Origin of the sequence: Clostridium sp., assembly GCF_050717515.1 — a bacterium.
GTDB lineage: Bacteria > Bacillota > Clostridia > Clostridiales > Clostridiaceae > Clostridium_AD.
Map to the genome: position 1 here is coordinate 288,358 of NZ_JBOITL010000039.1, position 48,411 is coordinate 336,768.

51 protein-coding genes, 3 tRNA genes and 1 riboswitch (1 of these 55 only partly in view) are annotated in these 48,411 nt (G+C 31.7%); of the genes, 3 read left to right on the plus strand and 51 right to left on the minus strand.

The features are described 5' to 3' along the window. The 3 genes in view from ACREV6_RS23465 to ACREV6_RS23475 are tightly spaced (at most 37 nt apart) and all read right to left on the minus strand, a layout consistent with a single transcriptional unit that may run on beyond the window. A protein-coding gene (locus ACREV6_RS23465) for a V-type ATP synthase subunit I (RefSeq protein WP_431580451.1) crosses the window boundary here: on the minus strand, positions 1-175 show its beginning. The gene continues 1,793 nt to the left of window position 1, outside the view; the window shows 175 of its 1,968 coding nt (coding positions 1-175); its start codon is at positions 173-175; its stop codon lies beyond the left edge, outside the window. 37 nt (positions 176-212) lie between these two features. Then, positions 213-1,253 carry a V-type ATPase subunit gene (locus ACREV6_RS23470; RefSeq protein WP_431580452.1) on the minus strand — a complete coding sequence of 347 codons (1,041 nt, stop codon included), beginning with the start codon at positions 1,251-1,253 and terminating at the stop codon, positions 213-215. A gap of 12 nt (positions 1,254-1,265) precedes the next feature. Next, positions 1,266-1,580, minus strand: coding sequence for a hypothetical protein (locus ACREV6_RS23475; RefSeq protein ID WP_431580453.1), 315 nt, complete (start codon positions 1,578-1,580; stop codon positions 1,266-1,268). A 307-nt stretch (positions 1,581-1,887) separates the two neighbouring features. Here ACREV6_RS23475 and ACREV6_RS23480 point away from each other — a divergent pair, with 307 nt between their 5' ends. Further along, on the plus strand, positions 1,888-2,169 hold the full coding sequence (locus ACREV6_RS23480) for a hypothetical protein (RefSeq protein WP_431580454.1): 282 nt from the start codon (positions 1,888-1,890) through the stop codon (positions 2,167-2,169). A gap of 35 nt (positions 2,170-2,204) precedes the next feature. Here the strand turns inward: ACREV6_RS23480 and ACREV6_RS23485 are convergent, their stop codons facing one another. The 8 genes from ACREV6_RS23485 to ACREV6_RS23520 all read right to left on the minus strand — a co-directional run bounded on the left by ACREV6_RS23485 (position 2,205) and on the right by ACREV6_RS23520 (position 9,473). After that, on the minus strand, positions 2,205-2,729 hold the full coding sequence (locus tag ACREV6_RS23485; RefSeq protein ID WP_431580455.1) for a 2'-5' RNA ligase family protein: 525 nt from the start codon (positions 2,727-2,729) through the stop codon (positions 2,205-2,207). A 591-nt stretch (positions 2,730-3,320) separates the two neighbouring features. Next, a complete protein-coding gene (locus ACREV6_RS23490) occupies positions 3,321-3,443 on the minus strand; it encodes a hypothetical protein (RefSeq protein ID WP_431580456.1) in 123 nt (40 codons plus the stop codon). A 126-nt stretch (positions 3,444-3,569) separates the two neighbouring features. Further along, positions 3,570-3,881, minus strand: coding sequence for a hypothetical protein (locus ACREV6_RS23495; RefSeq protein WP_431580457.1), 312 nt, complete (start codon positions 3,879-3,881; stop codon positions 3,570-3,572). A 142-nt stretch (positions 3,882-4,023) separates the two neighbouring features. Further along, positions 4,024-4,120, minus strand: a tRNA-Sec gene (locus tag ACREV6_RS23500). A 90-nt stretch (positions 4,121-4,210) separates the two neighbouring features. Continuing rightward, on the minus strand, positions 4,211-6,127 hold the full coding sequence (gene selB / locus ACREV6_RS23505; protein WP_431580458.1) for a selenocysteine-specific translation elongation factor: 1,917 nt from the start codon (positions 6,125-6,127) through the stop codon (positions 4,211-4,213). Between the two features lie 43 nt (positions 6,128-6,170). Then, entirely contained in the window at positions 6,171-7,559 is a 1,389-nt protein-coding gene (gene selA / locus ACREV6_RS23510) for an L-seryl-tRNA(Sec) selenium transferase (RefSeq protein ID WP_431580459.1), read from the minus strand. Between the two features lie 71 nt (positions 7,560-7,630). Beyond that, a complete protein-coding gene (selD, locus tag ACREV6_RS23515; RefSeq protein WP_431580460.1) occupies positions 7,631-8,659 on the minus strand; it encodes a selenide, water dikinase SelD in 1,029 nt (342 codons plus the stop codon). A gap of 121 nt (positions 8,660-8,780) precedes the next feature. Next, positions 8,781-9,473 (minus strand): helix-hairpin-helix domain-containing protein, encoded by a 693-nt coding sequence (locus ACREV6_RS23520; protein ID WP_431580461.1) that lies wholly within the window; start codon positions 9,471-9,473, stop codon positions 8,781-8,783. 137 nt (positions 9,474-9,610) lie between these two features. On the opposite strand from ACREV6_RS23520, the gene ACREV6_RS23525 reads away from it, so the two are divergent. Further along, entirely contained in the window at positions 9,611-10,903 is a 1,293-nt protein-coding gene (locus ACREV6_RS23525; protein WP_431580462.1) for a serine hydrolase, read from the plus strand. A gap of 52 nt (positions 10,904-10,955) precedes the next feature. Here the strand turns inward: ACREV6_RS23525 and ACREV6_RS23530 are convergent, their stop codons facing one another. From ACREV6_RS23530 to glsA, 39 genes are all read right to left on the minus strand, one after another. Beyond that, the gene (locus ACREV6_RS23530) at positions 10,956-11,933 is read right to left on the minus strand and encodes an RluA family pseudouridine synthase (protein WP_431580463.1); all 978 of its coding nucleotides are present in this window, start codon (positions 11,931-11,933) and stop codon (positions 10,956-10,958) included. Between the two features lie 7 nt (positions 11,934-11,940). Further along, the gene (locus ACREV6_RS23535) at positions 11,941-12,324 is read right to left on the minus strand and encodes a RidA family protein (RefSeq protein ID WP_431580464.1); all 384 of its coding nucleotides are present in this window, start codon (positions 12,322-12,324) and stop codon (positions 11,941-11,943) included. 70 nt (positions 12,325-12,394) lie between these two features. Then, positions 12,395-13,660 (minus strand): LCP family protein, encoded by a 1,266-nt coding sequence (locus ACREV6_RS23540; protein WP_431580465.1) that lies wholly within the window; start codon positions 13,658-13,660, stop codon positions 12,395-12,397. 4 nt (positions 13,661-13,664) lie between these two features. Further along, on the minus strand, positions 13,665-14,237 hold the full coding sequence (yqeK, locus tag ACREV6_RS23545) for a bis(5'-nucleosyl)-tetraphosphatase (symmetrical) YqeK (RefSeq protein ID WP_431580466.1): 573 nt from the start codon (positions 14,235-14,237) through the stop codon (positions 13,665-13,667). A 71-nt stretch (positions 14,238-14,308) separates the two neighbouring features. Beyond that, a complete protein-coding gene (nadD, locus tag ACREV6_RS23550; protein ID WP_431580467.1) occupies positions 14,309-14,908 on the minus strand; it encodes a nicotinate-nucleotide adenylyltransferase in 600 nt (199 codons plus the stop codon). 184 nt (positions 14,909-15,092) lie between these two features. After that, on the minus strand, positions 15,093-15,383 hold the full coding sequence (locus ACREV6_RS23555) for a YhbY family RNA-binding protein (protein WP_431580468.1): 291 nt from the start codon (positions 15,381-15,383) through the stop codon (positions 15,093-15,095). A gap of 77 nt (positions 15,384-15,460) precedes the next feature. Further along, positions 15,461-16,744: a GTPase ObgE gene (obgE, locus tag ACREV6_RS23560; protein ID WP_431580469.1), complete on the minus strand. Its 1,284-nt coding sequence runs from the start codon at positions 16,742-16,744 to the stop codon at positions 15,461-15,463. A 49-nt stretch (positions 16,745-16,793) separates the two neighbouring features. Then, positions 16,794-17,330, minus strand: coding sequence for a Spo0B domain-containing protein (locus ACREV6_RS23565; RefSeq protein ID WP_431580470.1), 537 nt, complete (start codon positions 17,328-17,330; stop codon positions 16,794-16,796). A gap of 53 nt (positions 17,331-17,383) precedes the next feature. Continuing rightward, positions 17,384-17,695: a 50S ribosomal protein L27 gene (gene rpmA, locus ACREV6_RS23570; RefSeq protein ID WP_431580471.1), complete on the minus strand. Its 312-nt coding sequence runs from the start codon at positions 17,693-17,695 to the stop codon at positions 17,384-17,386. Positions 17,696-17,699: 4 nt separating this feature from the next. After that, positions 17,700-18,032 carry a ribosomal-processing cysteine protease Prp gene (locus tag ACREV6_RS23575; protein ID WP_431580472.1) on the minus strand — a complete coding sequence of 111 codons (333 nt, stop codon included), beginning with the start codon at positions 18,030-18,032 and terminating at the stop codon, positions 17,700-17,702. Positions 18,033-18,034: 2 nt separating this feature from the next. Continuing rightward, complete coding sequence (gene rplU, locus ACREV6_RS23580; protein ID WP_431580473.1) at positions 18,035-18,346, minus strand: 50S ribosomal protein L21; 312 nt, start codon at positions 18,344-18,346, stop codon at positions 18,035-18,037. Positions 18,347-18,486: 140 nt separating this feature from the next. Further along, positions 18,487-19,929: an Rne/Rng family ribonuclease gene (locus tag ACREV6_RS23585; protein WP_431580474.1), complete on the minus strand. Its 1,443-nt coding sequence runs from the start codon at positions 19,927-19,929 to the stop codon at positions 18,487-18,489. 21 nt (positions 19,930-19,950) lie between these two features. After that, entirely contained in the window at positions 19,951-20,691 is a 741-nt protein-coding gene (locus tag ACREV6_RS23590) for a TIGR03936 family radical SAM-associated protein (protein ID WP_431580475.1), read from the minus strand. Then, positions 20,642-22,495 carry a TIGR03960 family B12-binding radical SAM protein gene (locus ACREV6_RS23595; protein ID WP_431580476.1) on the minus strand — a complete coding sequence of 618 codons (1,854 nt, stop codon included), beginning with the start codon at positions 22,493-22,495 and terminating at the stop codon, positions 20,642-20,644. The genes ACREV6_RS23590 and ACREV6_RS23595 overlap by 50 nt, the downstream gene beginning before the upstream one ends. A 206-nt stretch (positions 22,496-22,701) precedes the next feature. Beyond that, complete coding sequence (locus ACREV6_RS23600; protein WP_431580477.1) at positions 22,702-23,562, minus strand: M50 family metallopeptidase; 861 nt, start codon at positions 23,560-23,562, stop codon at positions 22,702-22,704. 20 nt (positions 23,563-23,582) lie between these two features. Beyond that, the gene (locus ACREV6_RS23605) at positions 23,583-23,969 is read right to left on the minus strand and encodes an endopeptidase (protein WP_431580478.1); all 387 of its coding nucleotides are present in this window, start codon (positions 23,967-23,969) and stop codon (positions 23,583-23,585) included. A gap of 153 nt (positions 23,970-24,122) precedes the next feature. Further along, positions 24,123-24,494, minus strand: coding sequence for a methylglyoxal synthase (locus ACREV6_RS23610; RefSeq protein ID WP_431580479.1), 372 nt, complete (start codon positions 24,492-24,494; stop codon positions 24,123-24,125). Between the two features lie 50 nt (positions 24,495-24,544). Further along, on the minus strand, positions 24,545-25,657 hold the full coding sequence (rodA, locus tag ACREV6_RS23615) for a rod shape-determining protein RodA (RefSeq protein ID WP_431580520.1): 1,113 nt from the start codon (positions 25,655-25,657) through the stop codon (positions 24,545-24,547). A gap of 97 nt (positions 25,658-25,754) precedes the next feature. Next, positions 25,755-26,018: a cell division topological specificity factor MinE gene (gene minE / locus ACREV6_RS23620; RefSeq protein WP_431580480.1), complete on the minus strand. Its 264-nt coding sequence runs from the start codon at positions 26,016-26,018 to the stop codon at positions 25,755-25,757. A gap of 12 nt (positions 26,019-26,030) precedes the next feature. After that, on the minus strand, positions 26,031-26,837 hold the full coding sequence (gene minD, locus ACREV6_RS23625) for a septum site-determining protein MinD (RefSeq protein WP_431580481.1): 807 nt from the start codon (positions 26,835-26,837) through the stop codon (positions 26,031-26,033). 14 nt (positions 26,838-26,851) lie between these two features. Then, entirely contained in the window at positions 26,852-27,484 is a 633-nt protein-coding gene (gene minC, locus ACREV6_RS23630; RefSeq protein WP_431580482.1) for a septum site-determining protein MinC, read from the minus strand. Positions 27,485-27,847: 363 nt separating this feature from the next. Then, positions 27,848-30,724, minus strand: a complete 2,877-nt coding sequence (locus tag ACREV6_RS23635) for a penicillin-binding transpeptidase domain-containing protein (RefSeq protein WP_431580483.1) — start codon at positions 30,722-30,724, stop codon at positions 27,848-27,850. Between the two features lie 241 nt (positions 30,725-30,965). Continuing rightward, a complete protein-coding gene (locus ACREV6_RS23640) occupies positions 30,966-33,854 on the minus strand; it encodes a penicillin-binding transpeptidase domain-containing protein (protein WP_431580484.1) in 2,889 nt (962 codons plus the stop codon). 40 nt (positions 33,855-33,894) lie between these two features. Further along, positions 33,895-34,386 carry a rod shape-determining protein MreD gene (gene mreD, locus ACREV6_RS23645; protein ID WP_431580485.1) on the minus strand — a complete coding sequence of 164 codons (492 nt, stop codon included), beginning with the start codon at positions 34,384-34,386 and terminating at the stop codon, positions 33,895-33,897. 10 nt (positions 34,387-34,396) lie between these two features. Next, a complete protein-coding gene (gene mreC / locus ACREV6_RS23650) occupies positions 34,397-35,248 on the minus strand; it encodes a rod shape-determining protein MreC (protein WP_431580486.1) in 852 nt (283 codons plus the stop codon). Next, entirely contained in the window at positions 35,249-36,256 is a 1,008-nt protein-coding gene (locus ACREV6_RS23655) for a rod shape-determining protein (RefSeq protein WP_431580487.1), read from the minus strand. Between the two features lie 20 nt (positions 36,257-36,276). Further along, the gene (radC, locus tag ACREV6_RS23660; protein WP_431580488.1) at positions 36,277-36,963 is read right to left on the minus strand and encodes a RadC family protein; all 687 of its coding nucleotides are present in this window, start codon (positions 36,961-36,963) and stop codon (positions 36,277-36,279) included. Between the two features lie 12 nt (positions 36,964-36,975). Continuing rightward, on the minus strand, positions 36,976-37,551 hold the full coding sequence (locus ACREV6_RS23665; protein ID WP_431580489.1) for a Maf-like protein: 576 nt from the start codon (positions 37,549-37,551) through the stop codon (positions 36,976-36,978). 10 nt (positions 37,552-37,561) lie between these two features. Then, positions 37,562-37,822 (minus strand): DUF4321 domain-containing protein, encoded by a 261-nt coding sequence (locus ACREV6_RS23670; RefSeq protein WP_431580490.1) that lies wholly within the window; start codon positions 37,820-37,822, stop codon positions 37,562-37,564. A 258-nt stretch (positions 37,823-38,080) separates the two neighbouring features. Next, positions 38,081-38,821: an SPOR domain-containing protein gene (locus ACREV6_RS23675; RefSeq protein WP_431580491.1), complete on the minus strand. Its 741-nt coding sequence runs from the start codon at positions 38,819-38,821 to the stop codon at positions 38,081-38,083. A gap of 135 nt (positions 38,822-38,956) precedes the next feature. Beyond that, the gene (locus tag ACREV6_RS23680) at positions 38,957-39,577 is read right to left on the minus strand and encodes a C40 family peptidase (protein WP_431580492.1); all 621 of its coding nucleotides are present in this window, start codon (positions 39,575-39,577) and stop codon (positions 38,957-38,959) included. Continuing rightward, a riboswitch (cyclic di-AMP (ydaO/yuaA leader) is annotated at positions 39,578-39,724 on the minus strand. 69 nt (positions 39,725-39,793) lie between these two features. Beyond that, positions 39,794-40,345 (minus strand): GNAT family N-acetyltransferase, encoded by a 552-nt coding sequence (locus ACREV6_RS23685; protein ID WP_431580493.1) that lies wholly within the window; start codon positions 40,343-40,345, stop codon positions 39,794-39,796. 219 nt (positions 40,346-40,564) lie between these two features. Further along, complete coding sequence (locus tag ACREV6_RS23690) at positions 40,565-41,110, minus strand: hypothetical protein (protein WP_431580494.1); 546 nt, start codon at positions 41,108-41,110, stop codon at positions 40,565-40,567. Between the two features lie 360 nt (positions 41,111-41,470). Beyond that, positions 41,471-41,599, minus strand: coding sequence for a hypothetical protein (locus ACREV6_RS23695; protein ID WP_431580495.1), 129 nt, complete (start codon positions 41,597-41,599; stop codon positions 41,471-41,473). Between the two features lie 200 nt (positions 41,600-41,799). Then, positions 41,800-41,881, minus strand: a tRNA-Leu gene (locus ACREV6_RS23700). A gap of 106 nt (positions 41,882-41,987) precedes the next feature. Then, positions 41,988-42,566, minus strand: a complete 579-nt coding sequence (locus ACREV6_RS23705; protein WP_431580496.1) for a lytic transglycosylase domain-containing protein — start codon at positions 42,564-42,566, stop codon at positions 41,988-41,990. A gap of 3 nt (positions 42,567-42,569) precedes the next feature. Further along, a complete protein-coding gene (gene coaE / locus ACREV6_RS23710; RefSeq protein WP_431580497.1) occupies positions 42,570-43,169 on the minus strand; it encodes a dephospho-CoA kinase in 600 nt (199 codons plus the stop codon). A gap of 6 nt (positions 43,170-43,175) precedes the next feature. Continuing rightward, positions 43,176-45,791: a DNA polymerase I gene (gene polA / locus ACREV6_RS23715; protein WP_431580498.1), complete on the minus strand. Its 2,616-nt coding sequence runs from the start codon at positions 45,789-45,791 to the stop codon at positions 43,176-43,178. 35 nt (positions 45,792-45,826) lie between these two features. Next, complete coding sequence (gene glsA / locus ACREV6_RS23720) at positions 45,827-46,744, minus strand: glutaminase A (RefSeq protein ID WP_431580499.1); 918 nt, start codon at positions 46,742-46,744, stop codon at positions 45,827-45,829. A gap of 239 nt (positions 46,745-46,983) precedes the next feature. Between glsA and ACREV6_RS23725 the strand changes: the two genes are divergently transcribed. Next, positions 46,984-47,070 (plus strand) — tRNA-Leu (locus tag ACREV6_RS23725). Positions 47,071-47,469: 399 nt separating this feature from the next. Here ACREV6_RS23725 and ACREV6_RS23730 read toward each other — a convergent pair. Continuing rightward, positions 47,470-48,195: a uracil-DNA glycosylase family protein gene (locus ACREV6_RS23730; RefSeq protein WP_431580500.1), complete on the minus strand. Its 726-nt coding sequence runs from the start codon at positions 48,193-48,195 to the stop codon at positions 47,470-47,472. Positions 48,196-48,411 lie beyond the last annotated feature (216 nt).

The following is a 48,411-nucleotide window of genomic DNA, read 5'->3' on the forward strand; positions in this document are numbered from 1 at the left end:
CCATTAAAGCCTCTATATTATCCGTGGAAGTTTTCAGTACAAAGTCTGATGAGTTTATTTCTTGCAGTGCACTTACCGGTTGCATACAGCCTTCTAGTGCTAACATTTTAGTAAGTTTATCAAAATCTTTAATAGCCCCCACTAAATTAACCATATGCATTTTTTCTATAGACACAAAATCACCTCCTGCGCTTCTATGTGGTAATTAACATTTACAATGTAACAGAAACATAATTAATACCTTCATTTATATCCATGTCATATCTTTTTTGTTCTATTATAGATATAATATCTCTTATTTCAATCCTATAAACAATAAGATAACTCATAACCATACTAATATTAGTTTTATTTTCTCTAAGAATTTTCTTGAAATATTTTTTTTGAAATTCACGTTCTCGTTTTTCAATGAAATTAGGATCATCCTTTTCATATATTGATGCATAGGGCGTTTTTTCTAATATGTTTTTAAATTCTTCTATATTATTTATATAACAAAGTTTTTTAAGTTTTTCCTTTGAAAACTTATGCCCATTATATATAGTATAGTTAAACAGTTCCTCTGGAGGTATCTTGTAAAAAGTCTTCCCCCTATATATCCAGCCTAAATTTAAAAGGTCTGCTTCAAGGCTCATTATGCTATACACTACTTCTTTATTCTCCTTGTCTAAATGTTTAAGTTCCCGGCGTATGGACGTAAAATAAACAAAATCCAGTTCAGTTTCAATTCTAAACAAACCCTTAGCACTTGCAATCTTAGCTAAATTCTTTAGGCTCTTATAATATATACTACCTTTTAATCCGTCTATTACCTCTTCTACACTTTTTAAAGCTAATAAGTAATCATAATTAATTTTATTTAAGGAACTTCTGGCAATTAGCTTATTATCTATTTCGGCGCGGCTAAATCCTAAATATTTACCCCTTATAATTACTTTTAAATCTTCTATTTCCCATCTTACAAATAAAGTTTTTATGAGATTCCTATATTCACCATCAAAATAATTTATAAATTTACTATAAGTACTTATGTAATACTTATGCAAAATAGTTTCTAAATTACCCCGATGAATCTTCTCTAAGTTGTACCCTTCTAAAAGTTCACCATAGCTAGTTTCCTCTTTTAATAGTTTAAGAGTGCTTTTGAAGTCTTTACAATTTAGTAATTTGGAGTACTGCTCTCCGCTCAGCATCTTCCCCATCATTGCCTTTACTTTAGTATTTATAGCACTAAACTTAACAACACTTCCCATATGTTTTCACTCCTATAGTGGCTTTATTATTCTATTAAATACTTCCTCTACTATCTGTAATTTATTTATTTGATATTTAGTATTAATATTATTTAATCCTTCCTGCTTTTCACTTATTATGTTTTTAGCTCTACCCTCTGCCTCAAGTATTTTTTCATTACTTATAGCATTTTTAATAATTTTAGATTCTTCTTGAAAGCTGCTCCTCATATCCACAATTGTTTTTTCAAGTTCATCTTGTTTTTCTTTTAGCAGTTCATCAATGCCCTTTCTATATCCTTCAGCATCTTTGTCTATACTCATTATTTTATTCATTACAAATTCCAAAGCATCGCCCCCAATATTATTAAAATAACACATCATTAGTTTTTCTATAATAATGAAAAATAACCATCCTTTGATTATATTCTCTTTAAATAGTAATGTCGAAAGCTATTTTTGACATTATATTAGCATTTAGTAATGAATTTGAGTGTTTTTACAATATATAACGTAAATAGCTGACATTACCTGTGTTTATCGCAGAGACTCACATATAAAAACCTTACTTATAAACTATATCTTTTTATTACCTAGGTGATGTAGTATAATTAAATACTATTACTAAATAAATTTATTAATCAAGGAGGTAATTATGAAAGATAACATAGAAGAAATTGAAGCTAAACTATTCAACTATCTTTATGAAAATAGAGCTGCATCCCCACAAAGCGTAGCAAAAATAAAGTTAGGTATTGATTTAGGTAAGGGTAAGGGTGATCTTAGATTATTTAAGGCATCACTTGACTCACTAGTTAATAAGAAATTTATAAAAAAACAAGAGGACAGAGGAAATTATAAAATTAGTGACAATGGAATAGAGCATATCGAAGGAACTAAGGCTATTGTAGAAACTGAAAATACCCAAGAAACTTAAAAAAGAGCCTACGGCTCTTTTTTTATATATCCTATTTAAAATTCATATTTTTTACGTAGTATCCAAGTGTTTTCTTGCCACTCATATATTGATATATTATTAAATTTGCATTGAAAGCTACAGGGTTTAGTATTAACATATTCCCAAAGTTCAGGGTATATATCATTAACTTTTTTAGATGCAAGGGTTATATGAAAAATCTTGTTTTTGCCATCTTTTTTATCAAAATCAATATAAGTCAATGAATCAATAGTATCAATGAGTTTGTCATGAAGTTCTTTCCCTTCCTTAGACATCTCCACTTTCATATAAACAACCCGCTGATCAAAGTGGTCATAATTATTGATATCATAAGAAGCACCGCTATTCTCTTTGCTAAATATCTCTAATGCAATTTCTAAATCACCAATACTTCCTCCATATTCAAAAGGTGCTTTTATGGTAAAGTGTGCAGGCAATTTGGAGGATTTTGCACCGAATTTCTCAAATATCTCCTGCCGCAAATTATCATTAAAAACACCCGCTTTTCCATTTACTACACTAACTATTACATATCTCACTTTAATCACTCCCGAAATATATTTCATATTATTAATTATTTACCATTCTAATAAATATTATAAATCTTTTTATAGATTTAATAAGTATCATCTTATTTTTGCTAAATAAAAAACGGCCCAGAGAGTATCTAGGCCACGTGTAATATCAAATATATAATAGATATATTATACTAGTAAAACAGGAAATATTACTATAGATGGTACTGTCATTGGTTATGATAAAAAAGTTGAAATAACAATAAAGGTTATTTCAACTATAATTTCTATAGCGGATAAGAAAATAGAAATGACAGTTGGTGATGAATATAAACTACCTTAAACTTTAAAAGCTAATATGAGTGATGGAACAATACAAGATATTGAAGTAACTTGGGGTTCACAAAAATTAGATAAAAAAAAGTGAGTATAAATGATTCAAGGAGGTAATTATGAAATATAACATAGAAGAAATTTATAAAAAAACAAGAGGACAGAGGAAATTATAAAATTAATGACAATGGAATAGAGCATATTGAAGGAACTGAGAATATCCCAGAAAATTAAAAAAAGCGGCCTAGATACACAAATTTATGTGTCTAGGCCGCAATATGTCTATTTAACTGCTTTTAATTTTGCTATATCATTCCAGTTACTGCTTGTTATAATTTCAACATTTAAAATATCTTTTCTAAGAGCCTCAACATTGCCTTTGATATGAGTGATGTCATTTTGCATCTTATCATGCTCTACTGAATTTACGTTTGAATTATGCTCTAATTTTTTTAATATTTGATTGAGGTAGCTGCTTGTATTTTTGACCTGCCATCCAAATTTACTGCTTGTATCCGTTTATCACCAGGCTCAAAATATGGACTTTTTATCAGCTTTATACCCAGTTGTTCGCCTTGACTTACAATGGTTTGATTTGTTATATGTGTAATGGTATCTATATTTTCCGCTTTCAAGCGTAAAGTTCGGATCGGTTGAATGGTAAATATAAGTAGCTGCATCATTAACAACCCACAACTGCCTTCTTCTAGAAAGGTTTTCTGCTTCAACCCTTAATGGCGTCGCTTCGGTAATAACCCTTTCTTTCCCTACTCGAGTATCTTTACTCCAATAGATCTCAGGCAAATCCCTATAATCAAAATTATCCATTACCTTCGCCTCCATAAAACACACTGAGTGCTAGTTACCTGTTATGCTAACAGTCAATGTTGTGCTACAGGTATATGCATTTAAAAAAATCCAAAATAAAAAGCGGCCCAGATAACATAAAAAATTATGTATCTAGGCCGCAATATGTCGATTTAATTGGCGGGAATATGTGTGAATCGAACACACCCATCGTGGTATTAGCACGACAACACAGTTTTGAAGACTGGCAGGCACACCAGCACCTATCTACTCCCATGAATATACTAATTATAGCATATCTTAACCGTATATTCAATAGCAATATGCATGATTTTGTCGAATAAATTAATATTTAGCTTCTATTTCTAACTATCTTTATATAACACTCTATCATTTTCTACTCTTTTGGTTAATTTTATGCTATCAAAATGTTCTAAAAGCGCTACCGCAAACTTTCGACTTGTGTCAAATACTCCTCTAGCGGTTGATGCCGCTATGCTGCCGTGTTCTTTAATATAGTTATATACTAGTGTTTTTGAATTTTCATAATGCTCTTTTGTAAAAATACAATCCTCAGCTACTTTTATTAATTCTTCATTATCCATAAGCGAATCAAAAACCATTTTAAAGGTCTTTTTATCCTTTTCATTTATAGCTAAGTCAGTATATTTAGGGGTATTGTATCCACCCTTATCATAGGCCTCAATAATGCTCTGTTTTAATTTTTCTTGCTCCACTGTATATTGTATCCTAAAATCGTATAAACATACGGATTTTTCAAATACTTTTATAGCATTTCTATCTTCCATAAGCAATAACATTTCATCATAGGTTTTTTGCTTTATATTTTTGCCGAAAATCTTATTTTTTATTTCCTCTTTTGGCATACCAGCCTTAAGTGGATTTTCATTATGATATACTATTAAAATTTTCTCTATTTCCTCTATCTTTTGCTTTAGGAAATTCTTATGTATATATATTGTCTTATCTAGAGCTGTTAATTTAATTATTATATTATCCTCTACCAGTGTTTGTAATTTATCTTCTATGCCTTCTTCATTTTTGCCTAAGGCTTTTAAAATCACAGAAGCATCTGGATAATCCCCACTTAATTTGCTAAGAGTATGCTCTAAAATATTTTCAGTTTTACCACTTTCTTTAACTTTAAGATCTTCTACATACTTTTCATTAAATCTTTTAGCCTTTTGCGCAGCAGGTTCAATAATAGTGCCCCCAGCTATAGTATGCATAGGTGAATAACTTCTAATTACATATCTATCATTTCTTTGAGCATTTATAGGTTTTTCAAGTCTTAATTGTACATAAGCACTTTCCCCTGGTGCTATTTCTTCTTTATCTAATATAACAACTCTACAGAGGATTTCATCTGTTCCATGATATAATCTAACTCTTTGCCTATTAACTAGTGGTTTTTCTGCGCTCTTTAGATAGTAAAGCGCACAATCTATTGAAAATGAAGGTTCCATTATATTTAATTTAGAAACTACATCCCCTCTGCTTATTTCACTTAATTTTAAATTAGCCAGGTTTATAGCACATCTTTGCCCCGCTTCTCCAAACTCCTCAGGTTTATCATGGATTTGAATACCGCGAACCTTTGTAACTACTTTTGAAGGATATACTTCTACCGTATCTCCCACCTTTATTCTTCCGCTTATTATTGTTCCAGTTACCACCGTGCCAAAACCGCTTACAGAAAATACTCTATCCACAGGTAATCTAAAATGCCCTTCCGTATCTTTAGCAGAAGCTTCTTCTGTGATTTTATCAATAGCAGTAACTAGCTCATCAAATCCCATTTTTGTTTTTGAGGATACTGCATGAATAGGTGCATTTTCTAAAAATGTTCCTTTAAATTCATCCCTTAAATCGCCTTTAATCATTTCAATCCATTCAGCATCCACCAAATCTGCTTTTGTAAGAACTATAATTCCTTTTTTAACATTTAGTAGTTGCAATATTTCAAAATGCTCTCTAGTTTGAGGCATAATACCTTCATCTGCTGCTATAACCAGTAGTACCACGTCTATACTACTTATTCCTGCTAGCATGTTCTTAATAAATTTTTCATGACCTGGAACATCAATTAGCCCAGCTCTTCTACCAGATGGTAAATCAAAATAGGTAAATCCTAAATTTATAGAAATACCTCTGTCCTTTTCCTCTTTTAAAGTATCTGTCTCTCTACCGGTTAATGCTTTAATTAAAGAAGTCTTTCCATGATCTATATGCCCTGCCGTTCCTATAATAATATGCTTCATATATGCAACATCCTTTCCATAAAAATATGGGCATGCAAGTTAATTATACATTTTGCATGTTTTTAAAAGCCTCTACAATAATCCCATAATCTTTTTCGAATAGTGTTCTAAGGTCCATTATAACTTCATTATTATTAATTCTTACAATTATAGCTACTTCATTCATTCTCAGAGTCTCTTCTATTTGCTGAGCGCCGTAACTTTCACTTTTTATTTTTATAACATAAGTTTCTAATTTTTCTGTGGGCATCGAACCCCCACCAACCATTGAGTAGTCATTATCTATAGTGAAAGTGAATTTATCAGTTTTATTTTGAAGCATTCTTTTTAGTTTTTTAGCACTTTTCTTAAGATCTTCCGTGTTACATAAAAGCATATTTAAAGTTGGTATGTTTTTTATAGCCTCTGTTTCTTCTAAATAGTGTGCAAGAGTACCTTCTAAAGCTGCCAAAGTCATTTTATCTATTCGGAGCGCCCTAGTTAATTGATTTTTCCTCATTCTATCAATATACTTTTTTTTCCCTACTATAATTCCAGCTTGAGGACCACCCAGCATCTTATCTCCACTAAAGGTTACTACATCTATACCCTTTTTTATGCTTTCCTGAACTGTTGGCTCATAGACAAATCCATATTTTGAAAAGTCTATTAGCACGCCACTTCCTATGTCTTCAACTACGGGTATATCTTTTTCATTTCCTAGCACTACTAAGTCTTCTATAGATACTTCCTCTGTAAATCCCATAATCTTAAAATTTGAAGTGTGTACTTTTAATAGTACTCCTGTATTTTCTGTAATATTATCCTCATAATCATATAAATGAGTTCTATTAGTTGTACCAACTTCTACTAGTTTAGCACCACTAAATTTCATAACCTCAGGAACCCTAAAAGACCCACCAATTTCAACTAATTGCCCTCTAGACACTATTGCTTCCTTTTCCCTGCACAATGTATCTAGCGCAAGCATAACTGCTGCTGCATTGTTATTTACCACCATAGCGGCCTCGCCGCCAGTTATTTTTATAAGAATGTCTTCTATATGTGAATATCTAGAGCCCCTTTTGCCTTTATCAATATCATACTCAAGGTTATTATAATTCTCGGCAACATTAATTACTCGATCTATTGCATTCTTTGATAAAAGAGATCTACCTAAATTTGTGTGAATCACAGTTCCCGTAGCATTTATAACTTTTCTAAGCTTTGGACTATTCTTTTTATTTAATAGTTTGACAGAATAGCTTATTACTTCTTCCTTAGTTAAGGCTTGTATTTCATCATTTAGAATTGCTTTTCTATAAACTTCTATAGCCTCTCTTAAAGAATCTAATACAAGAACTCTTATATTACTTTCTAACTGCTTCTTTATAATTTCTTCTTGAAGTAGCTCATCTACCTTAGGTAAGCTTCTTAATAATTCTCTATTCATAGTAATCCCACCCTGCACTTATTTTGTTAACTAAATAATCCTCACAAGTGTTTTAATATGGAGAATTTTCACTACTCCACGATTATATATTTATCTTGCAAAGGGATTACTTCTCCAATTATTTGTGATTTTAATTCTAACTCATTTAACCTACTCATAAGTTTTGTCGCCTCAGCTTTTGTGCAAGATACTAAAAGACCACCTGAAGTTTGAGGATCAAATAATATGTCCTCTAACCATTCCGGTATGCTCCTAAGCTCATATTTATCCTCTAAGTATACTTTGTTGTTATAGGTGCCTGCAGGCACTAGCCCCATTTTTGCATATTCTTTAGCTTCTTTTATGTATGGTATATTTTCTTTAAATAATTTTAAACTTACATCTGATCCCTTAGCCATTTCATAGCAGTGACCCATAATACCAAAGCCTGTTATATCCGTACAAGCACTTATTTCATGCTCCATAATGATTTCTCCAGAATATTTATTTAAAGTACTCATAACCAAAACTGCAATGTCGTAAGCCTCTTTTGAGGCCATCTCAGCTTTTATTGCGGTATTGATTATGCCAGTACCCAAGGGCTTTGTTAAAATTAGAACCTCTCCTATATTACAGCCGTAATTTTTAAGCACCTTATCTGGATGTACTATTCCCATAACCGATAGACCATATTTAGGTTCATCATCCTGTACTGAATGCCCACCTATTACTATTGCTCCAGCTTCTATTACTTTATCTGCTCCACCTTTTAAAATTTGTCCAAGTATATCTATATTTAAACAATTAGGAAAACATACTATATTTAAAGCTAAGGTTGGTTTACCTCCCATAGCGTACACATCACTTAATGAATTTGCTGCTGCTATTTGCCCAAAGGTATAAGGATCATCTACTACAGGTGTAAAAAAGTCTAAGGTTTGAATTACTGCAATTTCCTCACTTAATTTGTACACCGCTGCATCATCCGAAGTTTCAATTCCAACAATTAAGTTTTCACTTTCCATTTTAGGTAATTTACCTAGTATCTCCGCCAAGGCCCCTGGCCCTATTTTCGCTGCTCAGCCAGAGGTTTTTGATAATTCTGTAAGTCTTTTTTCCATGTTAAAACCTCCTTGTAGTTCTCTGTGACAGAAAACAATTATGGATTGTTTTCTGCCCTCGTAGTTCTCTGTAATTAGTAATAATTATTACTAATTGTTCAAGATAATTTTATACCATTAGTCACTTTATGTCTACCTTATCTATAAATTTGCTTAAGGTCTTTTCTCCAATACCATCTACTTTTGTTAGCTCCTCTACAGACTTAAATCCTCCGTTTTCTTCTCTATATTTAATTATCCCATCCGCTTTTGTATCTCCTATACCTGTAAGGGTCTTTAATTCTTCTTTATTTGCAGTGTTTATGTTAATAATAACATTCACTACCTTGGAACTTGAAACTATAGCCTCACTGGTTTTACTTTGGGAATTTCGCAGCTTATCCGCCTGGCCCTTTTTATAAATCACAATGCAATCTTCATCCTTTAATTTTTCAGAAAGATTGGTTGCATCAAGATCTGCATCAAGGGTAACGCCCCCCGCCAGCGCTACAATATCATTCACCCTACTTTCCTTTTTTATTTCATAGACCCCTGGATATACTACTGCTCCCTTTATGTCCACTTTAATATTGCTATCTTCTACTGTATTTGACTTAACAGCTGCATTTGATTTAAGCGCTGTATTTGATTTAGTGGTAGCCGCGACCTTTTCGTCTTTTTTTTCTGAAGCTTTATCAGTTTCTACAAATATATCTTTATAATCTTTATCATTAATAGATTCTTTCGGACCGGACATTGTATATCCAGCAATTATAAATACAATGCTTATGCATAAAATAACTATAGAGCCTATAATTTTTTCTTTATTTTTCATAAATCCTCCCTTTTGCCCTCTGTGACAGTGGAACAATTTGCCTTTATTATAAAATTATTGACAACTTTTCGTAAATACTGTCGCTAAGAAAGAATTATTTTGATATAATATAATTATTGAAAACTGGGAGGTAATTTATGAGGAAATTTATCACAATAATATTTACATCGTTTTTTTTGCTTTTTAATATAACCGGAGCGGTACAAGCAATAGTAGCCCCTCCAGTGGCATCAGCTGATAGTGTAGTTTTAATGGATGCTACTACAGGCACCATACTCTATGAAAAAAATAAGAATTCTGCTTATCCCCCAGCTTCCACTACTAAAATAATGACTATACTTCTAGTCTTAGAGAAATGTAATTTAAGCGATGTGGTAACTGTAAGCAAAAATGCGGAGATGACTGATGGTTCAAAAATATATCTATTTGAAGGCGAAAAGATTACTGTAAAAGAATTGTTATACGGATTAATATTAGCTTCAGCTAACGACTGCGCTGTAGCCCTGGCAGAGCATGTAAGCGGCACTACTGAAAAATTTGCAGTGCTTATGAATGAGAAAGCAAATTCACTGGGCTGTAAAAACACTAATTTTGTCAATCCTAATGGCTTATATGATGTTAAACATAAAACTTCAGCTTATGCCTTAGCTTTAATTATGCAGGAACTTACTAAACATGAAGAATACAAAAAGATAGCCACAACTCCTTCATATACAATGGCATCAACTAATAAATCTGTGGAAAAACGTCCTCTTTGGAATGGTAATAGGCTAATACATAAAGGCGACCAATACTATTATGAGAATTGTGAAGGTGGAAAGACAGGCTATACTATCCAATCAAAGCATTCTTATATTGCCACGGCTAGTAGAAATGGTCAAAAGCTTATAGTCGCTCTTGTTCACGACTCTAAAAAGACTTTTTTTGGGGACAGTATAAGCCTATTGAATTATGGATTTGACAATTTTGAGCTTTTTAAATATTTTAATGCGGACCATGAAGTATCAAAATTAACTTTAGATGATGGTACACTTATTCCACTACTTGCCTCAAAGGATTTTTATATTGTTAAAGCTAAAAATTCACCTCCACCTTCAACTCCGACTATTAAAACTGATCAAAATAATTCAAACCTAGCTACTATTGCTAAAGGTGATAAAATAAGTAAAGCAACAATTACTTTTGATAAAGATTCCTACAATTTAGATTTGTCTAGCGGAGTAAATTATTCTAAACCTCCTTCCCCAAACAATGGTTTTTTTAAAGGTGATTCAAAAAACTTTAAAGGTTCTGCACTTTTATTAAACACAATAAAATATTTTGCCATTACCCTAGCAGTATTAATAGTATTTTTCAGATTAAAGCATATAAAAAGAAAAAGAAAACACAGATTGAGTAGATATATTGATAATTTAAATCGTAAAAGGTAACACATAAAGAAAGCAACAGATTCATACTAAATAGTATAAATCTGTTGCTTTCTTATATTTCACTTTCAGCTTTTAGTTTACTTATTAAATTCACTATATCATCTGGAAGCTCCGCCTCAAGTATAAGCTCATCACCAGTTCTTGGGTGTGGAATAATTAATTTATAAGCATGAAGTGCCTGCCTCTCAATATAATGACTTTCGGAACTACCATACAGGCTATCTCCATAAATCGGATGACCAATATGACTTAAATGAACGCGAATCTGATGTGTTCTACCAGTTTCCAAAATCAATTTTAAAAGGTCACCATTTTTAAAAGAATCAATAACTTCATAATGAGTTATACTTCTTTGTCCCTCTTCCCAAACTTCCCTTGCTGCACCTTCTTCATTGGGTTTTCCAATAGGCAAATCAATAGTACCTGACTTATTTTTCATATTGCCATGTACAACCGCCATATAGCTCTTCTCAAAGGTTTTACACTGCAGGTCTTTGCTTTGCAACGTATTATCCTTTTGCATGTCTTTGCTCTGCATGTCTCTGGCTAAGGCCATATGTGCAAATTGATTTTTTGCAATTATTATTAGACCTGAAGTATCCATATCCAATCTACTCACCAGTCTAACAATGCATTTTTCATTTTTTTCTTTAAAATAATATGAAACACCATTAGAAAGTGTCCCAAAGGGATAACCCTTCGTGGGATGAACCACTATACCTGGACTCTTATTTATAACTATAAGGTCTATATCTTCATATACCACATCCAGGTTCATCTTCTCTGGTTCAATGTTTTGATGCTCATTCGTCTTCATATCAATTTCTATTATATCCTTTGAATTTATTCTATGATTTAGCCTGGCAACTTTATTATTTACACTTATTTTTCCACTAAGTCCTGAGCTTTTTAAAAATCTACTAGATAAATTCTCTGTATACTTTAAGTAATCTCTTAATTTCAATTCATGAATATCTTCCTTAACTACATATGTTAATTTATTAGTTAGCACTAATTTATTAGTTAGCACTAATTTATTAGTTAGCAATCGCAATTACTTCTATCTCTAGTAATGCATCCTTAGGAAGTTTTGCTACCTGAACGCAAGATCTAGCTGGTGGATTTTCTTTAAAATATTGTGAATATACTTCATTCATATCAGCAAAATCATTCATATCCTTTAAAAATACTAAAGTTTTTACTACCTTATCTAATGATGTTCCTGCTTCTTCTAGGATAAATTTCAAATTATCTAATGATTGTGCTGTAGCTTTTTTTATATCATCATTTATAAATTCTCCAGTAGACGCGTTTATTGCAAGTGATCCTGAAGTATATACCATACCTCCAACTTTTACTGCTTGAGAATACGGTCCAAGAGCTGCTGGTGCTTTAATTGTGCTTATAATCTTTTTTTCCATTTTTTTCTCCTCCTCATAACTTTAGATAGTGTAAACACTATCTTTGCATAGTATCCCTAGGTGAAAAATATTAATACATGTATTCATGATCTTCACCTAATAACACTATTATATCAAAATTCTCCTGTTTTGACGATAAAAATTCAATATTGTCTATTTTAAAATCTTTTATCAAAGCAGTTTTTATGTCGTTATTGCTATTATATACTAAAATCTTAGTTTTACTAACAGCATCACCATTTTCTGTTACAGGTTTATTATAGCCTTTTTTCACTAGATATATTGAGAAATCACTAGCTAGCCCTGCTTTTTTAGTGCCATTAATTATCTTTATTCTAAGCTTTGACTTATCAATATATAACACCTTACTATCATATAATTTTGAAATAGTATCCTTATTTTGAGCTTCATTATATACCAAATATGATTGACCATTTATCTTCTTATCATCACCCTTTATGGTAGCCATAGAGAGATTTTCCTTATCTATCTTAGCAAATATGTATCCATACTTAATTATATCATTGGCCTCCATATTAGTTTCTACAGAACTTTGAATTGCTGATAAAATACCTGGGATTTTAATAACTATAAGTGGACTTTTTATTTTTTCCATAACTTTGCTAATAAATATATGTTGATTTTCTATTCTCCCCAGATCTCCATCTACCAGGCCACTTCCATCATTGTTTTTTCTCCATCTAAAAAATTCTTCAGCTTTTTTACCATCTAAATGAATTTTACCTTTTTTAAAATGAATACTTAAATTTTGTGTGGGGTCATCATAATCCATTGTCCTTGTTATATCAACATCCACTCCCCCTATAGCATCAATTACTTTCCTAAAGCCTTCATAATTGATTTTACCATAGTAATCAATTCTAATATTTAATAGCTTTTCTACGGCATCAACAGCATAAGTTACCCCGCCAATAGCATGAGCAGCATTAATTTTTTGATTTTTGTTCTTTATCTTAACTAGAGTGTCTCTTGGAATAGAAACCAAGCTTATTTTTTTATCTTCTGAATTGTAATGTGCCAGGATCATTGTATCTGTCCTTTTAGGATCATCCGCATTTGTAGCCCCTGGAGTACCCACATCTACACCCATAACCAATATGTTACAAGATTCTCCAGTTTTAATTATCTGTTCTATCTCGCCATTACTTAACTTAGATGTTATGTCTTTTTTAGATAAATCAACTGCACTATTATTAAGACTAGATAAATAGTAATATAGCCCTCCAAAAATTAATATACCCGCTGCCACCACAAAAAAAATGGTACCAACTGCAATTTTTTTATAATTTACTTTTCTTTTTGTTTTTTTCCTCATCTTCTCACCTTCTATTTTTACTTAATAAATAATTTCTTGCGTGGATTGTATCTATATGCAATAATTCTTTTTGACTTATAACGTAGATAATGGTGTTTTCAAGAGACTGTATCAATGCTGCATCTAAATTCGTAAGGCTTAGGGTTCTGAGTTCCTCTACACCCTTGAACTTTCTTAATGGCTCAATGTAATCTGATATATAAATTATTTTTTCTAAAATACTCATGTTTTTTCTACCCGTAGTGTGATACGCAATAGCGCTCAAAATATCATCATCTTGGATTTCCATCACTTCTCTAGCTATTATACTTCCAACTAATCCATGCAAAATAGATGGATTAGTTGTATATATTTCATCTATATGTATTCCATGATCACTGGCCATTTTTATAAGCTCATCAGCCTTCATATTCTTAGCACAGTCATGAACTAATCCTGCAATTCTTGCACTTTCTATATCTTCTCCATATTTAGCTGCGAGAGTTACTGCAGTTTCACTAACACTTAAACTATGTTTCAATCTGCCTTCACTTAAATTCATATGCAAATAATAAAGCATATCTTCCTCATTCCACATTTAACTCCTCCTAATACTCCTCTTTTACAGAAGATAATTACAGATGGTTTTTCTACTCTTTGTAAATCTTACTATTTATATAGATTGTGAACATGAATTATTTCCTCTACGCCTCTAGGCAAAAGGTAATTAACTTCCCTACCTGCTTTTATATTATTCCTAATACTGGTTGAAGATACATCTATAATTGGCATATTAATATAAATTATTTTTTTATTGAACTTTTGCTCTATATAGCGCTTTTGCCTCGCAACTTCTTCCACTGTAAATCCTGTCCTATTATAAACTACAATCTTACAACTATTGAGAATTCTATCTACATTTTTCCATTTATCTAATTCCATTAAGCTATCTACGCCGATTAAAAAATACCATTCTATATTACTTTGAAATTCACTAAAAAGTTCAACAGTTTCATAGGTATAGCTATTTTCTTTTTTATTTATTTCATAATCACTTATTTCAAAATGGTCTTCGGATTCTATTGCTCTCTTAACTAAATCATATCTAATTTGAGCGTCTGTAATTTTCTTGTCTCTTTTATGTGGTGGATTTCCTGCGGGCATGAATAGAATTTTGTCTAAATCTAAATTATATAATGCTTCATAGGCAATATGAATATGTCCGATATGAATTGGATCAAAAGTTCCTCCAAAAATGGCTTTTTTCAAAACAACACCCTCTTTATTTTCTAATAAGGCATCAAAACAAACTAAGCCTTCTTAACAATGGCTAGAATGGCTTCGGCTATCCTAGCCGCGCATACTAATAATATATTTTTCAAAGGCAACTTGGAAAATACTAGCACAAACTATGATTTTCCATAGAGGAAAAAGCATGTAAAATTACATGCTTTTATGTCAATTCAATTGTGGGCTTTTTTAAAGACCTTTTGTATAATACACATTTGCTACCAATGCTCTGAACTCCTTCAGCGCCTATAGCCTCACAAATTATATCTGATGCTTCTCTAGCAGTTAGTCCACTATTATTTAGAACCTTAATTTTAATAAGTTCTCTAGCTTCTAGCGCCTCATTTAACTGCTTTAAAAAATTTTCTTCTACCCCTGCTTTTCCAAGCTGAAATATTGGTTGTAATGTATTTGCAAGAGTTCTTAAATAACTTCTTTGTTTACTTGTAATCATAATATCCTCCTAGTTTGAGCAATGATCAATTTTTAATGATCAATGATCAATTGTGGTCATTGGTCATTTGTCATTGATTATAATAAGAATTCAAATTCAAAGTTTTGTAATCTCACTAAATCTCCGTCTTGAATTCCTTTTTCAACTAGTGCATCAAATACTCCCTTATTTTTTAATACTTTGTGGAAATATTTAAGAGAATCCGGTTCATTTATATTAACAGCATTTAGCAATCTATCAACAAAGCTTCCTTCAACAACAAAAGTTCCCTCATCATCCACATTAATAGTGTAGGTGAATTTCTTGTCTTCTATTATGAATCTATCCTCATCGTTTATTACGAGTTCTGTAACTGGAATAGTAGATAACATTCTTGCTGCTTCTTTCATAAGCGCTTCTACGCCTTGATTTGTAGCTGCAGATATTTTGAATATCTTACTATTATCATATCCCATTTCGTTTAATTTTTTCTTAAAGTTTTCAAAAACTTCATCATCAAATAGCATGTCGCTTTTATTACAAGCTACTATTTGTGGTCTATCCCATAGCTTAACACTATATTTTCTAAGTTCTTCATTTATTTTCACAAAGTCCTCTACAGCATCTCTACCTTCAATTCCTGAAATATCAACTACATGAATAAGCATTCTAGTTCTTTCAATATGTCTTAAAAATCCTATTCCAAGACCTACTCCTTCAGCTGCTCCTTCAATTATTCCTGGTATATCAGCCATAACAAAACTCTGTGCACCTTTCACGCTTACTACTCCTAAATTAGGTTTTAAAGTAGTAAAGTGATAATTAGCTATTTTAGGTCTTGCTTTTGATACTACTGAAAGCAAGGTTGACTTACCTACATTAGGAAATCCTAGTAGTCCAACATCAGCTAAAATCTTAAGTTCAAGCTTAATCCATCGTTCTTCTCCTGGCATTCCTGGTTCTGCAAAGTTTGGTGCTTGCCTTGTAGGTGTACAAAATTTAACATTACCTTTTCCACCGTGTCCAGCTTTGCAAACTCGATAAGTTTCACCATCATGAGCTAAATCATACATTATTTTATCCGTTTCCACGTCACGTACAATAGTTCCCATTGGAACTTTAACATACAGGGTCTCTCCAGCTTTTCCATAACACTTAGAACCAGAACCTTGTACTCCATTTTTTGCTACATATTTTCTCGCATATGAAAAATCTAATAAAGTAGTCATACTAGCATCAACTACCAGTATTACATCTCCACCATTTCCACCATCTCCACCATCTGGACCACCCAATGGTATATATTTTTCTGTTCTAAACGAAACGGCTCCATTTCCACCATTCCCTGATTTAACAAAAATTTTGGCTGTATCAATAAACATATATTTCACCTTACCTTAGCTCATTTTCTATTTTTTTTAACTTTAGTCATTAGAATAATAATCTATAAGCTATATTATTATCAAAACCACATCTATAAATTTTAAAATCATCTATTTCTATATCTATTTGTTGCCATTCATCCATCCAGCTTATTTCGCCTAACATGGTTTCATTATTAGTAAGAAGTAAACTTTCACCTAATTCATCTTGAAATATATAAATGTAAACAAAGTTTTGATCAGTAGCTTCTATCTCCATAAATATAGTGTTAACCAAATCATTTTTTTTATTATATTGGTTTTCAAAAATTTTATTTTTAAAATTACTAATCTCAATATCTATCTCAACTTTAACTTCATTTGCCCATAATTTTTTAATATTATTCTCAAGGCATAGTGAAAATCCATCATCTTGCAATTTATAAATTTCACTAATAGTTTCATTTTGCTTAGATAATCTATCTATATAATCTAAGGCACCTTGAGGTCTTTTAATCTGCAAATAACCATATATAACTTGAAGATCATTCATAAAATCGTGTCTTTGTTTTCTAAGTAAGCTTATATAATTTTCTAATTCATTCATTACTATCCTCCGAAAGAGAATTTTAAAAAAGCACCCTTTAAGGGTGCCTTAAACTATTCAGCCATTGCAATTGCTTCTACTTCTTCATCAACAGGATAAACGCTTGCTTTTTTCTTCATTTTTCCCATTCTTTCGAATTTTACAACTCCATCAACTTTAGCGAAAAGAGTGTCGTCTCCACCTATTCCAACATTTGTTCCTGGATGGATTTTTGTTCCTCTTTGTCTTACTAAAATATTACCTGCAAGAACGAATTGACCGTCTGCACGTTTAGTCCCAAGTCTTTTTGATTCACTATCTCTACCGTTTCTTGAGCTACCTACTCCTTTTTTGTGAGCAAATAACTGAAGGTTAATAACTAGCATAGTATCACACCTCCTCTGTTTCTAGTTTTATATAGTCACCATAAGTAATTTCTATACTTTTAAGTCCAAGCATCATTGTTTCTAATAAAACTTGACATCTTTCAATATCTTCCAAAGTTTGATTTTCTAAATTTATATTCAGAAATCCATCCTCTATATAATACTTTACCTTAATTTTCAAAACTTCCTCAATCCCAATTACTGTAGTTTGAGAAATTGCTGAAATAGCAGAACAAATTAAATCTACATCTAACTGTTCTTCCTTTGGCATAGCATGACCTTTTATTTTAAAAGAAACTATTTTACCTGTTCTTCGAACAAATTCAACTTTAACCATAATTAAGCTTCAATCTTCTCGATTTGAATCTTAGTATATGATTGTCTATGTCCTTGTTTCTTTCTATAATCCAATTTTCTCTTGAATTTGAAAACTATAACCTTTTTAGCTTTTCCTTGTGCTAATACTTTAGCAACAACTTTAGCTCCTTCAACTAGAGGTTTTCCAACTACTAAACCCTCTTCCTTGCCTACTGCAAGAATCTCTGAAAATTCAACTGTTGTTTCAACTTCAGCATTCAATTTTTCAACGAATAAAACGTCTCCTTCTTGAACTCTGTATTGCTTTCCACCAGTAAGTACTACTGCGTACATAAAATACACCTCCTTGATCCAGTCTCGCCATCCCAGGTACATACCATATGTAATTGTTTGTATCAAGTATGTTTCATAACCTTGTGTGAGCGGTCTACAAAAGCCATTTTAACATATATCTATACCTTTGTAAAGCATATTTACCCATATATCTTATATGTTTGCAAATTTCTTATTTGATTTGCAAAAATTAGCGATTCTACTTTAAATTTTTCTAAGTGAGGGATAAAGTTTACATATACACTATTTTCTAGTGCCCCTATAAGCCTTACAAATTCTAAAACATCCTCCATTATATCCTTTTGGTAAATTTCATCAATTTCTATATATATATCTTTTATGCCCTGTTCCTTGTGTATTTTAGAAATTTCATTTTTTATTAAAAACTGAATATAGGATAATTTAACCCTACTACTTTTACCAAGGCAATGCTTGCAAGGTTCTTCAATAAACTCATATATAGACTTTCCTCTCCTACGCCTTGCAATTTGAACTAAATTAAGTTGGGTAAAGGGATAAATTACAGTTTTATTTTTATCATCTGCAAAGCCTACTCTTAGAGTATTTAGTATACTTTTCCTAGCATCTAAATCTTCAATGTCAATAAAGTCTATTATAATAATCCCACTTAAATTTCGGAGTCTTATTTGTCTTGCAATTTCGTCAGCTGCTTCAATATTAGTGCTTTGTGCAGTCTTTTGCAGCGAATGACTTTTAACATTCTTTCCAGAATTAACATCAATTACATACATTGCCTCAGTTTTATCAATTACAATATTCCCTCCACATTTTAATGAAATTCTATGATTTCTTAGACTCAGTATTTCTTTTTCTATTCCATAATAATCAAATAACATTCTACTTTCCTTATGAAGCTCAACTTTTACTGAGATATCAGACCTGTGATCTGTAAATTTTTTTGCATATTCAAAATCACTTTCATTGTTTAATACTATTTTAAAAGTATTTTTATCTAAAATATCACGTAGAGTTCTATTTATTGCTCCAGCATCGCTAAATAGTAAAATAGGATTTCTTGAATACTGCGCATGATTTATAACCCCTTTGTATATTTCATACAATTCCTGGACTTCATCATTTAGAACGCTAAGGTCTACATCAAAGGCATTAGTCCTAATCATAACCCCTACATCCTCTGGTTTATTTAATCCACTAGTCACCATATCTTCAAAATCACTATTGTTTATCTTTTTAGAAAAACTTATGTCCTTATTCATGTTTACAATTACAGAATATATTCCTGCAATACCAAAAGCACTAGTAACTTTTGCTCCTTTTTTATCTATTCCCTCTTTTAAAATTTCAACTATTATTTCGTCGCCTTTTTTTATCTTTGTATTATTAAACTTTTCATCTAAATACATATAACAATCTTTATCGTGCCCAATATCTACAAAAGCACACTTAATTGCTGGAACAATATTTTTTACAACCCCCTTATATATTTCTCCAGGGATTGGTCCATTTGAATCCTCTTCTATGAAGCATTCCTTTAATTTGTTATTTTCTTTTATAGCTATTCTTAGAAATTCTTCTTGTCTTTCAATATATATTTCTTTCACTTTAACTCAGCTCCTGTTTTACTAATTTTTAAAAAACTCGCTAAGAGTGACTAATTTATCGTCTTTAGTTCCATACATTTCTTCTCTCTCAATATCAACAAAAGCCTCTTTATTGATATAAGCAGTATTCCCCACAATATAATCTGCCAGTAGCTGCGCTGATAAATTATTGCGGCTTCCACAAGCAACAAGCGTTCTAATAACAAGTATAGAACCCTCTACCTCATATTCGAATTTATACACTAATGGTTTTATATTAACCATTTTTTCACCACTTTTTTTACTAGTCTTAATAATGTTCCATTCGCTTTTGGCAAGGAGGCTTTGTAAAATTTCTAATACTTCCTCTTCCTTAGTGCACTTTAGTTTGATTTTATATTTTGCAGCATCTATAGTTGCCATAGCTTGTGCCGGTTTTTTTCCCTCACCGGGAATAACTTTTACCACATCTAAAATTTTAATTCCCCTGGGCGAATTATCATTCATCTTATCCATAATATATTTTTCGTCGTTCTCACAATTTAAAACTACATCCATGTATTCTCCCCTAGAATGTGTTCCTACAGACAATGGCTGTGCAATAGACACTGCCATGTGAGGATTAAAACCTTTTGAATATTCTACTGGAAGTTCCGATCTTTTAATTATTTTTTGTAGGGTTCTCATTAAATCTAAGTGAGCAATAAATTTTATCTCACTGTCTTTAGTATACTTAATTAGATAACGCACTATGGAAACACGTCCCTTCTTTAAAATTAACATTAACACCGCAGTCTGTACATCCTAGTTTACAATTTTGTGTTAATTCTGCTTTTTTAGCTTTTTCATTTTCTAAAATTAAGTACTCTTTATTCACTCCAATATCTATGAAATCCCAAGGAAGTATCTCATCATAGCTTCGCTCTCTATAAGCGTAAAAACTACCATCCACGTTGCATTCAACCATAGCTTCTTTCCAAAATTCAAAATTGAAATGCTCAGACCAACCATCGAATTTTGCGCCCTTTTCAAAAGCCTTTATTATAACATCACAAATTCTTCTGTCTCCTCTAGCAATAACTGCCTCTAGGTATGAAACTATAGATTCATGATAGTTATACGTAACTGCCTTACTTGTTATAGCGTACTTAACTGCTTTAATTTTTTCTACTACCTCATCCATGGTGCTTTGCGGTGCCCATTGGAAAGGTGTAAATGGTTTTGGTACAAATATAGCGGAACTTGTAGTAACCCGAAGGCCCCTTTTTCTTACTTCTTTAGGAATTTTAAAGTATTCTCCTGCAACCTTATCTGATAACTCTGCAATACCACGTACATCTTCCATAGTTTCATAAGGAAGTCCCACCATAAAATAAAGCTTTATAGTTGACCAACCGGAAGCAAATACGCTACTAGCTGCCTCTAATATTTTCTCTTCTGTAACACCCTTGTTTATAATATCTCTCATTCTTTGAGTTCCTGCTTCTGGTGCAAAAGTTAAGCCAGTTTTTCTTGCCTTTTGTATTTGATTTATTAAATCCACAGAAAAAGAATCTATTCTAATGGAAGGCAAAGATACGCTGAGATGGTTTTCTTTATTTTTTTCCATAAGAGTAGCTATAAGGTTGTGTATATCTGAATAATCACAAATGCTCAGTGAACTTAGTGATATTTCCCTATATCCTGTACTTTTTAGTAGCTTATCTGCTGCCTCTACAAGTGTATCCGTAGTTTTTTCTCTTACTGGTCTATATATCATGCCCGCTTGGCAAAATCTACATCCATTAGTGCACCCTCTAAAGGTCTCAAGGATTACTCTATCATGTACTATTTCTATATATGGAACTACCATTTCTTCTGGATAGGCAACCTTATTAAAATCTGCTACGAACCTTTTCACAACGTGGCTTGGAACATCTGGGTATTTAGGCTTAAATTCCTTAATAGTGTTATCTTCGTTATAGGATACCTCATATAAGGAAGGCACATATATTCCTCTAATTTTAGATATTTCTCTCAAAAATTCACTTTTCTTACTTTTGCCTTTGTACTTTTTATAAACATCCATCACGTCATTCATTATTTCTTCGCCTTCACCAATCTCAAAGAAATCCACTATATCATGCAGTGGTTCAGGATTATAAGCACAAGGTCCACCAGCCATTATTATAGGTTCGTCTTCACCTCTTTTTGAGGCTCTTATAGTTATGCCTGACATATCTAGCATATTAAGTATATTAGTGTAACTCATCTCGTATTGGAGAGTAAACCCTAAAAAATCAAATTCATTTAGTGAATCCTTGCTCTCTAGTGCATACAGGGCTATATTGTTTTCTCTCATTTGCTTTTCCATGTCTGGCCAAGGAGCAAAAGCCCTTTCGCAATAGGTGTCAGCTCTAGAATTTAACACATGATAAAGTATTCTACTTCCTAAATGGGACATGCCCACCTCATATACATCTGGAAAACAAAAAGCAAATCTTATATCCACACTTTCTATATCTTTATAACAACAATTAAGTTCTCCGCCTACATATCTGGCAGGCTTTTCAACTTTAAATAAAATATCATCAGAAATTTTGTTCATAGAAATCCCTCCTGGTTTTTTCACTAAGGTAGTTAATAATTGAAGCTCCAACTACCTTAGGTTTCTCACATTGTTTTATTTTAACACAGGAAAGTTAAATCTCAAAACGAAAATTAGTTATAACCACATTTCAAATAAAATAACTAGTAAATATATCAGTCTTTAAAAGGCTGGTATATTTACTAGTTATTTTTTAAGATTCCATTTCATAGCGTGTTTTTCTCCTTCTTAATATCAATGTAAGAAAGTAAGCTTATATTTCCATAAGCTTTTATTGCCTGAATTATCTCTTCTTCATACAAAATTTCTAGCACACTCATATTCTCATCCAGTACCGTAAATATATTATACTTATTCTTATCAACCATTCCAAGAGCCGATAATAAATCTTTTTTACAAAAAATAGACATACTTCTATTCTCTATATACCCTCTCTTTATAAATCTGTATTTTTTCTTGATAATATAGCCCATAATCAAATATACTATCCTTTCCTTCTCTTTAATTGAAGATATTAAAATAAATATAGAAATTAGTCCCAAATTAAAATTACTCTTATTTGCTGCAACACTTACAAAATATATAAACATGAAAATACTTCCAAGGACCATGCTAACCCTAACAGAAATTTCATTAGCTCTTCTATATATAGTTTTAATACTAAGTATATCCCGAAGGACCCTTCCACCGTCCAGTGGAAATGCTGGGATAAGATTAAAAATGCCTATAGCTAAATTACTACTATATATTAAATGCAAATAAGATCTATTAAAAAATATAAATAAAACATAAAAAGCAGCTGCCAGTATTAAGTTTAGTAAGGGCCCTGATAGCGAAATAATTATATCCTCTTTAGCACTTGCCTCGTCTAAATCCTTAACCTTAAGTACGGCTCCTATGGGAAGTATTTCTATATCAAAACCCGAAAAGCCTAAAATCCTAGCAGTTAAATAATGCATTAACTCATGGATTAACACTAGAAGAAAAGCTATTAGAATTTCTCCTTTAAACCCTAATATTAACAATAATACAATGTACGGCAAAAACAGCTTACTTATTCTTATCAATTAATCCCCCATAGTAATTACTAAAGCCCGATGTTTTTATTATTTAGCTCATTTCCACTTGAAATTGTGCTTTTAATCTTCTCTATAAAATTCACTGTAATTATTTCTATATCTTTTATTTTAAACCCCTTAGTTTTCTCTATTAATGTACCATAGTCATATTTTTTATTTATTACTTCCTTAGAATAATTATAAGCATATTGAGTTTTAGTGGTAACTACTACTTTGCAGAGCAGTACAATAATAAACAATATAAGTACTCCAATAAGTTCCCTAGTTAATCTCTTTCTATAATAATCCCATATTCCATTTTTCCTGTTACTTTCACTAGCAAAATTATTTGTACCCCTCTGTTTTTTAGCCAAATTATTATAATAGCTTTGATACTGCGTATTATAATTACCCATTTTATCCCCCTCATGTATTCTTTTACTATTTATATATATTTAAAATTATCCATTTATATTACATAATATAATCAAAAATAAAAAGTATATATTTATAATCTAAAAAAATAGCAAGCACTGAGAAATATACAGTGCTTGCTAGGTTATATTGTTTTATTCACGATTTCTTAAACTTCTCATCAAAACTTCCGCTGTACCTAAATTTGTGGCAAGTGGAACACAATGAACATCACATAATCTAAGTAATGCTGAAATATCTGGCTCGTGGGGTTGTACTGTAAGTGGATCTCTTAAAAAAATTATCATATCCATTTCCCCTTGTGCTAGCTTTGCACCTATTTGCTGGTCCCCTCCGAGAGGTCCTGATAAAAACCTACTAACGGTCAATCCCACTTTTTCAGTTATTAATTTTCCTGTTGTTCCTGTCCCGTATAGTTCATGCTGCATTAGTGTATCCTTGTAACGATTTGCAAAGTCAATGATATCGTCCTTTTTTTTATCATGTGCTATTAGTGCTATTCTCATATTTCCTCCTTCTGAAATGTAGTTAAATCATCTTCTGTCAAGCTGCAATATTAAAAGTTTATTTTCTTTTTCCTCATGCCTACATTTAGCACAAGTCCTAGTGCCATAAAACTTGTTAAAAGCGAGCTTCCACCATAACTCATAAATGGCAAAGTTATGCCTGTAATAGGCATAAGTCCCATGGTCATCCCAATGTTTTGCCCTATTGAAAATAGTAAATTCGATATAAATCCCACAGCTATTACAGTTCCAAAAACATCTTTAGAGTTTTTTGCAATTTTTATTAATCGATATATAAGAATAGCATATAAAAGTATTAATAATAATGCACCAATAAGTCCCCATTCTTCTCCTAGCACCGAAAAAATAAAATCTGTATGATTTTCTGGCACAGAATTAAATTGAACTCCTTTTCCAAAGCCACGTCCCAGTATTCCTCCTGAGCCTAAAGCAAGTTTTGATTGAATAAGCTGAAGTCCATATCCTAGTTCAAATTGTTCTGGATGTAGAAAAGATGTTAGTCTTCCCTTCCAATATGGTTTCATAATTGGTGAATTCCACACCCCTACAATTAACAGAATAACCGAGGTTAGCCCTCCAATTATAATTTTTTGATCTAGTCCTATACAATAAAATATTCCTAGTACTATAAAGAAACTAACCATAGTCATTCCCATATCAGGCTGAATAACAATTAATACCATTGGCACTGCCGCATAAAATATTAATGTTAATAAATTTTTAGGGTTATTAATTTTTCCCTCCATATCATCTAATTTCTTAGCCAGGATTATTATCATGCCAATTTTAGCAAATTCTGAAGGTTGTATTCCTAGACTACCAATTTTTATCCAAGAAGTCGCACCCTTGGTAGTAGATCCTAAAACAAAATCATTAAGTATTAAAAATATGACCCCCGCCCAATATATTAACAAAGCGTAATTTTTAATTAAAATGTAATCAAATATCAAAATAAGATACACTGTTATAAGACCTAATACAAGCCACGCAATTTGCAATTTAGGATAATATATTCCATAGTCCTTATTCGTCGCACTATAAATATTTATGCATCCGAAAGCCACAATACAAATTGCAAGTATAATAGAACTATAATCTAATTCTCTTAAAAGTTTCTTATTAAGTTTTAGCTTCTGTAAAATCTTCATGCATTGACCTACCTCCATTTCAAATATGATTATATCATATTGTGAAAAAAAAGCTATGCATAAGTTGTTAACTACACATAGGTTGGATAGCTCATCTCTTTATTTTTCTAATAGGAATACTAGCAACTAGTGCTGGCGAACTTCCCTCATATTCTTCCGTGGTTGTTAATCTAACTTCGATTTCCCCGGTTTCTATTTCAGCATATTTTGATATTACTTTTAGTATGTCACTTTTAATCATTTCTAAAAAATCAGGTGAAAAATCTGCTCTATCGTGTATTAAAATTAGTTTTAATCTATCACTTGCAATATCTTTTGAGGAATCCTTGCTAGAAAACATTTTAAATAAATTCATTAAAGTTCCCCCCTATATACCCTTAAATATTTTTTTTAGAGAAGCAAAAAATCCCATTTCACTACGTGATGATCCATCTAGTGTAGCGTAAGGTACTTCCTCTCCAATTATTCTTTTAGCAATGTTTTTAAAAGCTTGACCTGCCAAAGAATTGTCGTCTAGAACAATCGGTTCACCTTTGTTAGTTGAAATCGTAACCTTCCTATCATCTGGTACAATTCCTATTAATTTAATTGCTAGGCACTCTATAATATCATCTACAGAAAGCATATCTCCACTTTTAGTCATTTCATAGTTTATTCTATTTATTATAACCTCATGTCTATCTAAACCCTTAGAGTCTAATTTTCCTATTACCCTATCTGCATCTCTAATTGAAGTGAGTTCTGGATTAACCACTATAATAGCTCTATCAGCACCCACTATAGCATTTTCAAAGCCTTGCTCTATACCCGCTGGGCAATCTATTATAACGTAATCAAACTCTTCTTTTAACTCATTTACTACAAGTAGCATATCTTTTATATTAACATCATTTTTGTCTCTTGTTTGAGCTGTTGGCATTAAATATAAATTACTAAATCTTTTATCTTTTATTAATGCTTGCTTTAATCTGCATCTTTTTTCAATAACATCTACTAATGTAAATACTACCCTGTTCTCAAGTCCCATTAGTACATCAAGGTTACGAAGTCCAGTGTCTCCATCAATAACTACTACTTTTTTGTCCATAGATGCAAGTGCTGTTCCAATATTCGCTGTGGTAGTAGTTTTACCTACACCGCCCTTACCCGATGTTATAACTATAGCTTCTCCCATGTTCATTACCTCCATTAAATATATTTATTCTCTATATACGGTTCCACAATAATATTTCCGTTTTTAATTTTTGCCACCTCAGGATATTCAGGCTTAAGGTTGTCTTCAGGGGACCTTGTGACAACACTTCCAATCTGAAGTATTTGAGGTTCTAGCTTCAATGCCGCAATTATAGCCTTTTCATTACCACTGGTGCCTGCATGCACAACGCCTCTTAAATTACCAAGCACAATTATATTTCCTGCTGCATATATTTCAGCCCCTGGGTTTACATCCCCAACTATAACTATATTACCAGGATAATTTATACTTTGTCCACTTCTTATTGTCTTTCTTAAAAACTTAGTTTTCCCCTCATATATGCCCGCAAACACTTTAACAGTAGTTTCCTCTTGATCCTGAAAAATACAATCACTAATTAGAAATTCATCGAATAATATGTCCTTTAATTTTATACTTTCCTTTTCATTTATGTATTTAAGTTCAGTAGTTATTTTCAAAGTACTTCCTTTGTAAAATTTTTTTCCTTGTGAAAGTTTATTAACTAAAGCCTCTAACATATCGTCAAAATCGCTGAAATGATTCATATTTATAACTACATTTAATCCCTCTTTATTTCCTTTAATTACTATTTTATCTGTAACCATAATTTTAACCTCCTAGCTCTATTCTGGGGTTTATGGAACATGAAAATAATCACCATTCAATTTGCTATTTATTTCATGTCTCTAAAGCAATTATTAATTGTTCCATCCATAATTGAACTTACGCTAATATTTCAACATATTATCAGTAAATTCCTGCTTAATTTCAATATAAATATATTTTTTTTATTTTTTAGTTGTTTTTACTGTTTAAATCATCCTCTGAGATGCTGTAATTAACGACTTCCTTCTGAAATGTCGTTAAAGTGAAAATCCACATGATTTTTATGTGCCTAACAATTAAATAAACCCTGCCATATAAATATGTCAGAGTTTATTTGAAATTTCTAGCCCTTTGTAATTTAACTAATCGTGACCATTTCCAATTAAATCAGTATTTAAATATATATTACTAGTTCCTTTATCTGGATCAACCATAAATGTATATTTAGGATCTTTTTTCAGTAGATCAGCTTTAAAATATTGCTCGTAAATCGCTTTTGCAACTGGAGTCATCCATCCACCATGACCTCCATCAAAACCCACTACACAAACAGCTATTTCGGGTTTTTCATAGGGAGCAAATCCTATATAATATCCATAAGAAGTCCTTCCTAGCGCAGTTTGAGTAACATCATTAAAAGTAGCCGAACCTGTTTTCCCTCCACTTGGTATAAGAAAATCTTTAAATGTGCTAGATGCTGTACCTTTAGTAGTAACTTCTAACATACTTTCTTTAATTATATCAATTGTATTAGCACTTACATTTGTTTTTTCTAAAACTACAGGCCTCGTTTCTTTAATTATCTTTCCATCTGGATCTAAACTTTTATCCACCAAATGCATTTCATATCTATTTCCACCGTTCACCACGGTAGCCATATAATTAGCTAACTGTAATGGTGTAAACTCATCGTGTCCCTGCCCTATGGCTGCATAGTATGCATTTGCAGCGGAATTAATTTCAGTATTAGTATCACTTATTACAGAATAAATAATTTCAGCTATAGCTCTGATATTTGCAGCTGTATAATTATTGCTTTTTAATACTTTGGAAGATTCAATAAGTTTCTTTATCTCAAGTTGAATACTTTTTATAACTGAATCATAGGAACCTTTCACATCTCTTTTCATTTCTGTTTTAATGAAAGCAATAAACTTAACTTTGTTTTCATTTAATTTTTTAATTTCAGCTATTTCTTTCTCAGTGCCACTTTGTTTTTGTGATTCAAGATCAAGTGGTTTTTTCATCTCTTGCAATTTGGAAACCAGATTGCTTCTATAATTATTCGCAAATCTTTCTTTACTAGATTCATAATTATATACCTGACCAAAGTTTTCTGGTATCTCTATACCTGTAGCCGGTTTTTTATTACTATTAGGCTCTATCCCAAGACCGAATTTCCATGCATATTTTGCTATTAGGTTTAAACCTGTTTTATTCTCTCCAGCATGTGCATAAAGCTTATCAGCTACATCATAAAAGTAATAATTACAAGATTCACTCATCGCCTTTTGAATATTAAGCTTTCCATGACCAGAACCCTGCTCATTATACTTCCAACATGCAGCTTTAATAGATGGGTAACGTGTATTGTATGGGCCATTATCGGTTACTTCACTTGTCCTGTTTATAACACCTTCTTCTAGCCCTGCAATAGCTGTCATTGGCTTAAAGGCGGAACCAGGAGGTATTCGAGACTTAGTTGCGTAATTAAAAGTTGCTTTTGGGAAAATATCATTATTGTCCTTCCTAATTGTAGTATTACCTTCTATGCTTTTATCTAAAGGGAACATATAATCAAGTAGTATTTTCTCTCTTTGTTCTTTGGATTTTGACCTATCACCTTCATTTAGCACACCTTTATCAAAAATATCTGCAAGCCCTCTTTTTTTAATATAAGCGAGTCCCTTTTTAGCTATGTTTGGATTTATATACAAATCATTCATTTCAGGAGTTAACCCACCAGATACTGCAAACATATTAGGATCATATCCAGGTCTACTTACTAGTGTTAATATCTTACCCGTATTAACTTCAGTTACAATCACTGCACCTCTATTGGCATTTGTTGTATCTACTTGTTGCTCTGGGTTATTTCCTTCTTTTTGTAAATGTAGTAACACCGCATCTAAAGACTTTTCTGCAGCATATTGCAAATTTTTATCTATATTAAGTTGTAATGTTTGCCCCGGATAGGTTGCAATCTCACCTAAGGTCTTAATTTTTCGCCCTTGTTTATTCACTTCAATACTTTCTTGGCCCTTAGTTCCCCTTAAAACCTCTTCATAAGCTGACTCGATTCCTGAAGCACCTATATAATCAGAGCTTATATCATAGCCTTGTTCCTCATACTTATCTGCCTCCCAAGGATTCACCTTAGAAATATAGCCGAGGAAAGCTGACCCTAGGTCCTTATTAGGATAGACCCTAGTTGGCTCCGTTGTAACACTAACCCCTGGAATCTCAGGTTGCATTTGTTCAAAAATGCCAGCAGCATCTTTTGTCAAATTATTGGCGATATTTACAGGCTTATATCCAGAATAACTCTGCCTTTTTAAAGTGTCCTTAACTAACATATACCGACGAAGTAATTCTTTGCTTTTGGAATCCACAATTTCGTCCATTCCATAATATTTAATTAGTCCATTAAATACTTGCTCTGGAGTAATCTTTAAAAGATCTACATCAACTTTTTTTTGCTGCTCAGGTTTTAATTCATTTCTCTTTTTATCATTATATAGCTTTTTAATAACTTCATCTTCAAAGCCTCTATCTTTTTTAAATCTAAGCTCTATCCAATCTTGTTTTGGTTTATCTAAGGTCTTAAAATCAAAACTATATTCTGTCTTTTTTTTGTCTGCACCAGTCTTTACTTTAAGTAAAAACTCATCTACCTGAATTCCATTATTTGCATCAAGAATCTTAAATACTTTGTCCATAGTGGGAAAGAAATTTTTTTCACTTTCTTTTGTATTAGTAAATGTTAATATATAACTTTGCTTACTTTCAGCCAATTTTTTACCCTTTCTATCAATAATATCACCTCTTGGTGCTACTGTGGATATTACCTTATGATTTTGTTGATTTGCTTTTTGTTTATATAACTCACCATTAACTATCTGCATATTAATCAGTTTTCCAAAAAAAACAAAAAAAATACCAATCGTAATGGTAGTCATAGCATTAAATCTGAAAAACTCATTATCTTTTTTATCTTTCTTATTTTTCTTACTCACCATTTCACCAACCTTTTAAAATCTTTTCCATAATTCAACTTAGTCTACTTAATTCTACATATTATAGGTAAATTCCTGCTTAATTTCAATATAAGTATATTTTTTTATTTTTTATAAATACTTCTATTATTTGAGAATGATTTGAAGTTGTTTTTATATGTCCTGAGCTCAAATAAACTCTAACAAATAAATTTGTTAGAGTCTATTTGTTAGAGTTTATTTAAAATTTTTATTTACAATTTATCTAATCATGACCATTACCTGTTATTGCAGTAGGTAATTTCACATTACCAGTTTTCTTATCTGCATCATACATAAATTCATATTTAGGATCTAGCTTAAGTAATTCAGCTTTAAAATACTGCTCATAAACTGCTTTTGCAACTGGTGCAACCCATCCACCATGACCCCCATCAAAAACCACTGCACAAACAGCTATTTTAGGTTTGTCATAGGGTGCAAAACCTATATAGTATCCATAGGAAGTCCTTCCTAGCGCAGATTGAGTAACGTCATTAAAAGTAGCAGAACCTGTTTTTCCTCCATTTGAAATAGGAAAACCTCCAAATGTGTTATATGCTGTACCTTTAGGATCACTAGTAACTTGCAACATACCTTCTTTAATTAAATTAATTGTTTCAGTGCTTACTTTAGTTTTTTCTAAAACCACAGGCTTATTCTCTTTAATTATGTTACCATCTGGGTCTAAAAATTTATCTACCAAATGGGTTTCATATCTATTTCCGCCATTCACCATAGTAGCCACAAAATTTGCTAACTGAAGTGGTGTAAAGGCATTAAACCCTTGCCCTATAGCTGCATAGTATGCATTAGCAGCAGAATTAATTTCAGTATTAGCATCACTTATTTCCGAATAAATAGTTTCGGCCATAGCCCTGATATCTTTATCAGTATATTTATTATCTTTCAATGACTTAGAAGCTTCAATAACTTCCTTTATAGAAATCTCAGAACTTTGTATAATTGAATTATAGGAATCTTTCTTATCTTTTTTCATTTGTGCTTTAATGAAAGCTTGAAATTTAAGTTTTTTCTCATTTGCTTTTTTAATTTCCTGTATTTGATTATCAGTGCCACTTTCTTTTTGTGACACAGTATCAAGAGGTTTATATTTACCCCCTGTGGCATTTGTTCCCTTTTGCAGAAAACCTACCAGATTACTTATGTGTATATTAGCTAATATTTCTTTACTGGACTGATAATTATAAACCTGACCAAAGTTTTCTGGAATCTCTATACCTGTAGCAGGTTTTGCATTACTACTCGGATCTATTCCAAGACCGAATTTCCATGCATATTTTGCTAGTAAGTTTAAACCGGTTTTATTCTCCCCACCCTTTTCAAAAAGTTTATCAGCTACATCATAAAAGTAATAATTACACGATTCTCTCATTGCTTTTCTTAAATCTACTATTCCATGACCATAATGTTGCTCATTATATAACCAACATGCAGCAGTAACGGATTTATACCTCTTATTGTATGGGCCATTATCATCCACTGTAGAACCCTCTGTTATAACGCCTTCTTCTAGCCCTGCAATGGCTGTAAGCGGCTTAAAAGTGGAACCAGGAGGTATTAGAGACTTAGTTGCATAATTAAATGTTGCTTTCGGGAAAATATCATTATTATCTTTTCTTACTTTAGAATTACCTGCTACACTTTTGTCTAGTGGAAACATATAATCAAGTAATATTTTTGCTCTTTCATCTTTAGATTTTTCTGCCATATCTTTATCACTTAGCACACCTTTAACCTCTGTAAGCCCTCTATCTTGAATATACTTTGGTCCCATTTCATCTATTTTGGGATTTAATAAATCATTAATTTCACTAGTTGAACTTCCAGCTATTGAAAATAGATTAGGATCATACCCAGGTCTACTAGCCAATGCTAATACCTTACCTGTATTAACATCCAGTACTACCACTGCGCCTCTGTTTGCATTTGTTGTATCTACACTTTGCCCCGTGTTTTTACCTGCCTTTTGTAGACTTATCATAACCTCATCTAAAGATTTTTCTGCAGCATATTGCATATTTTTATCTATATTAAGTTGTATTGTTTGCCCAGGATAAGTTTCAATTTCTCCTAGTGTATTAACTTTACGTCCTTGTTTATTAACCGAAATACTTTCTTGACCCTTAGTTCCCTTTAAAACCTCTTCAAAGGTTGCTTCAATTCCTGAAGTACCTATATAATCCGAACTTATATCATAGCCTTGTTCCTCATACTTATCTTTGTCCCAAGGATTTATCTTAGAAATATACCCGAGGAATGCCGACCCTAGATCCTTATTAGGATAGACGCGAATTGGCTGAGTTGTAACACTTATACCTGGAATTTCAGGTTGCATTTGTTCAAAAATACCAGCAGCGTCTTCAGATAAATTATTAGCAATAGTTATAGGTTTGTATCCTGAAAAACTCTGCATCTTTAAATTATCCTTAACCAACATATACCGCCTCAGCGCTTCTATGCTTTTAGAATCTTTAATTTTTTCCATTCCGTACTGTTTTATTAGTTCATTAAAAACTTGCTCTGGGGTAATTTTCAAAAGATCTTCATCAACTTTTTTAAGTTGCTCAGCTGTTAAGTCATCTTTCTTTTTATCCTTATAAAGCTTTCTAATTACTATTTCCTCAAAGCCTCTATCCTTTTTAAATCTAAGCTCTATCCAATCTTGTGTTTTTTTATCTACAGTCTTACCAAAATCAAAGCTATAGGACCTTTGTTTTTTATCTGAACTAGTCTTTACCTTAAGCAAAAACTCATCTACCTGAATTGCCTTATTTTTATCAAGAATTTTAAATACACGGTCCATAGTGGGAAAGAACCTTTCTTCGCTCTCTTTTGTTTTGGTAAATGTTAATATATAGCTTTGTTTACTTTCAGCAAGCTTTTTACCGTTCCTATCAATTATGTCACCTCTCGGAGCTACTGTTGATATCATCTTGTGATTTTGTTGATTTGCAGTTTCCCTATATAACTCACCATTAACTACTTGTACATTTATAAGTCTCCAAATAATTGCACAAAAAATCATAATCATAATTATACCCAAAACATTAAATCTAGAAAATTCATTCTTTTGTTTGCTTTTCTTACTCACTATTTCACCAACCTTTTAATCATCACCTTCTGAAATGCCCTTAAAATCTCCACTCTTTCTTCATGTATTCCTTTTGAGAAAGTTTATAAGCAAATTTATACATGAAAAAAGAAACTATCAAATTGTATATTCCATTATATAATATTGTATCCATATGGGTATATTGCTTTATCAAAAACATTAAAGAAACTACCATGATACCTTTTACTACGCTTAGCACAAAAGATGATACTATCGGAAGAAGCGCCTTTTCAACAAATATACTTTTTCCTATTTGAGCAGCTACAAGACACATAAGCATATTTGTTAGCATATTAATTCCCAAACCGTTCAAAAAAAACAAGTCCTGAAGGGCTCCAGTAAAAACTCCAATTATAACTGCGTCTTTTTGAGAACTAACTATAGAATAACATAGTGCAAAAATAAATATTAGACTTGGACATGCACCATGTATCTTAAGCAAAGGCATCAAGGTATTATCTAATATTAGAAATAGAATACACAAAGATACTAATGTTAATACTCTTTTCATAATACAACCCCTAATATTTTATTTCTCCATCTTCTCTAACTTCTTTTGGTACCACAATTAAAACTTCTTCAATCTTTGTAAAGTCAACATATGGCTCTATTACAGCACCTTTCATTACTTTACCTTTATCCTCGTATACACTTAGCACACTGCCTATTCTAATTCCAGATGGATATCTGCCACCAAGACCTGATGTAGTTATTACATCACCTTTTTTTATAGCTGAATCTAAAGAAAGCCTCTGTATTTGTGCAAGCAATTTATTATTTTCATCTTTATATCCTTTAACCATACCATTATCTCTTGTTCTTTCAACAAGACCCGCCACTGAAATATTTTCATTAGATAAACATTGAACTATAGACCAATTGGGACCTACAGATGTAACCTGACCTACCAGGCCCTCTCCAGTCATAGCTATCATTAATTTTTTTATACCTTTATTGGCTCCCTTATTTATATAAAAGCCATCTGAAAAACCATTTGCACTTAATCCATTTATATTGGCACCAATGTAATTGTACTTCTCATTATCCTCTGAAAACTTAAGCATGCTTTTCAATCTTTTATTTTCTTTAATTGAAGCTGCATATTCCAATGCTTTTATTTTGAACTCGCTATTAGCTTTTTTTAGCTCTTCATTTTCTTTTTTAACATTTGAAAAATTTGTTGCAAATTTAAAAGAATTTCTTATTTTATTAAACCCATTAAAAAATAAACCCTGCACTGAGTTTATAGTTACCCCCACACCGTTCTCCACGAAAGACATTTTTTCTCTGTTTGCACTATACCCGATTAAAGATAAAAATGTAACTGACAGTATTATAATAACTACTGCCAGTTTATTTTTTAAAAATTTCATCTATCTTCTTTTACTCATAACGTCTATATTTACCAGAGCTTTTCCTGCTCCTATAGCAACACAATCAAGTGGGTTTTCAGCAATGTGCACAGGCATATGTGTTTCGCGATTTATAAGTGTATCAATTCCTTTGAGTAGTGCTCCGCCTCCAGTTAACATAATTCCTTTTTCCATTATGTCTGATGCAAGCTCTGGTGGAGTTTTTTCAAGGGTTGTTATTATTGCCTCAATTATTGCCTGAACTGGTTCACTAAGTGCTTCTCTTACTTCCTTTTGTGTTACTTCTATAACTTTAGGAAGTCCTGATATTAAGTCTCTTCCTACTATTGGCATACTAAGGTCATCATCCTCTAAAACAGATGCTGATCCAAGCTCAATTTTAATGTTTTCTGCTGTTCTCTCACCTATCATAAGATTGTATTGCTTTTTAATAAATGCTATTATTGATTGATCTAGCTTATCCCCAGCTACTCTTAGAGACTTGCTTGTTACAATCCCACCCAGTGAAATTATTGCAACTTCTGTAGTTCCTCCTCCAATGTCCACTATCATACTTCCAGTGGGTTCATTTACAGGAAGTCCAGCTCCAATAGCTGCTGCCATTGGCTCTTCCATTAAATATGCCTCTCTTGCTCCTGCTCTTTTAGTTGCTTCCTCTATCGCTCTCTTTTCAACTTCAGTTACCCCAGATGGAAATCCAACTACAATTCTTGGGCTTGTAAATCCTTTTGAACTGACTTTATTTATAAAGTGCCTAAGCATTTTCTCAGTAATATCAAAATCTGCAATTACTCCATCTTGCATAGGACGAATTGCAACAATGTTACCTGGTGTTCTACCTATCATCTGCTTTGCTTCTTCACCAACGGCGAGTACCTTATTAGTATTTATATTTATAGCTACAACAGAAGGTTCTCTTAGTACAATTCCTTTCCCCTTCAAGTAAACTAATGTATTTGCTGTTCCTAAATCTATTCCCATATCACGAGACGTTCCGAATATTCCCATTATAATTTCTCCTTTCGTATCTAAAGCATTCCCTTTTCTTTTAAACTTGTATAAGTCCCATTACCAATAATTATATGATCAAGCAATTCTATCCCTAATAATTTACCACATTCTTTAAGTCTTGTAGTAATGCTTATGTCTTCCTTGCTAGGAGTTGGATCTCCTGAAGGATGATTGTGACAAATAACCACGGAAGCACTACAATTTTTAATAGCTTCATAAAAAACTTCTCTTGGATGAACTATGGAAGTATTTAAATTACCAATCGAAATATCTTTTATACTTATAATTATATTTTTTGTATTTAGCATAATTAATTTAAGATATTCTTTTTTTAAATATCTCATTTCTTCCATAAGATACTGCGCTACATCTTTGGGCGTGGTAATTTTATATTCTTCTCCAGATTTAAAACTTCTAAATCTTTTTGAAATTTCTGTAAGGGCCAAAAGTTGTGTTGCTTTAGCACTGCCAATACCTTTTAAATTCATAAACTCTTCTGCACTTGAACTTAAAAGTCCATTTAGTCCGCCACACTCCGAAATAATTCTACCACAAAGACTTAAAACATTTTCATTTTTTGATCCTATTCTAAGTATTATAGCTAATAATTCATTGTTTGAAAGTGTTTCAGCACCGTATCTTAATAATTTTTCCCTCGGTCTTTCATTTTGAGGTAAATCCATGATTTTGAAGGTCATACCCATAAAACAACTCCTTTATAGATTGACCCCCATCTCCCTTAACATAAAATACAATTTATTCACTGGTAGCCCCACTACACTATAGTAGCAACCCTTTATTTCTTCGACAAATAAAGATGCCGCTCCTTGTATACCATAAGCTCCCGCTTTATCAAGAGGATCTCCAGTCTCAATATACTTGTTTATTTCCACCTCTGAGAGTTTTGAAAATTTTACCTCTGTACAAACATATTCAGTTGAAATTTTTTGGGTTTCAGTGTTTATTACTGCAATTCCTGTATAGACCTCATGCGTATTGCCACTTAAATCACTAAGCATTTGAAAAGCTTCTTCGTTATCTTTAGGTTTTCCAAGAACCTTGCCATTAAAATAAACGATAGTATCACAACCTATTACAACAGCTGGTTTGTTCATACTACTAGAGATATCCATAGCCTTTCCTCTTGCTAAGTTCATAACGTAGTCCCCACAATTTCCAGAAAACGGTATGTCACTTTCTTTAAAATCACTTACCTTTATCTTAAAATTACTAGTTATTTTTTTTAAAAGTTCTGCTCTCCGAACCGAAGCAGAAGCTAAAATAATATCCACTACATCACTCCTAATATTTTCTATATAATATTATTGCCAAAACTATGCCTATAATAGACATAATATTAATATTAAAATTTATACCGAAAGTTATGGCTAATACTTTCAGATCTATAAGCATAGGCTTATTCATACCTATGGTGTATGTACTCTTTAAAAATGCCAGTGCACCTAAATTATTTCCTAATAACTCACCTATAAGACTTCCAGAAATGGCTCCTATAAGCATAAAAAAAATAAAATACGAATTTCTTTTTTCTGCACTTTTCAAATTATATCCCCCACTTTACTTATATATCTTATACATTTTAACATTTAATAAATTCATTAACAAGTGTATAAAATATTATTCAGGAAAAGTTTATAATTGCAGAAGGTTTAGTTAGGATTGCAATGACTATAAAGTTGGATTAAAAAAATACAAATAGACTTTAATAATCCATTTGTATTTTTTGTATCATTCTATTTTACATTCAATTTCATGGATCTTCTTTACAATTTGTTTACAAAATATAAAAAAATTATCTGGTTATATCTTTGATAGTTTCTTTATAAATCTATAAATATATATATATCCTTCCTCAGTTTTTTCCTTTTTAAATTCCACAGGCAAAGCAGTTAAATATGCTTTTATTTCGGTCATGGTATTAAAACTTGCACTTTTTTCATCTGCACCCTTTAAGGTTCCTAGCCACTTTTTTAATTCCACAGTTTGAACTCCACTAATATCTTTTTCTGAAAGTTTATTTAATATTTTAAGGTCTGCATTTATCATTTCATTGATTTGTGAACCGGTGGCATCATTGCCAATCACCTGAAAATTAATTTTAACATATTCTATTTTATTTGCTTGTAGCTCCTTAGTTATACTATCAATATTACCTTTGGGATAAATACCAAGCAAAACTCTATTTGAATTATCTTCTTCAATAATAAAGGGTGTACCAGACTTCATTAAACTATTTTTCAAAACCAAAGCGTTTGCCTTGTTACTGAAGTTACCACATTGTATTGCTACATAGTCATTAATAATCCCTTCAGAGCTTACTTTAGAAGGGTTCGTAGCATCCTTATTTGTTACCTTATCTTTTTCTAACCCTATTTTAGTAGTTTTATCATCTGCAGTTGCAGTTGCTTTTGTATTATTCTTAGGTAATAGTTTGGAAAATATTGTGCCCAGTGCAATAGCTGCTATTATAATTAATATAAAGACCAGCATAAAATTATTTTTTTTTCTAGGTGGTTTATAATTATATCTAGTATATCTCACTCTAACATCCCCCAACTTAATAAATCCTTATTTAAAATATTATTATTTGAAAGCTAATTTTAGAATAAAAAAAAGAAAATATATAAGCTATCTAAAATAAAAAAATCCGACAATTAATGTCGGATTATATTATCTCTACTTAAGAATTCTTCTTGCACCTGCATATCTGGAAGCGTAATAACTTTTATCTAAATTACTCACTGTAACTTTTCTACTTCCTGAGGAGGCGTGTATAAACTCCCCATCCCCTACATAAATGCCAACATGTGATACTGGTCCATCTGTATTAAAGAAAATCAAATCACCTTGTTTTAGATTACCCCTAGATACTGAACTTCCCTCACCTATTTGAGACCCTGTATAATGTGGTAAATCAACTCCAAAAGCATTATAAACATACTTTGTAAAGCCTGAACAATCAAAACTTCTAGGTCCCGTAGCTCCCCATACATATGGTTTTCCAATAAAATTATAGGCATAAGAAATCAAATTACTTTGGCTACCTGAAGCCAGTGATTTAGATAAAGTTTCACCTCTTGATAATCTTTTCCCTAGCTCTTTTTTCTTTTTTTGTGCACTTCTATCTGGCACTTTAATAACCTTGTCTGTTTTAAAAGTTGCACAGCGAAGACCAACTTGTGTTGGACCTTTAATTGCCACATCGGCTTTCACCATTTCGGTTTTCATACTTGTAAAAACACCTATGAACACTAGAAAAACTACCATTTTGACTAAATTAGATTTTAAAATATTCACTTGATCCCTCCTAAAGCTTCCGAAGTTAGCTGACGGGTTCGGGCTGAAGGCTCCCTACTAATAAATATTTACTATTTTTTTAGATTAACCCCATATTTCTTGGTTCCTCCGTACCTATATATAAATAGGACTCAGCTTAATTTATTATAAATAATTTTCCTAAAAATGTCAATAGCTCTGATGACATTTTATAAGCAGACTATTATTAGTGTCACATTAATATATGTAAGCATTATTTGATTTGATTTTATTAATATCAAATTCTTTTTTTAAAATTAATATGTCCTTGTCTTGCTTATTTATTTCTAAAAAATTACTTGTTACTCTACTTATTTCAAATTTATTATTTTTCCATAGTTTCAGCATGGCCTGATTATCAGCTGAAACAAAAGTATAAAAATTACGTATTCCATAGTTTTTATACAAATGCTTTAAAAATTCGTTAATAATAGTGTTAGATATCTCAAGACTATATAATCTAAATTCTATTAAATAACACATAATCCACACTTCATTGGGATTTTTAAATTCTATCCGGCCTTTAATAATTCCTATAAGTTCACTACCTCGCATAACTTTAAGAAAGTACTCTCCCTCACTTAGATAATATTCTAAGTATCTTTCGTAAAATTCCATAATACCATAATCCTGACTCGCATCTATATTAAACACTTGTTGGCTATTAATCCACTTTTCGATTTTAATAATATCTTCTTTTTCTACACTCATGATGCTAACATCATCAAACACAATATCTATATTAAACATATTTACACCTCTTGGATAATTAAATTCTATGTTAATAAACAATTCTACATTACCTTTAAATCTCCTTCAATAAAAAAAAGTATATATTACTAATTCTCTATTTTTAAATACACAAAAATGCCTGATAAATATTATAACCCTATAAATTTTTATAGGGTTATAATATAAACATTTTCTATGGTTTATCTAAATGTCCCTTATGTTGAACTTAAGACTAATTTACTCCTCACTGTACATAAGTGTGAGTTTAACAATTCTTCTAACTATATCTCTTGCCTGGGCATAAGGCATACCACACCTAGTCAAGAGCCTAAATATTGCAGGGTTATACCTTTCAATCCTTCTTACAATGGAATCAACATCATTGTATTTGGGATTAAATTTATTTGGATTATTATAACCATCTCTAAAAGGCTCATTATCTCCATACTTATCTATTTGTCTTAACCCTTCATTCTCATCCTCATAATCTTTCATAGATGTATCTCCATACATCATAGCCATTGAATTAAAGCCATTCATAAACATATCTTCATTAAATTGATCCATTCCCATAGCTGGAGTCCTTTCCATATTTGGATTTACATCTTGCATGTATCCCATTGGCCTACCCATGCTTGAGTTCACACCCATACTTGGGTTCACACCCATACTCGGCATGCTATTCATTTGCCCATATCCATACATCATAGGTTCAAATGGAATCATTTCATATTCTTCATTCATGTCTATATCCTCAAAGTTTCTGTCATCTAGATTCATCATTGACCTCCCATTTTCTAAATTATTAATACATTAACAATTTATGCTTGATGCAGTGTTTTGATACTAACTTTTGCAACAAAAAAAATAAGAAAGTATATATTACTTCAACTGCATTTCGCTGCGCTAAGTAATTCTAAACTGATTTTAATGAAAGATGCTAAAAAGTGCAAACTCGCTGACGCTCAAACATGCACTTTTCTTAACGCATCTCCCATTAAAATCAGTTAAGAATTACTAAAGCTTACTCAAAATGAAGTTTACGTAATATATACTTTCCTTACCCTAAAAAAAATTAACAATCAAAATAAAGAGGGTACAAAATTGCACCATCTTTATTTTAATTGCTAATTATAGCATTTGCTACTTTAATCCTCTTACCGGTTTACTTCTGTCATTATCACCGTTCATAGTAACAGGATTATTTTCAAGTTGTTTTTCCTTTTTTTCGTTGTTAGAATTGTTTTTTTTGTTTTTCATAAACAATTTCATAAATTAACACCTCTTTCAGATGTTAGTTTTACCATAATTCTTTTAAAAATTCATCTCTCCCGAAATTTGTTCTGCCTTCTTTATAAAAAGGGTTAATGCAAAAAAAACTATCACAGGTTCAACTTCTTTTTTACAAAAAGGTCCTGTGATAGTTTTTTACTTGTAATAAACCAAAATCTGTTGATTCCACTAGCTTTTCTTGGTGCGAAAGACGGGACTTGAACCCGTACGGTCTCCCACATGTCCCTTAAACATGCGCGTCTGCCATTCCGCCACTCTCGCAAATATCATTTTTAGTACAAGGATAAAATCTTATAGTCATATGTATTTACACAACCAATGACTACAAGATTTATTATATATCAGTTTAATATGAATTGTCAATATTTTAGTTGTTTTTTGAAGATACCTTAAGTTTATCACCATATAATTTAAAATAAATATTATAATTTGTCTTTACTTTTTTTACATATTTATCAGTTTCTCCGAAAGGAATATTTTTTAATTTTTTTCCATCCTCAGAATGTTCTTTATCTTTAAGCCACTTTTGAACATTTCCGCGGCCACCATTATAAGCTGCCAGCACTAGGTCTGTATCTCCATTAAATTCTGTATTTAAATTATTAATATACCAACATCCCATGGCAATATTAATTTCGTTATCATATAATTTTTCCACTTTATAGTCCTTTAATCCCATATTTTCAGCAATCCACATTCCTGTCTCAGGCATTATCTGCATAAGCCCATAGGCACCTATATGTGACTTAGCTTTTTCATCAAAATTACTTTCTGCTTTAATTACAGCTGCAACCAAAACGGGGTCTACATTATACCTTTGCGAATATTTAATTATGTGCTCCTCATATTTTATTGGATAAAAACTTTTAAAAATACTTTTAACATTGATTAATATCATAACCAATAAAATTAGGAATAAAATCTTTATAATTGTTTTAAACTTCATATTTCACATTACCCTTTCTAATTGTGTAATAATTAAATCTAATTGTAACTTTGTATTTTCAATACTTGCTCCATTATCAATAATAAAATCAGCAAACTTCCTCTTTTCATCTATTGGCATTTGAGCTCTTATTCTATCCATTGCTGCGTCTAAATCTAAATTATCCCGAAGCATAACCCTTTGTATTTGAACATCTTTTCCTACCCATACTAATATAGTTACATCCATACTGGCATGTAAATTATTCTCTATTAAAGTAGGCGCATCAAGAAAACATAACTTACAATTATCTTCTTCATAGGCTTTTATCCTACGGTTTATTTCATTTATTATAAAAGGCATAATTATACGCTCTAACTTTTTTCGCAGGGTATCATTCTTAAATATGTAGTTTCCAAGCTCTTTCCTCAGTAATTTACCTTCCTCATCAAAAAACTCACACCCAAACTCCTCTTTAATTTGAGATATCAGCTCAGGATATATTATAAAAACCTCTCTAGCTACAATATCAGCATCAATAACGGGAAAGAGCTTTTCCTTTACCATATTAGTTACTGTGCTCTTTCCACTACCAATACCACCTGTTATCCCTACCTTTAACATTTGCAACTACTTAGCTTCATACCAAGTTTCTCCAATTGTTATTCCTACTTCTAGAGGAACTGAAAGTTTTATAACATTTTCCATCTGCTCTTTAACCAAATTCTGGACCTTCTGGGCCTCATCTTTATATACATTTAATATTAATTCATCGTGTACTTGAAGTATTAGTGTACTTTTCAAGCCCGACTCCTTTAATTTGTCAAATACATTTACCATAGCCAGCTTAATAATATCTGCCGCAGTACCTTGTATTGGTGTATTCATAGCAAGCCTTTTTCCAAAGGACTTAACAATTTTATTAGAGGAGTTTATTTCAGGGATTGCTCTTCTTCTATTAAATATTGTGGTAACACTATTATTTTTCTCAGCTTCAACTACTATATCCTCCATATACTGCTTAACTTTTGGATATCTTTCAAAATAGGCATCTATATAAATTTTAGCTTCTTTTCTAGATACATTTATATCCTTTGCTAAGCTAAATTCTCCAATACCATATACTATGCCAAAGTTTACTGCTTTGGCATTACTTCTCATAAGTGATGTAACTTCTTCTAGGGGTACATTAAATACCTCTGAAGCAGTTTTAGTATGAATATCACTATGGTTAATGAAAGCTTCAATTAAATTCTCATCCCCAGATATATGAGCAAGGACCCTAAGCTCTATTTGTGAATAATCCGCAGATAATATAACACACTGATCGTTATGTGGTATAAATACTCGTCTTATAGCTCTACCCATTTCATGTTTTATAGGAATATTTTGCAAATTAGGCTCTGTGCTTGATAATCTTCCTGTTGTAGTTACTGTTTGAGTAAAGTTGGAATGTATTCTACAATCTGTATCAATAACTGCTTGTAGTCCCTCTATATAGGTAGAAAAAATCTTTGTAAGCCCTCTATAGCGAGTAATTTCTGTAATAATAGGATGCTTATCTACTAATGCCTCTAAAACCTCAGCATTGGTTGAATATCCTGTTTTTGTTTTCTTTATAACAGGTAAATCTAATTTTTCAAATAATATCTTTCCTAATTGTTTTGGAGATTTAATATTAAATTCTTCTCCCGCTAGTGCAAAAATAGTGCTTTCCATTTCATTTATGTCTTTTGCAAATTTTATGTTAAGTTCCGCTAGTTTATCCTTGTCTATTGTAAACCCTTCTGCCTCCATATATGATATAGCCTCTGTTAGTGGTTGCTCTACCGTATATAGAAGTTCTTCCATTTTATACTCTTTAATCTTCATTTCTAATAGTTCATAAAGTTTTTTTAGTAATGCCACTTTATTAATCTCTTTTGCATCACCCTCGCCTACAATACTAATTCTAAGAAATGTATCAGTAAGAGTTTCTAAACTATATTCACTTTGTGCTGAATTTATCAAATAAGCTGCAAGTTCAGTATCAAATTTTACTGCTTGTAACACAATACCCTTTTTATTAAGAGCTGTATAAGCATTCTTTAAGGAATGGCCTACCTTTTTAATATCTTTATTTTCAAGCATAGTTTTTAAATAACTTATAGTTTTTTCTTCATCTTCATTAAATAATTCACTAACCTTAATAGCATAGTTTTTTTCCTTATAACTCAGGTATATATTATTTAAGCTAATTTCAGAAAAAACATTAGCATTTGTAATATCAAAGATTATGTAAATTGTATCTTTAACCTCTTCTACTAATCCCTTAAGCTCGATCAGCTTATCTATTACTGTAAAATCAGCTGAAAATATTTCTTCAATTGAATTCTCATCATCTGCTATTTTGCCTATTAATGATTTAAACTGTAATTTATAGAATAAATCTTTTACAGCACGTACATCATAGTTTTCTTTTGATTTAATTGAATCTAAATCTATTTCCATAGGCACGCTAGTAATAATAGTAGCTAATTTTTTACTGAAAATAGCCTGCTCACTATAAGTCATTAAATTCTCCACAAGCTTCTTGCCACTGATATTTTCAATATTCATAAGAACATTTTCTATACTCTTGTACTCTTTAATAAGCTTATAAGCAGTTTTTTCACCAACTCCTGGCACTCCTGGAATATTATCCGAGGCGTCTCCCATTAAGCCCTTTACATCTATAAATTCAGTAGGGGTTACTCCAAAATCCTCTATTATTCGATTTCTATCATATATTTCTTTTTCTGACATTCCCTTTTTATTTATTACAACTTTAACATTATCTGTAGCAAGTTGAAGTGCATCCCTGTCCCCTGTTACTATAAAGACTTCTAGCCCCTCTTTTTCTCCAATTACAGATAGTGTTCCTATTAAATCATCTGCTTCAAATCCATCTAATTCAAAAATGTCTATAGCCATTTTCTCTAAAAGTTCCCTAACTATAGAAAACTGTCCGATAAGCTCATCAGGCATTTTCTTTCTACCTGCCTTATAATCACTATATTCTTCATGACGAAAAGTAGGTGCCTTTCTATCGAAGGTTGTAACAATATAATCTGGCTCAAATTCCTCTTTCATTTTTAAGAGCATATTTGTAAAACCATAAACTGCATTAGTATATATACCGTCTGAATTTGTTAGGGCCGGCAATGCATAAAAAGCTCTATACATAAGACTATGACCATCTAAAATTAATAACCTTTCTTTAGACATTTTAAATCCCTTCTTTCTGCTATGATTACATTTTTTTAAAATATACTTAAATCTAATTCCTTAGACAATTCTTCTAAAACCTTTATACCACCAATACTATTACCTTTTTCATCCAGCGCGGGTCCAATTACACCAACACCCATTCTCCTAGGCACTGCTGCCATTATACCTCCACCTACACCACTTTTTGCAGGTATTCCTATATGTACTGCAAAGTTACCTGAACCATCATACATGCCGCAAGTAACCATTATAGTTTTAATTATTCTAGTAGCTTCTCTAGATAAAACTCTTTCATTTCTAGAAATTATCACACCAGAATTAGCAAGCATAGCTCCTATTCTTGCTATATCCCTACAATTGACCTCCATTGAACACTGCTTAAAGTATACGTCTAAAACCTGTTCCACATCACCCTCAATAACACCTGTACTCTTCATAAAATAAGCCAGTGATCTATTTCTATCCCCCGTAGCTTTTTCAGAGGTATAAACCCCTTCATTAATATTAATATCAGGATTACCTGTTATTTTCCTTGTAAACTTTAAGATTCTATTAAACTTTTCCTCTGCAGTATCCCCTGTAATTAAGGAAACTATTGCAATTGCTCCAGCATTTATCATTGGATTTATAGGTCTTTGGTCAGTATTTTTCTCTAAATTTATTATAGAATTAAAGCCAGCTTCTGTGGGCTCCATTCCTATTTTAGTAAACACATAATCTACCCCATTATCAATTATGGCTAGCATAAGTGTAACAACCTTTGATATACTCTGTATTGTAAATTTCGTTTCATAATCCCCTGCAAAAAATTCTTCTCCATCAAGAGTAGTTACGCAAATACCTAGCGCCTCTCCATCTGCTTTAGACAGTTCTGGTATATATGAGGCAACTATTCCTTCCTTTGTAAAATGTCTATTTTTATCAATAATAGTATCTAATATTCTCTTCATGTTAGCCCCCTGATCAATTAACAATATAATAAAATGTATTTTTTTATATTAGTATTTACATGTACACTACATATAATACTATACTTTGAATGGTATTTTCAATTGATTGTACAAAAAATTAATATTGGTTTTGTTCCATATAGAATGAATACTTTAAGCAAAATGAAAGCAGATATAAAATTCTACTATAACTATTGCATTAATTATAAATATATGTTAAAATAATTCTTGTCAGACATGCCGAAGTGGTGGAACTGGCAGACGCGCTGGACTCAAAATCCAGTGGTAGCAATACCGTGCGGGTTCGATTCCCGCCTCCGGCACCAGTTGTTTAAAAGGTTAAGAGCACTTAGGAAGAATATTCCTAAATGCTCTTTTCTTTGTTTTATCCGTCTTTTGTCCGCTTCTATTTTAACAGAGATTAAAACAGGGTAGGATAGGTTAAATTTAAAGATGGGAATTAAAAAGAAATGTATACTTTTTTGATTGAATTTTTTTCTTAATTAATGTTGTAATATCAAAAGTTGGAATAGCAAATGAATAACTTGTACTTACTAACGATTCCTATTATATTCATAAATTGTAAAATAAAAAAAGGCATTGCTGCCTTTTAAGAAGTTTTGTTTATTGTACATTATAAGAATAATGGGAAGCTGAAGAATATATAAAAAAATGCAGAATTACTCCATTACTTTAGTAATTGTAACAGTTGGTTGTGTCGTCCGTTAAGAAGATTGCGAATTAATTATCTTAACATCTCTTAACATCTCAACTTCTGCATCATTCCCACAATGATCACCACTATTGTTTATATACTTTCTTCTTTTTACGTTTGCATTTCTACAGCTTGTATGTTCTAATGCTAAACAAGTGCAAACATTATCTTTAAATCGAACATTTTTTTGTAAACCTATATTAGGAACTCTTAATGCCTTTCCGTCTGTCCAACAATCCAAATCAGATGATAATTTAGCAAGAAATTCTGATGAAGGTATTCCAAGAGTAATAATCACTTTAGGTTTTATCACATCAATCTGATAGTAAAGAAAATCAATGTTTCTTTTAACAAAATCTTCATCCTTAGAGCCAGGAAATTCTCCTGTCATAGATACTGTATCTCTTAGTCCCATAAATACATTAGAAAAAAAGCAATCTTTTAAATCTATTCCTGCCTCGTTGAAAAATTTAATTAGATTTCTCCATGTTGCACATTCTAAATCAGTTGCTTCATTTCTTAATATCCTTTTGTACTGTTTTACTGTTGAAAAATCTTGACCGAGTACAAGAACACTTGGGAATACCTCTGAGTATTCTTCTAACCACAGTCCTTTACCTCCAGGAAAAAAAGCTGTTATATCTACCATTTTATCAACTGGTTTTACCGTGTTTGGATATGGCTTAACCATGTCAATATTTTTATATAATAATTTAGGCAATTCATTTCTTTCCATAATATACCTCCATTCTAAATTATAAACCATTTAACAGCAGCACATAATATTCTACTAGTTCGCCATATCCAAGTTATTCATTTTCACTGCACTCATCAATTAAGTATTCATTTTTTCGACTGTCGGCTAAGTCGGAGGAATTACTCCCTCCTTCTCGCCTAAGAACTGTACGTGTCACTTTCGCGACATACAGCTCAAGCTCTCATTTATCCTATT

Coding starts and splice junctions, on each gene's coding strand:
- ACREV6_RS23555 (WP_431580468.1), bottom strand. CDS start 15,383: ATGATTACAAGTAAACAAAGAAGTTATTTAAGAACTCTTGCAAATACA.
- ACREV6_RS23685 (WP_431580493.1), bottom strand. CDS start 40,345: ATGTTTAATATAGATATTGTGTTTGATGATGTTAGCATCATGAGTGTA.
- obgE (WP_431580469.1), bottom strand. CDS start 16,744: ATGTTTATTGATACAGCCAAAATTTTTGTTAAATCAGGGAATGGTGGA.
- selB (WP_431580458.1), bottom strand. CDS start 6,127: ATGAAGCATATTATTATAGGAACGGCAGGGCATATAGATCATGGAAAG.
- ACREV6_RS23490 (WP_431580456.1), bottom strand. CDS start 3,443: ATGCAAAATGACATCACTCATATCAAAGGCAATGTTGAGGCTCTTAGA.
- ACREV6_RS23575 (WP_431580472.1), bottom strand. CDS start 18,032: ATGGTTAAAGTTGAATTTGTTCGAAGAACAGGTAAAATAGTTTCTTTT.
- ACREV6_RS23695 (WP_431580495.1), bottom strand. CDS start 41,599: ATGAAATTGTTTATGAAAAACAAAAAAAACAATTCTAACAACGAAAAA.
- mreC (WP_431580486.1), bottom strand. CDS start 35,248: ATGAAATTTTTAAAAAATAAACTGGCAGTAGTTATTATAATACTGTCA.
- ACREV6_RS23480 (WP_431580454.1), top strand. CDS start 1,888: ATGAAAGATAACATAGAAGAAATTGAAGCTAAACTATTCAACTATCTT.
- ACREV6_RS23525 (WP_431580462.1), top strand. CDS start 9,611: ATGAGGAAATTTATCACAATAATATTTACATCGTTTTTTTTGCTTTTT.
- minE (WP_431580480.1), bottom strand. CDS start 26,018: ATGAATTTATTTAAAATGTTTTCTAGCAAGGATTCCTCAAAAGATATT.
- minC (WP_431580482.1), bottom strand. CDS start 27,484: ATGGTTACAGATAAAATAGTAATTAAAGGAAATAAAGAGGGATTAAAT.
- minD (WP_431580481.1), bottom strand. CDS start 26,837: ATGGGAGAAGCTATAGTTATAACATCGGGTAAGGGCGGTGTAGGTAAA.
- ACREV6_RS23605 (WP_431580478.1), bottom strand. CDS start 23,969: ATGGGTAATTATAATACGCAGTATCAAAGCTATTATAATAATTTGGCT.
- rplU (WP_431580473.1), bottom strand. CDS start 18,346: ATGTACGCAGTAGTACTTACTGGTGGAAAGCAATACAGAGTTCAAGAA.
- ACREV6_RS23495 (WP_431580457.1), bottom strand. CDS start 3,881: ATGGAGGCGAAGGTAATGGATAATTTTGATTATAGGGATTTGCCTGAG.
- ACREV6_RS23470 (WP_431580452.1), bottom strand. CDS start 1,253: ATGGGAAGTGTTGTTAAGTTTAGTGCTATAAATACTAAAGTAAAGGCA.
- glsA (WP_431580499.1), bottom strand. CDS start 46,744: ATGAAGAGAATATTAGATACTATTATTGATAAAAATAGACATTTTACA.
- ACREV6_RS23595 (WP_431580476.1), bottom strand. CDS start 22,495: ATGAACAAAATTTCTGATGATATTTTATTTAAAGTTGAAAAGCCTGCC.
- ACREV6_RS23730 (WP_431580500.1), bottom strand. CDS start 48,195: ATGGAAAGAAATGAATTGCCTAAATTATTATATAAAAATATTGACATG.
- yqeK (WP_431580466.1), bottom strand. CDS start 14,237: ATGTGGAATGAGGAAGATATGCTTTATTATTTGCATATGAATTTAAGT.
- ACREV6_RS23705 (WP_431580496.1), bottom strand. CDS start 42,566: ATGAAGTTTAAAACAATTATAAAGATTTTATTCCTAATTTTATTGGTT.
- rpmA (WP_431580471.1), bottom strand. CDS start 17,695: ATGCTAGTTATTAACCTTCAGTTATTTGCTCACAAAAAAGGAGTAGGT.
- ACREV6_RS23535 (WP_431580464.1), bottom strand. CDS start 12,324: ATGGAAAAAAAGATTATAAGCACAATTAAAGCACCAGCAGCTCTTGGA.
- radC (WP_431580488.1), bottom strand. CDS start 36,963: ATGGGTATGACCTTCAAAATCATGGATTTACCTCAAAATGAAAGACCG.
- ACREV6_RS23635 (WP_431580483.1), bottom strand. CDS start 30,724: ATGGTGAGTAAGAAAAATAAGAAAGATAAAAAAGATAATGAGTTTTTC.
- ACREV6_RS23655 (WP_431580487.1), bottom strand. CDS start 36,256: ATGGGAATATTCGGAACGTCTCGTGATATGGGAATAGATTTAGGAACA.
- mreD (WP_431580485.1), bottom strand. CDS start 34,386: ATGAAAAGAGTATTAACATTAGTATCTTTGTGTATTCTATTTCTAATA.
- ACREV6_RS23590 (WP_431580475.1), bottom strand. CDS start 20,691: ATGTTAATTTTAAAGAAGGGACGTGTTTCCATAGTGCGTTATCTAATT.
- polA (WP_431580498.1), bottom strand. CDS start 45,791: ATGTCTAAAGAAAGGTTATTAATTTTAGATGGTCATAGTCTTATGTAT.
- ACREV6_RS23690 (WP_431580494.1), bottom strand. CDS start 41,110: ATGATGAATCTAGATGACAGAAACTTTGAGGATATAGACATGAATGAA.
- selA (WP_431580459.1), bottom strand. CDS start 7,559: ATGAATAGAGAATTATTAAGAAGCTTACCTAAGGTAGATGAGCTACTT.
- ACREV6_RS23540 (WP_431580465.1), bottom strand. CDS start 13,660: ATGAGGAAAAAAACAAAAAGAAAAGTAAATTATAAAAAAATTGCAGTT.
- ACREV6_RS23610 (WP_431580479.1), bottom strand. CDS start 24,494: ATGAGAATAGCACTAATAGCACATGATAAAAAAAAGGACGATATCATT.
- ACREV6_RS23565 (WP_431580470.1), bottom strand. CDS start 17,330: ATGAATGAATTAGAAAATTATATAAGCTTACTTAGAAAACAAAGACAC.
- ACREV6_RS23520 (WP_431580461.1), bottom strand. CDS start 9,473: ATGAAAAATAAAGAAAAAATTATAGGCTCTATAGTTATTTTATGCATA.
- coaE (WP_431580497.1), bottom strand. CDS start 43,169: ATGTTAAAGGTAGGGATAACAGGTGGTATTGGTAGTGGAAAGAGCACA.